Annotated in this window: 38 protein-coding genes (2 of these 38 running past the window's edge); 33 read left to right on the top strand and 5 right to left on the bottom strand. The window is 60.1% G+C overall.

What is annotated here, in order from left to right; genetic code table 11:
* Positions 1 to 6,132, bottom strand: the beginning of a protein-coding gene (locus tag QF043_RS27990) for a retention module-containing protein (RefSeq protein ID WP_307420970.1). It extends 11,115 nt beyond the left edge of the window; 6,132 of the gene's 17,247 nt are visible here — the first part of the coding sequence; its start codon is at positions 6,130 to 6,132; the stop codon falls past the left edge of the window.
* A 341-nt stretch (positions 6,133 to 6,473) separates the two neighbouring features.
* On the opposite strand from QF043_RS27990, the gene QF043_RS27985 reads away from it, so the two are divergent.
* From QF043_RS27985 to QF043_RS27940, 10 genes are all read left to right on the top strand, one after another.
* Positions 6,474 to 7,832: a TolC family outer membrane protein gene (locus tag QF043_RS27985; RefSeq protein ID WP_307420968.1), complete on the top strand. Its 1,359-nt coding sequence runs from the start codon at positions 6,474 to 6,476 to the stop codon at positions 7,830 to 7,832.
* Between the two features lie 41 nt (positions 7,833 to 7,873).
* A complete protein-coding gene (locus QF043_RS27980) occupies positions 7,874 to 10,030 on the top strand; it encodes a type I secretion system permease/ATPase (protein ID WP_056858202.1) in 2,157 nt (718 codons plus the stop codon).
* Positions 10,020 to 11,384, top strand: coding sequence for an HlyD family type I secretion periplasmic adaptor subunit (locus QF043_RS27975; RefSeq protein ID WP_056858083.1), 1,365 nt, complete (start codon positions 10,020 to 10,022; stop codon positions 11,382 to 11,384). The genes QF043_RS27980 and QF043_RS27975 overlap by 11 nt, the downstream gene beginning before the upstream one ends.
* 214 nt (positions 11,385 to 11,598) lie before the next feature.
* Positions 11,599 to 12,492 (top strand): TauD/TfdA family dioxygenase, encoded by an 894-nt coding sequence (locus QF043_RS27970; protein WP_307420966.1) that lies wholly within the window; start codon positions 11,599 to 11,601, stop codon positions 12,490 to 12,492.
* Between the two features lie 20 nt (positions 12,493 to 12,512).
* Positions 12,513 to 13,364, top strand: a complete 852-nt coding sequence (locus tag QF043_RS27965; protein WP_017136617.1) for an ABC transporter ATP-binding protein — start codon at positions 12,513 to 12,515, stop codon at positions 13,362 to 13,364.
* An 11-nt stretch (positions 13,365 to 13,375) separates the two neighbouring features.
* Entirely contained in the window at positions 13,376 to 14,224 is an 849-nt protein-coding gene (locus tag QF043_RS27960; RefSeq protein ID WP_307420964.1) for an ABC transporter permease, read from the top strand.
* A gap of 60 nt (positions 14,225 to 14,284) precedes the next feature.
* Positions 14,285 to 15,208: a LysR family transcriptional regulator gene (locus QF043_RS27955; RefSeq protein WP_307420963.1), complete on the top strand. Its 924-nt coding sequence runs from the start codon at positions 14,285 to 14,287 to the stop codon at positions 15,206 to 15,208.
* Between the two features lie 388 nt (positions 15,209 to 15,596).
* A complete protein-coding gene (locus QF043_RS27950; RefSeq protein ID WP_307420962.1) occupies positions 15,597 to 17,132 on the top strand; it encodes an MFS transporter in 1,536 nt (511 codons plus the stop codon).
* A 15-nt stretch (positions 17,133 to 17,147) separates the two neighbouring features.
* Entirely contained in the window at positions 17,148 to 18,206 is a 1,059-nt protein-coding gene (locus tag QF043_RS27945) for an HlyD family secretion protein (RefSeq protein WP_307420961.1), read from the top strand.
* The gene (locus tag QF043_RS27940) at positions 18,203 to 19,654 is read left to right on the top strand and encodes an efflux transporter outer membrane subunit (RefSeq protein ID WP_307420960.1); all 1,452 of its coding nucleotides are present in this window, start codon (positions 18,203 to 18,205) and stop codon (positions 19,652 to 19,654) included. Before QF043_RS27945 ends, QF043_RS27940 begins: the two co-directional genes overlap by 4 nt.
* A gap of 186 nt (positions 19,655 to 19,840) precedes the next feature.
* Here QF043_RS27940 and QF043_RS27935 read toward each other — a convergent pair whose 3' ends face one another.
* Positions 19,841 to 20,545: a DUF3142 domain-containing protein gene (locus QF043_RS27935; protein WP_307420959.1), complete on the bottom strand. Its 705-nt coding sequence runs from the start codon at positions 20,543 to 20,545 to the stop codon at positions 19,841 to 19,843.
* Positions 20,542 to 22,698 carry an outer membrane assembly lipoprotein YfiO gene (locus QF043_RS27930; protein WP_307420958.1) on the bottom strand — a complete coding sequence of 719 codons (2,157 nt, stop codon included), beginning with the start codon at positions 22,696 to 22,698 and terminating at the stop codon, positions 20,542 to 20,544. Before QF043_RS27930 ends, QF043_RS27935 begins: the two co-directional genes overlap by 4 nt.
* A gap of 195 nt (positions 22,699 to 22,893) precedes the next feature.
* Here QF043_RS27930 and QF043_RS27925 point away from each other — a divergent pair, with 195 nt between their 5' ends.
* The 14 genes from QF043_RS27925 (at position 22,894) to pgaD (ending at position 39,889) form a co-directional block, all read left to right on the top strand.
* Positions 22,894 to 24,504, top strand: a complete 1,611-nt coding sequence (locus QF043_RS27925) for a glycosyltransferase family 39 protein (protein ID WP_307420957.1) — start codon at positions 22,894 to 22,896, stop codon at positions 24,502 to 24,504.
* A gap of 33 nt (positions 24,505 to 24,537) precedes the next feature.
* Positions 24,538 to 24,783, top strand: a complete 246-nt coding sequence (locus QF043_RS27920) for a DUF2789 domain-containing protein (RefSeq protein WP_307420955.1) — start codon at positions 24,538 to 24,540, stop codon at positions 24,781 to 24,783.
* A 324-nt stretch (positions 24,784 to 25,107) separates the two neighbouring features.
* Entirely contained in the window at positions 25,108 to 25,521 is a 414-nt protein-coding gene (locus QF043_RS27915) for a hypothetical protein (RefSeq protein ID WP_307420954.1), read from the top strand.
* A 292-nt stretch (positions 25,522 to 25,813) separates the two neighbouring features.
* Positions 25,814 to 26,230, top strand: coding sequence for a MarR family winged helix-turn-helix transcriptional regulator (locus tag QF043_RS27910; protein ID WP_056858097.1), 417 nt, complete (start codon positions 25,814 to 25,816; stop codon positions 26,228 to 26,230).
* Entirely contained in the window at positions 26,227 to 28,305 is a 2,079-nt protein-coding gene (locus tag QF043_RS27905; RefSeq protein ID WP_307420953.1) for an FUSC family protein, read from the top strand. Before QF043_RS27910 ends, QF043_RS27905 begins: the two co-directional genes overlap by 4 nt.
* On the top strand, positions 28,302 to 28,511 hold the full coding sequence (locus QF043_RS27900) for a DUF1656 domain-containing protein (RefSeq protein ID WP_016969155.1): 210 nt from the start codon (positions 28,302 to 28,304) through the stop codon (positions 28,509 to 28,511). Before QF043_RS27905 ends, QF043_RS27900 begins: the two co-directional genes overlap by 4 nt.
* Entirely contained in the window at positions 28,508 to 29,398 is an 891-nt protein-coding gene (locus QF043_RS27895) for an efflux RND transporter periplasmic adaptor subunit (RefSeq protein ID WP_056858099.1), read from the top strand. The genes QF043_RS27900 and QF043_RS27895 overlap by 4 nt, the downstream gene beginning before the upstream one ends.
* Positions 29,395 to 30,837 carry an efflux transporter outer membrane subunit gene (locus QF043_RS27890; protein WP_056858100.1) on the top strand — a complete coding sequence of 481 codons (1,443 nt, stop codon included), beginning with the start codon at positions 29,395 to 29,397 and terminating at the stop codon, positions 30,835 to 30,837. The genes QF043_RS27895 and QF043_RS27890 overlap by 4 nt, the downstream gene beginning before the upstream one ends.
* A gap of 80 nt (positions 30,838 to 30,917) precedes the next feature.
* Positions 30,918 to 31,550, top strand: coding sequence for a hypothetical protein (locus tag QF043_RS27885; RefSeq protein ID WP_058422549.1), 633 nt, complete (start codon positions 30,918 to 30,920; stop codon positions 31,548 to 31,550).
* Between the two features lie 148 nt (positions 31,551 to 31,698).
* Positions 31,699 to 33,195 carry a YdgA family protein gene (locus QF043_RS27880; RefSeq protein WP_307420950.1) on the top strand — a complete coding sequence of 499 codons (1,497 nt, stop codon included), beginning with the start codon at positions 31,699 to 31,701 and terminating at the stop codon, positions 33,193 to 33,195.
* A 375-nt stretch (positions 33,196 to 33,570) separates the two neighbouring features.
* On the top strand, positions 33,571 to 36,051 hold the full coding sequence (pgaA, locus tag QF043_RS27875; RefSeq protein WP_307420949.1) for a poly-beta-1,6 N-acetyl-D-glucosamine export porin PgaA: 2,481 nt from the start codon (positions 33,571 to 33,573) through the stop codon (positions 36,049 to 36,051).
* Positions 36,052 to 36,063: 12 nt separating this feature from the next.
* The gene (gene pgaB, locus QF043_RS27870; protein WP_307420948.1) at positions 36,064 to 38,061 is read left to right on the top strand and encodes a poly-beta-1,6-N-acetyl-D-glucosamine N-deacetylase PgaB; all 1,998 of its coding nucleotides are present in this window, start codon (positions 36,064 to 36,066) and stop codon (positions 38,059 to 38,061) included.
* Positions 38,062 to 38,063: 2 nt separating this feature from the next.
* A complete protein-coding gene (pgaC, locus tag QF043_RS27865) occupies positions 38,064 to 39,404 on the top strand; it encodes a poly-beta-1,6-N-acetyl-D-glucosamine synthase (RefSeq protein ID WP_305456944.1) in 1,341 nt (446 codons plus the stop codon).
* Positions 39,405 to 39,406: 2 nt separating this feature from the next.
* Positions 39,407 to 39,889, top strand: coding sequence for a poly-beta-1,6-N-acetyl-D-glucosamine biosynthesis protein PgaD (gene pgaD / locus QF043_RS27860; RefSeq protein ID WP_058422552.1), 483 nt, complete (start codon positions 39,407 to 39,409; stop codon positions 39,887 to 39,889).
* Between the two features lie 334 nt (positions 39,890 to 40,223).
* Here pgaD and QF043_RS27855 read toward each other — a convergent pair whose 3' ends face one another.
* Positions 40,224 to 40,385 carry a hypothetical protein gene (locus QF043_RS27855; RefSeq protein ID WP_307421575.1) on the bottom strand — a complete coding sequence of 54 codons (162 nt, stop codon included), beginning with the start codon at positions 40,383 to 40,385 and terminating at the stop codon, positions 40,224 to 40,226.
* Between QF043_RS27855 and QF043_RS27850 the strand changes: the two genes are divergently transcribed.
* The 8 genes from QF043_RS27850 (at position 40,339) to QF043_RS27815 (ending at position 56,371) form a co-directional block, all read left to right on the top strand.
* Positions 40,339 to 42,063: a ShlB/FhaC/HecB family hemolysin secretion/activation protein gene (locus tag QF043_RS27850; protein ID WP_307420946.1), complete on the top strand. Its 1,725-nt coding sequence runs from the start codon at positions 40,339 to 40,341 to the stop codon at positions 42,061 to 42,063. The two genes, QF043_RS27855 and QF043_RS27850, sit on opposite strands and share 47 nt — an antisense overlap.
* A 31-nt stretch (positions 42,064 to 42,094) precedes the next feature.
* On the top strand, positions 42,095 to 52,501 hold the full coding sequence (locus tag QF043_RS27845) for a hemagglutinin repeat-containing protein (RefSeq protein ID WP_307420944.1): 10,407 nt from the start codon (positions 42,095 to 42,097) through the stop codon (positions 52,499 to 52,501).
* Positions 52,501 to 53,052 carry a hypothetical protein gene (locus tag QF043_RS27840; RefSeq protein ID WP_307420943.1) on the top strand — a complete coding sequence of 184 codons (552 nt, stop codon included), beginning with the start codon at positions 52,501 to 52,503 and terminating at the stop codon, positions 53,050 to 53,052. Before QF043_RS27845 ends, QF043_RS27840 begins: the two co-directional genes overlap by 1 nt.
* Positions 53,045 to 53,359, top strand: a complete 315-nt coding sequence (locus QF043_RS27835) for a DNA/RNA non-specific endonuclease (protein ID WP_307421538.1) — start codon at positions 53,045 to 53,047, stop codon at positions 53,357 to 53,359. The genes QF043_RS27840 and QF043_RS27835 overlap by 8 nt, the downstream gene beginning before the upstream one ends.
* Positions 53,359 to 53,688, top strand: a complete 330-nt coding sequence (locus QF043_RS27830) for a hypothetical protein (RefSeq protein ID WP_307420941.1) — start codon at positions 53,359 to 53,361, stop codon at positions 53,686 to 53,688. Before QF043_RS27835 ends, QF043_RS27830 begins: the two co-directional genes overlap by 1 nt.
* Before the next feature lie 169 nt (positions 53,689 to 53,857).
* On the top strand, positions 53,858 to 54,556 hold the full coding sequence (locus QF043_RS27825; RefSeq protein ID WP_307420940.1) for a transposase: 699 nt from the start codon (positions 53,858 to 53,860) through the stop codon (positions 54,554 to 54,556).
* A gap of 73 nt (positions 54,557 to 54,629) precedes the next feature.
* The gene (locus QF043_RS27820) at positions 54,630 to 55,226 is read left to right on the top strand and encodes an imm11 family protein (RefSeq protein ID WP_307420939.1); all 597 of its coding nucleotides are present in this window, start codon (positions 54,630 to 54,632) and stop codon (positions 55,224 to 55,226) included.
* Positions 55,227 to 55,834: 608 nt separating this feature from the next.
* Positions 55,835 to 56,371 carry a hypothetical protein gene (locus tag QF043_RS27815; protein ID WP_236375512.1) on the top strand — a complete coding sequence of 179 codons (537 nt, stop codon included), beginning with the start codon at positions 55,835 to 55,837 and terminating at the stop codon, positions 56,369 to 56,371.
* 153 nt (positions 56,372 to 56,524) lie between these two features.
* Here the strand turns inward: QF043_RS27815 and QF043_RS27810 are convergent, their stop codons facing one another.
* Positions 56,525 to 56,779 (bottom strand): hypothetical protein, encoded by a 255-nt coding sequence (locus QF043_RS27810; RefSeq protein WP_307420937.1) that lies wholly within the window; start codon positions 56,777 to 56,779, stop codon positions 56,525 to 56,527.
* Between the two features lie 674 nt (positions 56,780 to 57,453).
* Here QF043_RS27810 and QF043_RS27805 point away from each other — a divergent pair.
* A protein-coding gene (locus tag QF043_RS27805; protein ID WP_307420936.1) for an autotransporter outer membrane beta-barrel domain-containing protein crosses the window boundary here: on the top strand, positions 57,454 to 57,671 show its beginning. The gene runs 2,353 nt beyond the window's last position; 218 of the gene's 2,571 nt are visible here — the first part of the coding sequence; its start codon is at positions 57,454 to 57,456; its stop codon lies off the right edge, out of view.

The following is a 57,671-nucleotide window of genomic DNA, read 5'->3' as shown; positions in this document are numbered from 1 at the left end:
AGTGTTGAACACAGTCGAGCCTGTGGTTTCACCGGCTTTGATAGTGATCGTCTGGCCATTCGAAAGCGTAACGGTAACGTCGGTTTGCGCTTTGTTGGTTAAGGTCGCGGTGTAAGTGATGTCGCCGCCTTCAACCACCGAGGCTTTATCAGCACTCAGAGAAACTGTGGTGTTGTCGATCGAATCGGTAATAGAAGTAACGGCTGCCTTCGGATCAGTGACCAGGTTCTCGAAGTTACCGCCTTCGGTCTTCGCGATGGTGGTGCTGACAGTCGAACCGTTGTTGTAGACGTCGTTGGCTGGGGTGTTGAACACAGTCGAACCTGTGGTCTCACCGGCTTTGATGGTAATGGTCTGGCCGTTGCTCAGCGTGACGGTAACGTCGGTTTGCGCTTTGTTAGTCAAGGTTGCGGTGTAGGTGATGTCGCCGCCTTCAACTACCGATGCTTTATCAGCAGTCAGCGAAACCGTGGTGTTGTCGATCGAGTCAGTGATGGCTGTTTCAGCTGCCTTCGGATCGGTGACCAGGTTCTCGAAGTTGCCGCCTTCGGTTTTAGCGATGGTGGTGCTGACGGTGGAACCGTTGTTGTAGACGTCGTTGGCTGGAGTGTTGAACACAGTCGAGCCTGTGGTTTCACCGGCTTTGATAGTGATCGTCTGGCCATTCGAAAGCGTAACGGTAACGTCGGTTTGCGCTTTGTTGGTTAAGGTCGCGGTGTAAGTGATGTCGCCGCCTTCAACCACCGAGGCTTTATCAGCACTCAGAGAAACTGTGGTGTTGTCGATCGAATCGGTAATAGAAGTAACGGCTGCCTTCGGATCAGTGACCAGGTTCTCGAAGTTACCGCCTTCGGTCTTCGCGATGGTGGTGCTGACAGTCGAACCGTTGTTGTAGACGTCGTTGGCTGGGGTGTTGAACACAGTCGAGCCTGTGGTCTCACCGGCTTTGATGGTAATGGTCTGGCCGTTGCTCAGCGTGACGGTAACGTCGGTTTGCGCTTTGTTAGTCAAGGTTGCGGTGTAGGTGATGTCGCCGCCTTCAACTACCGATGCTTTATCAGCAGTCAGCGAAACCGTGGTGTTGTCGATCGAGTCAGTGATGGCTGTTTCAGCTGCCTTCGGATCGGTGACCAGGTTCTCGAAGTTGCCGCCTTCGGTTTTAGCGATGGTGGTGCTGACGGTGGAACCGTTGTTGTAGACGTCGTTGGCTGGAGTGTTGAACACAGTCGAGCCTGTGGTTTCACCGGCTTTGATAGTGATCGTCTGGCCATTCGAAAGCGTAACGGTAACGTCGGTTTGCGCTTTGTTGGTTAAGGTCGCGGTGTAAGTGATGTCGCCGCCTTCAACCACCGAGGCTTTATCAGCACTCAGAGAAACTGTGGTGTTGTCGATCGAATCGGTAATAGAAGTAACGGCTGCCTTCGGATCAGTGACCAGGTTCTCGAAGTTACCGCCTTCGGTCTTCGCGATGGTGGTGCTGACAGTCGAACCGTTGTTGTAGACGTCGTTGGCTGGGGTGTTGAACACAGTCGAGCCTGTGGTCTCACCGGCTTTGATGGTAATGGTCTGGCCGTTGCTCAGCGTGACGGTAACGTCGGTTTGCGCTTTGTTAGTCAAGGTTGCGGTGTAGGTGATGTCGCCGCCTTCAACTACCGATGCTTTATCAGCAGTCAGCGAAACCGTGGTGTTGTCGATCGAGTCAGTGATGGCTGTTTCAGCTGCCTTCGGATCGGTGACCAGGTTCTCGAAGTTGCCGCCTTCGGTTTTAGCGATCGTAGTGCTGACGGTTGAGCCGTTGTTATAGACGTCATTGGCTGGGGTGTTGAACACAGTCGAGCCTGTGGTCTCACCGGCTTTGATGGTAATGGTCTGGCCGTTGCTCAGCGTAACGGTAACGTCGGTTTGCGCTTTGTTGGTCAAGGTCGCGGTGTAGGTGATGTCACCGCCCTCAACCACGGAGGCTTTATCAGCACTCAGCGAAACCGTGGTGTTGTCGATCGAGTCAGTGATGGCTGTTTCAGCTGCCTTCGGATCAGTGACCAGGTTCTCGAAGTTGCCGCCTGAGGTTTTAGCGATGGTGGTGCTGACGGTGGAACCGTTGTTGTAGACGTCGTTAGCCGGGGTATGGAAAACCGTCGAGCCTGCGAAGTCGCCGGCCTTGATGGTGATGGTCTGGCCGTTGCTCAGCGTCACGGTAACGTCGGTTTGCGCCTTGTTAGTCAAGGTCGCGGTGTAAGTGATGTCGCCGCCTTCAACTACAGAGGCTTTATCCGCAGTCAGCGAAACCGTGGTGTTGTCGATCGAATCGGTAATCGAAGTGACGGCCGCTTTTGGATCAGTGACCAAATTCTCGAAGTTACCGCCTTCGGTCTTCGCGATGGTGGTGCTGACAGTCGAACCGTTGTTATAGACGTCGTTGGTTGGAGTCTGGAAAACCGTCGAGCCTGCGAAGTCGCCGGCCTTGATGGTGATGGTCTGGCCGTTGCTCAACGTTACGGTGACATCGGTTTGCGCTTTGTTAGTCAAGGTCGCGGTGTAGGTGATGTCGCCGCCTTCAACCACCGACGCTTTATCAGCACTCAGGGAAACCGTGGTGTTGTCGATCGAGTCGGTGATGGCTGTTTCAGCTGCCTTCGGATCGGTAACCAGGTTCTCAAAGTTACCGCCTTCGGTTTTGGCGATCGTAGTGCTGACGGTTGAGCCGTTGTTATAGACGTCATTGGCTGGGGTGTTGAACACAGTCGAGCCTGTGGTCTCACCGGCTTTGATGGTAATGGTCTGGCCGTTGCTCAGCGTAACGGTAACGTCGGTTTGCGCTTTGTTGGTCAAGGTCGCGGTGTAGGTAATGTCGCCGCCTTCAACTACCGAGGCTTTATCAGCAGTCAGAGAAACCGTGGTGTTGTCGATCGAGTCGGTGATGGCTGTTTCAGCTGCCTTCGGATCGGTAACCAGATTCTCAAAGTTGCCGCCTTCGGTTTTGGCGATCGTAGTGCTGACGGTCGAACCGTTGTTATAGACGTCGTTGGCTGGGGTGTTGAACACAGTCGAGCCTGTGGTCTCACCGGCTTTGATGGTAATGGTCTGGCCGTTGCTCAGCGTGACGGTAACGTCGGTTTGCGCTTTGTTAGTCAAGGTTGCGGTGTAGGTAATGTCGCCGCCTTCAACCACCGAGGCTTTATCAGCAGTCAGAGAAACCGTGGTGTTGTCGATCGAGTCGGTAATCGAAGTGACGGCTGCCTTCGGATCGGTGACCAGGTTCTCGAAGTTGCCGCCTTCGGTTTTAGCGATGGTGGTGCTGACGGTGGAACCGTTGTTGTAGACGTCGTTGGCTGGAGTGTTGAACACAGTCGAGCCTGTGGTTTCACCGGCTTTGATAGTGATCGTCTGGCCGTTGCTCAGCGTGACGGTAACGTCGGTTTGCGCTTTGTTGGTTAAGGTCGCGGTGTAAGTGATGTCACCGCCTTCAACTACCGAGGCTTTATCTGCAGTCAGGGAAACCGTGGTGTTGTCGATCGAGTCAGTGATGGCTGTTTCAGCTGCCTTCGGATCGGTGACCAGGTTCTCGAAATTACCGCCTTCGGTTTTGGCGATCGTAGTGCTGACGGTTGAGCCGTTGTTATAGACGTCATTGGCTGGGGTGTTGAACACAGTCGAGCCTGTGGTCTCACCGGCTTTGATGGTAATGGTCTGGCCGTTGCTCAGCGTAACGGTAACGTCGGTTTGCGCTTTGTTGGTCAAGGTCGCGGTGTAGGTGATGTCACCGCCCTCAACCACGGAGGCTTTATCAGCACTCAGCGAAACCGTGGTGTTGTCGATCGAGTCGGTAATCGAAGTGACGGCCGCTTTTGGATCGGTGACCAAGTTCTCGAAATTACCGCCTTCGGTTTTGGCGATCGTAGTGCTGACGGTCGAACCGTTGTTGTAGACGTCGTTGGCTGGGGTGTTGAACACAGTCGAGCCTGTGGTCTCACCGGCTTTAATAGTGATCGTCTGGCCATTCGAAAGCGTAACGGTAACGTCGGTTTGCGCTTTGTTGGTTAAGGTCGCGGTGTAAGTGATGTCGCCGCCCTCAACCACGGAGGCTTTATCAGCACTCAGAGAAATCGTGGTGTTGTCGATCGAATCGGTAATCGTAGTAACCGCAGGCGTCGTGCTCGGTACCAGATTCTCAAAATTGCCACCGGTCGCACCGGTAATAGTGGTGCTTACAGTCGAACCATTGTTGTAAACGTCGTTAGCCGGTGTATCGACAACAACAGTGCCAACCGACTCCCCAGCCTTGATGGTAATCACCGAGCCATTGCTCAAGGTGACAGTCACCGGGGTTTGCGCCGGGTTGGTCAGGGTAGCGGTGTAGGTAATCTGACCGCCTTCGGTCACGGTGTTACCCGCCGTCAACGTGACGGTGGTGGTGTCGATCGAATCAGCGATCGTAGTAGCCGCAGGCGTAGTGCTCGGTACCAGGTTTTCAAAGTTGCCACCGGTCGCACCGGTAATAGTAGTGCTGACAGTCGAACCGTTGTTGTAGACGTCATTAGCCGGTGTATCGACCACAACAGTACCCGTCGACTCCCCAGCCTTGATGGTAATCACCGAGCCATTGCTCAAGGTGACAGTCACCGGGGTTTGCGCCGGGTTGGTCAGGGTAGCGGTGTAGGTAATCTGACCGCCTTCGGTCACTGTGTTGCCCGCCGTCAGCGTGACGGTGGTGGTGTCGATCGAATCGGTGATCGTGGTAACCGCAGGCGTCGTGCTTGGTACCAGATTCTCAAAATTGCCACCGGTCGCACCGGTAATAGTGGTGCTTACAGTCGAACCATTGTTGTAAACGTCGTTAGCCGGTGTATCGACCACAACAGTGCCAACCGACTCCCCGGCCTTGATGGTAATCACCGAGCCGTTGCTCAAGGTGACAGCCACCGGCGTCTGCGCCGGATTGGTCAAGGTAGCGGTATAGGTAATCTGACCGCCTTCGGTCACGGTGTTACCCGCCGTCAGCGTGACGGTGGTGGTGTCGATCGAATCAGTGATCGTAGTAACCGCAGGCGTAGTGCTCGGTACCAGGTTTTCAAAGTTGCCACCGGTCGCACCGGTAATAGTAGTGCTGACAGTCGAACCGTTGTTGTAGACGTCATTAGCCGGTGTATCGACCACAACAGTACCCGTCGACTCCCCAGCCTTGATGGTAATCACCGAGCCATTGCTCAAGGTGACAGTCACCGGCGTCTGCGCCGGGTTGGTCAAGGTGGCGGTATAGGTAATCTGACCGCCTTCGGTCACGGTATTACCCGCCGTCAACGTGACGGTGGTGGTGTCGATGGTGTCGGTAATCTGCGTAACAGCCGGGTTCGGGTCAATCGTCAGCACCAGGTTGTTGCCGCCGGTGGTGCCGGTGACGTTCACGTTGATCTGGCTTGGGTCGATGTACGGGCTGTCATTCGGTGCCAGCGGCACGTTGACGGTGCCGGTCAGTTGGCCGGCGGTGATGGTGATCACTGCGCCGTTGGACAGGGTGATGCTCAAGTCATTGACCGGCGGCTGCGTGACGGTGGCGGTGTAGGTCAGCACACCACCGGCTTCGGTGACGGTCGGCGTTGCGCTCAGCGTCAGGGTCGACGTCTGCAAGACCAGGTTGCCATTGCCGCCGGCGTTTTGGGCGCCCGTGAGTTGGGTTGTTGTCGCGGCGCCCTGGCCCAGTGGGCCGGTCGGGAAGCCGATCGTCGGGTCGACACGGCCCGCAGTCGCGTCCAGTACAACAAAGCTGTGGCCCCCGCCGGCAGCACCATTACCGGCAGCCGTCGCGCCGGCGGCGGTAGCATCCAGGTCGGTGGTCGGGTCGGCGCCCGCGACGATGGCTTGCTGCAGTTCGGCAACCGACGGCGCGGCGTTCTCGGCGGCAGCGGCCAGGTCAAGGCTGGAGTCCGGCAGGTCGGCGCTCCACTGGGTTTCACGGCCCAGGTCCAGGGTGCGACCGTCGGCCAGCTCAAGGCTTACGGCGCCGGACATGCCGGTGTCGACCTGGTCACCTGCGAACAGGCGATCACCTTCTACAAGGACACGGCGCGTCCCTTCCGGAGAAATAACGAAAACTTGACCAACAATGCTTTTGACGATGGCAACAACACTGCTCATTAAAGATTTCTCCGGCGATCCGTTTCTGATGAATTCCATGTGGCCGCTCGCGGGGGTGAGGGCCAGACAGGAGGGGGCGTAGTCTAAGTAGTTACTGACGTCAAATTATTGGCTAGATTTATTCGCTATCTAGTTTATGCCAAACTATTGACCTTCTGGTCGCCATCCTAAACAATTGGCCCCGTAATGTCACATTGATATTTATGCGGCGAACCGTCCTACATGTGTGAAGCAGTTCCGCTTTTTGAACTTTCCGACGTACGGTCATTACGGTAGCCATTATCCGACGCAGCGAGGCCAATCGCTGTGATTTGAGACAAGAAGTCCTGGGGAATTTTTTAATGCGTCTGCACCTGTTCAAGGCAATACCGTTCGTACTCGCCGCCGGTTTCGTACAAGCCCAAACATTGCCCCAGGCCATGCAGCAGGCGCTGGATGTGCACCCGGAAATCCAAGCCGGTGTGAACAGCCGAATTGCCGCCGATTACCAACTGCGCGCCGCTCAAGGTGGTTACTTGCCACGCGTTGACCTGAACGCCGGTTACGGTCGTGAAGGCACCGACAACTCCACCACCCGCGCCGCCAGCGGCCCGAACGGCAACCAGTGGGACACCCACAACCGCGGCGAAGCGAGCCTGCGTCTGCAACAGATGATCTTTGACGGTTTCGCCACCTCCAGCGAAGTCGGGCGCCAACAAGCCAACGTCAACTCCCGTGCTTATTCCTTGCTCGGCACCTCCGAGCGCACCGGTTTGACCGTCGCCCAGGTCTACCTGGACGTGTTGACCCGCCGCGAATTCGTGCGCCTGGCCGAAGAGAACCTGCGCAACCACGAACGCATCTACGACCAGATCAAATTGCGCACCCAGCGCGGTGTCGGCAACGGTGCCGACCAGGACCAGGCCGAAGCGCGTTTGGCCCAGGCCCGCAACAACCTGATCACCGAGCAGACCAACCTGGCCGACTCCCAGGTCAACTACCTCAGCGCCGTCGGCCAGATGCCCGATCAGCTTGAGCGCCCAGCGCCCTTTATGGCCATGCTGCCGGCGGACCTGAATGAAGCCCGGCGCCAGATGCTCGATAACAGCCCGATCCTGCGTTCGGCCGAGTCGGATATCTCCGCCGCCGAGAGCCAGTACGAAGCTGCCAAGTCGCCCTTCTACCCGCGCTTTGATGCCGAGCTTGGTACCAATGCCGACAACAACGTCGGCGGCGATGCCGGCCACAGCAATGGCTGGGAAGCCATGGTGCGCATGCGCTTCAACCTGTTTGCCGGTGGCAGCAACAAGGCCGACCTGCAGTCCAAGTCGTACCAGTCCAGCCAAGCCCTGGATATCCGCAACAACGCCTTGCGCCAACTCAATGAAGAACTGGGCCTGGCCTGGAACGCCTTGAACAACGCCAATGCGCAGTTGCCGGTTGCCCAGCAATACGTCGACCACAGCACCCGCGTGCGCACGTCTTACCAGCAGCAGTTCAGCCTGGGCCAACGAACCCTGCTCGACTTGCTCGACAGTGAGAACGAGTTGTTCACCGCTTCCCGTCGTCTGGAAGAGATCAAGAACATTCAGTTATTTACTCAGTATCGAATCAAGGCGACCATGGGCGAATTGCTCAAAAGCCAGGGCGTAGTCGCACCGATGGCGTCCGTCGTACAGAACGACGTGAAACCTAAAGTCCAACTGCCTGGGATGAATTGAGTCACCCCAATAGCCCCATCTGTTAGTCGAGAGTGCACCGCGTGGAATCCGAAGTCAGTCGAGTTCATCTCAGTCATGATCCACGCACGCTGCACGACGACCCGTTACTGGACGGGTTGTTGGCACTCTGTGCCCTGCATCAAAAGCCCGCCAGCGCGGCCATGCTCACCACCGGTTTGCCGCTGCCGTCGCAGCGCCTGAGTGCCGAGTTGCTGCCGCGTGCAGCCGCGCGTGCCGGGCTGCAAGGCCGGGTGTTGCAGCGCAAGCTGGAGCAGATCCCGACGATTGCACTGCCGGCGCTGCTGCTGCTCAAGGACGGCCGCAGTACCGTGCTGGTGGGTTGGCAAGGCGAAGACGAAGCACGCATCCTGCTCAGCGAAAGCGACGGCGGTGAAGTGCTGATCAAACGTGAGCTGCTGGCCGACGACTACATCGGCAAGGTCTTCTTCGCCCAGCCGCAGCACAAATTCGACGTCAACCACGGCACCCTGATTCCTCGGGCGCGCTCGTGGTTTCGCGACACGCTCAAACGTTCGCGCTGGCTCTACACCGACGCCATCGCCGCGAGCTTTTTGATCAACATCATCGCCATGGCCGCGCCGCTGTTTGTGATGAACGTGTACGACCGTGTCGTGCCAAACCAGGCCACCGCCACCCTCTGGGTGCTGGCCGTGGGTATCTGCGGCGCCTACCTGTTCGACCTGGTGCTCAAAAGCCTGCGCAGTTTGTGCCTGGACCTGGCCGGCAAGAAAACCGACCTGATCATCTCGGCCACGCTGTTCGAGCGCATTGTCGGCATGTCCATGAAGTACCGCCCGGCACGGGTTGGCAGCTTCGCGCAGAACATCCATGAGTTTCAGAGCCTGCGTGATTTCCTCGCATCCTTGACCCTCACCAGTCTGATCGACCTGCCGTTCACGCTGCTGATTTTCCTGGTGATCGCCATCCTGGGCGGGCACCTGGTGTGGATCCCGGTACTGGCGTTCCCGCTGGCATTGGGCATCGGCTACGCCCTGCAGAAACCGCTGGTGGCGACCATGGAACGGACCATGGCCCTGGCCGCCGAGCGTCAGTCCAGCCTGATCGAAACCCTCGCCGGGCTCGACGCGGTCAAGGTCAACAACGCCGAGAGCGAGCGCCAGTACGGCTGGGAGCAGACCATCGGCACCCTCAGCCGCCTTGAGCTGCGCGTGAAGTTGCTGTCGGGCCTGTCGATGAACATGACCTTGCTCATCCAGCAACTGGCCGGCGTGATCATGATCGTCTTCGGCGTGTACCAGATTATCGACGGCAACCTCAGCATGGGCGGCCTGATTGCCTGCTACATGCTCAGTGGCCGCGCTTTGAGCCCGCTGGCCTCGCTGTCGGGCCTGCTGACCCGTTACCAGCAAGCCAAGGTCACCATGACCTCGGTGGACCAGATGATGGAGCTGCCCCAGGAGCGCAATTTCGAAGAGCGCCCCATGAGCCGCCGCACCCTGCAAGGCGCCATCGAGTGCCGTGGCCTGAACTTTACGTACCCGAACCAGCAGAACGCCGCGCTGAAAAATATCAACCTGGTGATCAAGCCGGGCGAGAAAATCGGCATCATCGGCCGCAGTGGCTCGGGCAAAAGCTCCCTGGCCAAGCTGATTGTCGGCCTGTACCAGCCCGACTCAGGCGCCTTGCTGGTGGACGGTGTGGACGTGCGCCAGATCGACGTGAGCGAGCTGCGCCACAACATCGGCTACGTCGCTCAGGACATTCAATTGCTGGCCGGCACCCTGCGCGACAATCTGGTGTCCGGTGCGCGCTATGTAGAAGACGAAATGGTCCTGCAAGCCGCGGAATTGGCCGGCGTGCACGAATTCGCGCGCCTGCACCCACAAGGTTATGAACTGCAAGTGGGCGAGCGCGGGCAGAACCTGTCCGGCGGCCAGCGCCAGAACGTCGCCCTGGCCCGTGCGCTGCTGCTCAACCCGCCCATCCTGCTGCTGGACGAACCCACCAGTGCCATGGACAACACCGGTGAAGAACGCTTGAAACAACGCCTGCAAGCCGTGGTGCAAAACAAGACCGTGGTGCTGGTGACGCACCGTGCCTCACTGCTCTCGCTGGTGGACCGCCTGTTGGTGGTCGACCGTGGGCAGATCCTCGCAGACGGCCCGAAAGCCGTGGTTATGGAAGCGTTGAAAAAGGGGCAGATCAGTGTTGCTTAACTCCATCAAAAGCGCGGTTGGCCGTTACTTCAAAGGCACCGACTCGCTGCAGGGCCAGCCCCTGCCTGAAGTCAACAAAGCGCTGATCGAAGATGCGCCGCGGGTAATCCGCCTGACCATCTGGGCCATCATTGCGTTCTTCGTCTTCCTGGTGACCTGGGCCGGTTTTTCCAGCATCGACGAAGTTACCCGAGGCGACGGCAAGGCGATTCCGTCGTCCAAGCTGCAAAAAATCCAGAACCTGGAAGGCGGCATTGTCTCCGAGCTGTATGTGAAGGAAGGCCAGATCGTCGAAGCCGGTGCGCCGTTGATTCGCCTCGACGACACTCGGTTTGTCTCCAATGCCGGCGAAACCGAAGCGTTGCGCCTGGCCATGCAACTGCGCGTTGAGCGCCTGAGTGCGCAGGTGGATGACCGCCCGCTCAACATCCCCGACGACGTGCTCAAGGCCGCGCCCAGCCAGGCCGCCAACGAGCGCTCGCTGTATGAAAGCCGCCGTCAGCAATTAAAAGACGAAGTCGGTGGTTTGCAGGAGCAACTGGTGCAGCGCCAGCAGGAACTGCGCGAATTTACCTCCAAGCAAGGCCAGTACCGCAGCCAGTTGTCCCTGCAACGCCAGGAAATCAACATGTCCGAGCCGTTGGTGGCCCAGGGCGCGGTATCGCCGGTGGAAGTGCTGCGCCTCAAGCGCGCCGAGATGGAAACCCGTGGTCAGCTGGACGCCACTACCCTGGCGATCCCGCGCGCCGAGTCGGCGATCAAGGAAGTGCAGCGCAAAATCGACGAAACCCGTGGCAAATTCCGCAGCGAAGCCCTGACCCAACTCAACGAAGCCCGCACCGAGCTGAACAAGGCCGAGTCCACCGGCCGTGCCCTGGAAGATCGGGTCAGCCGTACCCTGGTCACCTCGCCGGTGCGCGGCATCGTCAAGCAGCTGTTGGTCAACACCGTCGGTGGCGTGATTCAGCCGGGCAGCGACATGGTCGAAATCGTGCCCCTCAATGACACCCTGCTGGTGGAAGCCAAGATCCGCCCGCAAGACATCGCCTTCCTGCATCCTGGGCAAGAGGCGATCGTCAAGTTCACCGCCTATGACTACACCATCTATGGCGGCCTGAAGGCCAAGCTTGAGCGCATCGGTGCCGACACCATCACCGATGAAGACAAGAAAACCACTTACTACATGATCACCCTGCGCACCGACCGCAGCCACTTGGGCACTGATGAGAAGCCGTTGTTGATCATCCCCGGCATGGTGGCCTCGGTGGACATCATCACCGGCAAGAAAAGCATCCTCAGCTACCTGCTCAAGCCGATCATCAAGGCGCGGGCCGAGGCGTTGCACGAGCGTTGATCTTCAGCGTCTGTCAGGGCCTCATCGCAGGCAAGCCAGCTCCCACATTTTGATTTGTGAACACATCCGAATGTGGGAGCTGGCTTGCCTGCGATAGCGTCGTCAGCCCCACCGCAGATCCCAACCCTAAAGCATATCGATATTCGCTAACGGTATTTAAGCTTCCATTCTTATACCTATAAATTCACTCCCCTGTCCGACCGGGAGTGCCCTCATGTCCGCCACCTCTACTGTTCCAACAGCGACCCCAGCCACCCAATCTTTCGAGATTCGCCCACTGCCCGGCAGCGTCGGCGCCGAGGTCATCGGCCTGGACTTGTCCCGCCCGGTCAACGACACGGACTTCGCCCGCATTCACCGCGCGCACCTGAACCACCATGTCGTAGTGTTCCGCGACCAACGCATTACCCCCGAACAACAGATCGCCTTCAGCCGCCGCTTCGGCGTGCTGCAGATCCACGTGCTCAAACAGTTCCTGCTGGCCAACCACCCGGAAATCCTGATCGTCTCCAACATCATCGAGAACGGCCAATCCATCGGCCTGGGCGATGCGGGTAAATTCTGGCATTCGGACCTCTCCTATAAAGAGCTGCCCAGCCTCGGCTCGATGCTGCATGCCCAGGAACTGCCATCCGAAGGCGGCGACACCCTGTTCGCCGACATGCACAAAGCCTGGGATCAACTGCCCGAGCACCTGCGCAAAGCCGTGGAAGGCCGCAGCGCCGCGCACTCCTACACCGCGCGTTACAGCGAAACCAAATTCGAAGGCAACTGGCGCCCAACCCTCACGCCCGAACAGTTGGCTCAGGTGGCGGAGGTAGTCCACCCGATTGTGCGCACCCATCCGGAAAACGGCCGCAAAGCCCTGTTCGTCAGCGAAGGTTTCACCACCCGTATCGTCGGCCTGCCGGAAGACGAAAGCCGCGACCTTCTGGCCCAGCTCTACGCCCACAGCGTGCTGCCGCAGAACATCTACCGCCACCAGTGGCAGCCCCACGACATGGTGTTCTGGGACAACCGCTCGCTGATCCACCTGGCCGCCGGTTGCCCGAGCCACCTGCGCCGCAAACTGTTTCGCACCACCATCCAGGGCGATGCGCCTTTCTGATTCCCGGCAAGAGAGTTGACATGAACGCGCCCCTGCAAGGCCACGCGGCCAGCACCCTGAGTACCGCCAAACCGCTATTGGCGGTGGACAACGTCAGCCTCGAATACCGCACGCCCGAGCGCGTGGTGCGGGCCACGCACCAGGTCAGTTTCGAAATCGACCCGGCCGACCGTTACGTGCTGCTCGGCCCTTCGGGGTGCGGCAAATCCACCTTGCTCAAGTCCATCGCCGGGTTTATCAAACCTTGCGAAGGCGAGATTCGTCTGTTGGGGCAAAAGGTCGACGAACCCGGGCCGGATCGCATTGTGGTGTTCCAGGAATTCGACCAGCTGCCACCGTGGAAAACCGTCAAACAGAACGTGATGTTCCCGCTGTTGGCCTCCAAGACCCTCAAACGCCGCGAAGCTGAAGAACGCGCGCTGCACTACCTGGAAAAAGTCGGCCTCAGTGCCTTTGCCGACGCCTACCCGCACACCCTGTCCGGCGGCATGAAAGCCCGTGTGGCCATCGCCCGCGCCTTGGCCATGCAACCGAAAATCCTGCTGATGGACGAACCCTTCGCCGCCCTCGATGCCCTGACCCGGCGCAAGATGCAGGAGGAATTACTGCTGCTGTGGGAAGAGGTGCGCTTCACCCTGTTGTTCGTCACCCATTCCATCGAAGAGGCGCTGGTGGTGGGCAACCGCATCCTGTTGTTGTCGCCGCACCCCGGGCGCGTGCGGGCAGAAATCCACAGCCATCAATACGACCTGCACAGCCTCGGCGGTGTGGAATTCCAGGCGTCGGCGCGGCGTATTCATCGCCTGCTGTTCGATGAAGCGCCCGAAGCCGAACGTGAGTTGGGTTTCGCCGATATCCGCATTGCTTACTAAGGGGCCGCACCATGCGCCAGGAATTTGAAATCACCCTCGAACCACTGCTCAGCGTCCCCGTCGAGCGCGAACTGCCGCTGCGCCAACGCCTGTGGCAACAAGGCTGGCTGCGCAAGGGCTTGATCCTGATCGTGCTCGCGATTCTCTGGGAGGCGGTCGCCCGCTACCAGAACAACGACCTGCTACTGCCGAGCTTTTTGCAGACCTCCCAGGCGTTGTTCGACGGCTTGCTCAGCGGCGAACTGTTGAGCAAGGTCTGGATCTCGCTGGCGGTGCTGATCAAGGGCTACCTGATCGGCATCGTGTTGGCGTTTGCCCTCACCACCTTGGCCGTGTCCACGCAATTGGGCCGCGACCTGCTCAGTACCCTGACGTCGATGTTCAACCCGCTGCCGGCGATTGCCCTGCTGCCGCTGGCGCTGTTGTGGTTTGGCCTGGGGCAGAACAGCCTGATCTTTGTGCTGGTGCATTCGGTGCTGTGGGCGTTGGCGCTGAACACCTATTCGGGGTTTCTCGGCGTGTCCGACACCCTGCGCATGGCCGGTCGCAACTATGGCCTCAAGGGCATGCGTTTTGTGTTGTTCATCCTGATTCCGGCGGCGCTGCCGTCGATCCTGGCCGGCCTGAAAATCGGCTGGGCCTTTGCCTGGCGCACATTGATCGCCGCTGAACTGGTGTTCGGCGCCACCAGCGGTAAAGGCGGGCTGGGGTGGTACATCTTCCAGAACCGCAACGAGCTGTATACCGATAAAGTGTTCGCCGGTTTGGCTGTGGTGATCCTCATCGGTTTGCTGGTGGAAAACCTGGTGTTTGATACCTTCGAGCGTCTCACCGTAAAGCGTTGGGGCATGCAGCGCTGAGCCACTGATCCCTGCTAGGATTGCGTGCAATTCACTCCCCACTGATCACGAGTGCTTGGCATGCAACTACCGGACATGAACCTGTTGGTCGCCCTCGACGCCTTGCTCGACGAGGGCAGTGTGGTCGGCGCCGCGCGGCGAATGAACCTCAGCCCGGCGGCCATGAGCCGTACCCTTACGCGGATTCGCGAGGCGGTGGGCGACCCGATCCTGGTGCGTGCCGGTCGCGGCCTGGTGCCGACGCCCAAGGCCTTGCAGTTGCAAGGCCAGGTGCGCAACGTGGTGGAACAGGCGGCGTTGCTGTTTCGTTCGGCGGACGAGGTGGACCTCAGCACCTTGCGCCGCCGCTTCAGCGTGAGGGCCAACGACTTTTTTGTCGGCGTGTATGGTGGCCGGTTGTTTGACACCATGGAGCGCATGGCGCCGCTGTGCGAGCTGTGCTTTGTGCCAGAAGGCGATACCGACGACGACGCGCTGCGCGAAGGGCGCCTGGACCTGCGCGTGAGCAATACATTGCCGGCCAGCCCCGAGGTGAAGGTACAGAATTTGTTTTCCACCACCTTCGTCGGTTTGGCGCGGCAAGATCACCCGCTGTTCGACGAAGAAATCACCGCCGCACGGTTTGCCAGTTATTCCCATATCAGCATTTCGCGACGCGGCATCGCCCGTGGCCCGATTGACACTGCGCTGAATGCCCAAGGCCTGGAGCGCCGCGTGGCCATGATCGCCCCAGGCTTTCACGGCGCGATGTTCATGCTGCCCGACTCCGATCTACTGCTGCCCGTGCCAAAGGAAGCGTTGCTGAGCGCCAACCGCCTGAGGCTGCCGTTGCGCGCCTTTCCGTTGCCTATCTCTTTGCCGACCTTGGTATTGGCCCAATCCTGGCACCCACGCTTCGACAAAGACCCGGCCCATAAATGGCTACGCGAGACCATGCGCGAGAGCTGCCATGCCACCTGGCTCGAAGCCCAGCCCAGCAGCTGAGATGCACTTGATTCATGTGGGAGCTGGCTTGCCTGCGATGGCGGTCTGACTGTGTAGGGATTCATTGCCTGACCCACGGCTTACACAACTTTTAAAGGCAGCCAATTACCCTTGTGGCGAGCAGGCTTGCCCTGCGTTGGGCTGCGAAGCAGCCCCAGTAAAGGCACTGCAGTTTTTCCTGAAAGTACTCAGCGTCTGGGTTTGGGGCCGCTTCGCAGCCCAACGCAGGGCAAGCCTGCTCGCCACAACAGCTCACTTGCCACAGACTTCGTGTTTACCCTCTTAGGATTGCGTCTGGCGCACTTATAAGCTTCCAACAAGTAACTTTTTTGTCATGTATGCACCGCATTAAACTGCTCGGGTATTTCTAATTCCGAGTTGCGCGTTCATGACATCCCTCGCGGCCCCCGCTCTCCAGGCTGCAGCCAAACCCACTGCCCTGAGCCCACCTGTGTTCGGCCCGCGCATCATCATCGGCTTGGTCGGTGTGTTGTTGGCGGTGCTGGTCTCGGGTCTCAATGAGATGGTCACCAAGGTAGCCCTCGCGGATATTCGCGGTGCGCTGTTCATCGGCTTTGACGAAGGCACCTGGCTGGTTGCGGCCTACACGGCCACCTCCGTGGCGGCCATGGCCTTTGCGCCGTGGTGTTCGGTGACCTTTTCCCTGCGACGCTTCACCCTGTGCGCCATCGGCCTGTTTACCTTGCTGGGCATCCTGTGCCCGTTTGCGCCGAACTACGAAAGCCTGTTGATACTGCGAACCATGCAAGGCCTGGCCGGCGGCGCATTGCCGCCGATGTTGATGACCGTGGCGCTGCGTTTCCTGCCGGCCCACGTCAAGCTCTACGGCCTGGCCGGTTACGCACTCACCGCCACGTTCGGCCCGAGCCTGGGCACGCCGCTGGCGGCGTTGTGGACCGAATACGTCGGCTGGCAATGGGCGTTCTGGCAGATCGTCGGGCCGTGCCTGCTGGCGATGGTCGCGGTGGCTTACGGCTTGCCGCAAGACCCGCTGCGTCTGGAGCGCTTCAAGCAGTTCAACTGGCGCGGCCTGCTGCTGGGTTTTCCGGCGATCTGCATGCTGGTCATCGGCCTGTTGCAGGGCAATCGCCTGGACTGGTTCGAATCCGGCCTGATCACCTTTCTGCTGATCGGCGGCGGCGTGTTGCTGGTGCTGTTCATGCTCAATGAATGGTCGCACCCCGTGCCGTTTTTCAAGTTGCAGATGCTCGGCCTGCGCAACCTGGCGTTCGCCCTGATCGTGCTGGCGGGCGTGCTGATGGTGCTGACCTCGGTGATCATCATCCCGTCGAGTTTTCTCGCTCAGGTGCAGGGTTACCGGCCACTGCAAACCGCGCCGGTGATGCTGCTGATGGCGTTGCCGCAGTTGATTGCGCTGCCGCTGGTGGCGGCGCTGTGCAACCTGCGTTGGGTCGATTGCCGCTGGGTGCTGGGCCTTGGTTTGAGCATGCTGGTGCTGTGCTGCATCGGCAGTTCACACCTCACCTCGGCGTGGATACGTGACGATTTTTACGGCTGGTACCTGCTGCAGATTTTCGGCCAGCCCATGGCCGTATTGCCGTTGCTGATGCTCTCTACCGGCAGCATCCAGCCGATGGACGGGCCGTTCGCCTCGGCCTGGTTCAACACCGTCAAAGGCCTCGCTGCGGTCATCGCCACGGCCGTGCTCGACACCCTGACCACCCTGCGTGAGCACTTCCATTCGACCCTGCTCGTGGACCACCTGGGCAACTCGCCCCTGGCCGACAGCGACGCGCCTGGCCTTGCCCAGCGCCTGCACCAGCAGGCGGTGGTGCTGACTTCTTCGGACCTCTATTACGTCATGGCCGGTGTCGCGGTGGCGTTGATCCTGCTGATTTTCTGGATGCCCACGCGGATCTTTCCGCCTCGCGCACCGACCTAGCCTCAAGGACTTCTCATGAAACGCAAAGACAAAATTGCCGTCTCCGTTATTGCTGTGTTTGCCGTCGGCGTACTGGTTTATCTGGTCGCGCCGGGCGTGCTGGGCAGCAAGCGCCAGACCACCAACGACGCCTTCGTCGCCGCCGACTTCACGCTGGTGGCGCCGCGCGTGGCGGGTTTTATCAAAGAAGTGCTGGTGGAAGACAACCAACAGGTCAAGGCCGGCCAACTGCTGGCGTTGATCGACGACCGCGATTTTCGCGCTGCCGCCCAGGCCGCTGACGCCGACACCCTGGTCGCCCAGGCCCAGCTGAAGAACGCCACGGCCACCCTGGAGCGCCAAAGCTCGGTGATCGCCCAGGCTCAGGCCACCGTCGCGGCCGACCGTGCCGAAGTGGCGTTCGCCGAGCACGAACTTAACCGCTACAACCACCTCGCTGGCGTGGGCGCAGGCACCGTGCAGAACGCCCAGCAAGCCAAGACGCGCATCGACCAGGCCACCGCAAACCTGGCCAAAGCCACGGCGGTGCTGGCGGCTGAGCGCAAGCAAGTGGAAATCCTCACCGCCCAGCGTGACGCTGCCGAAGGTGGGCTCAAACGCGCCCAGGCGGCGTTGGAAATGGCCAGCTACCAGTTGTCCTACACACGCATTGTCGCGCCGGTGGATGGCATGGTCGGCGAGCGTGCCGTGCGGGTCGGCGCCTATGTGACGCCGGGCAGCAAGATCCTCGCGGTCGTGCCGTTGGCCGAGGCCTATGTGGTGGCCAATTTCCAGGAGACGCAACTGTCGCATATGCATGCCGGCCAAGCGGTGCAACTCAGCGTCGACAGCCTCGACGGCGAATGGCTCAAGGGCCATCTGGAGAGCCTGGCGCCTGCCACCGGCGTGACCTTTGCCTCGGTCAGGCCAGACAACGCCACCGGCAACTTCACCAAGGTGGTACAGCGTATTCCGGTGAAGATCATCCTGGAGCCGAACCAGCCCCATATTGAACGCCTGCGCGTGGGCATGTCGGTGCAAGCCACAGTCGACACCCGGCCTGTCGCGCAGCCGCGTGAGGTGGCCCAGCAATGAAACCATTTGCCTGGCTCACCTTGAGCCTGATCAGCCTGAGTGCCTGCACGGTCGGCCCGGATTTCCAGCGGCCCCAGGGTCCGCAAGTCACCCAGTGGAGCGAGCCCCAGGGTCGCCAGGCGGCGAGCCACGCGGTGACCGACCCTTTGCAGGAGCGCTGGTGGGACGTGTTCCACGATGCAGAACTCTCGGCCCTCACACGTCGTGCGCTCACCGATAACCTCGACCTGAAACTGGCCAGCAGCCGCTTGCAACAAAGCCGTGCCGTGCGTCAGGTGACCACTGCCGAGCGTTACCCCAACGTCAACGCCACCGGGGATTACCTGCGCCAGCGCAACAGCGGCAAAGGCCTGAGCGACCCGTCCAAAAACAACGGGCAATCTGCTTATAACCAATGGGACATGGGCTTCTCGGCCGCCTGGGAGCTGGACTTCTGGGGCCGCGTCAAACGCGAAACCGAAGCCGCCGACGCCACCCTGCAAGTCGCCGAAGATGACCGCCGCGCCGTATTGCTGTCGGTACTCGCCGAAACCGCCCAGGACTACATCCAACTGCGCGGCGTGCAGAACACGCGTGCTGTCACCGAGCAAAACCTCGACGTCGCCCGCCACAGCCTCAAGCTCTCGCAACTGCGCCTGGCCGACGGCGTGGCCACTGACCTGGATGTGGCCGAAGCTGCCGCCCAGGTCGCCGCCATCGAAGCGCGTTTGCCGGACTTGCAGCAGCGTCAGGACCAACTGATCAACGCCCTGAGCCTGCTGATGGGCGAGCCGCCGCAAGCGCTGCATGCGCAACTGTCCAAGGACGCCGCCGTGCCGCAAACCCCGCGCCAGGTCGCCATCGGCTTGCCCTCGGAACTGGCCGAACGCCGGCCCGATATTCGCCAGGCCGAAGCGCGCCTGCATGCGGCCACCGCCAGTATCGGCGTGGCAAAAGGTGATTTTTACCCGCGTATCACCTTGTCCGGCAGCCTGGGTTCCCAAGCCCTGCAGCTCTCGGATTTCGGCTCCTGGGGCTCGCGCGCGTTTGCCTTCGGCCCGCAATTTAGCCTGCCGTTGTTCAATGGCGGGCGCCTGCAAGGCATGTTGAATTTGCGTGAAGCCCAGCAACAGGAAGCGGCGCTGGCGTACCAGCAAACCGTACTGCGTGCCTGGCATGAGATCGATGACCAACTGACCCGCTACAACGCCAGCCAGCTGCGCCGCGACAGCCTCGCCGAAGCGGTGCGCCAGAACCAGATCGCGTTGAGCACCGCACAACAGCAGTACGTCGAAGGCGTGGTGGACTTCGTCAACGTACTCACCGTGCAAAGCGCGCTGCTGGCCACGCAGGAGCAGTGGGTAGAAAGCTCCACCGGCGTGTCGCTGGCGATGGTGGGGCTGTATAAGGCGTTGGGCGGTGGCTGGGAGTCGGTCTACCCCGCTACAGCCTCCATTCCGGCAGGCTGAACATAACCCACTGTGGGAGCGGGCTTGCCCTAATGCCAGTCAGTTAAGCGAACGAAATGCTCAAAGCAGCGAAGATCAAATGTGGGAGCGGGCTTGCCCGCGAAGACGTCGGCCCAGCAAACATTGATGTTGACTGACCCACCGCTTTCGCGAGCAAGCCCGCTCCCACATGGAATATTGCGTGATTTAAGGGTTCTGCAAAAACACCACATACCCCCTGAACCATTCACTCCCTTTCAAATACCCCGGCTCTTCCCATACGCCACCCTGAATCAGCCCCACCTTGAACGGCAGCCCCAGCCGGTTCATGCGTGGCAAATACGCTGCGTAATCCGGGATGCTGTGGCGCCCTTGGTAGGTCTGTATCACCACTTCATCCACCACGCCTTTGAGCTGGGCGATGGCTTGCGGGTCGGCGTTGCTGCTCCAGTCCATCAAGCCGGTAATGCTCAGGCGCAGGTCGGCAGGCAGGCGTTGGCGCAGGTCGCGCAGGAAGCTTGTGTATTCGTGCAGGTATTGGGTGCGGGCGTCGAAATCGATCTGGATGCCGACCACCGGGTTGCCCGCATCGCGCCAGCGTTGCACCTGGCCGAGCAGTTGGGTGTAGACGCGCGCGGGCCAGTGCAGGGTGTGGGCGCGGTACACCACCCAGACCTGGCCTTGGGTGATGCGCGGTACGCTGATACCTTGGGCGATAAACTGCACACCCCGTTGCGGCGCGCGGCGGGTGGAGTTGATCTGGCCCTGGAGGATGTACAGGGTGTTCGCCTGTTTGAGCACCGGCTGCGGCGTGACCCCGCTCCACAGCCAGAAGGCGTCGTAGTCGCGAGCGTCAACGCCGGCAAAGGCCGGGCTTGCGAGGAGCAGCAAGCCTAGCCACAGGTGTTTCACCAGTAGTACTTCAGCGACTGCGCCCACTCGGTGTCGGCAAACCCGGTTTTGAGCTGGCGGAACCAGCCTTTGCGCACGGATTTATCCACGTCTACACCGCCGCAGCCGTTATAGCCGGCCCGCGCATAGCAGTTGATCGCACGGAACAGCGCGTAGGCCTTGTCGTTGTGCGGCGCCTTGGGGTTGGCGATGACCTGGCGGTAACCGTCGAGCCGCGAGAAGGTCTCGCCCTTGAACAACGAGGCGGTGCTGCCCAGGCTGCCGGCGGCGCGCACTTGGTCCAGCGGCATGCCATCGAGGTTGTTGCGCAGGATGAACTCACCCAGGCAGTTCAGGCCCTTGGGGTTTTTCGCATCGGCCTGCAGGGTGCTGGCGATTTGCGCAATGCTCGGGCAGGTGTAGCCGGACTCCGCCTTATCACCGTTCCACTGGAACAACTGCAACGAACGGCCATCGCCATACACATAACCCAGGCTGGTGCCGAGTTTGTCGGCGGGCGCCGATGCCGGCAGTTGCTTGAGGTCGTCGGCGAAGGTGGCGTACTGGCTGCGCATCAGGTCTTTGTACAGCAGCACAAACTGGGCGGTGGCACGCTCGACCGGGTCACTGGCCTGGGTGATCTGTTGGCGCAACAGGTCCTGGCCTGCGATGTTACGCAGCAAGATGTAGCGCACCTGCTTGGCGCTGATCGGCGAATCGCTGGCGAACACGCTGGCCAGTTGGCCGTTGCGCTCGTAGTTCATCGCCAGCGCCAGTTCCAGCTGGTCGCGCTGCAAGGGTTGCTTGGCCAGGGGCAGCAGCTGCAGCCACAGCGCTTGCGCACCTTGCCAATCCTTCTTGGCTTCCAGGGCAAGGCCGCGCAGGGTTTGCTGGCTGAAAGCGAAGTAGTCGAGGCTGGCGGGCACGTCCTGGGGCAGCAGTTTCAAGGCGGTGTCGGGCTGATGTTCGACGTACAGCGCAAACGCCGCTTGCACGTAGTCGTACAGCGCTGGCTCCTGGGCAAACACCGGCTTTTGCGCGTCCAGGGCCGCGCGGCTCAGCAGCGGCGGGTTGCCGGCGCGCATCCACATCAAGTCGTTGACCGCCAGCATCAGTGGGTTGGCCGAAGGTTTTTGGGTGGCACTGAGCAGCTTGTTGTCGGCTTCCTGCACCAACTCGTCCAGCGACACATTGCGCTGTTTGGCGCTCAACTGCGCGGCCAGGTCGTTGGCCAGCTTGTCGGTATCGCCCGCCAGCCAATGCACCCGGCGCAGCAGGCCCTGGGCAGAGACAGCGTAGTCGCCCTGTGGATAGGTTTTCAGGTACAGGTTGAAGCTGGTGTCTGCATCGGCCAGCACCGACTTATCCACATGCTCCAGTTGCGGCATGCCGTATTCGTCGAAGGCGTTTTCCTGGGCCTGATTCAGCTCGGTGCGGGCGATCATGTAGAACGCGGCTTCCTTGACCCACGGCAAGCTGCCGGCGGCGGCGGCGACAAAACCGCGCTGCGCATCGCCAAACCGGCCACTGTAGAAGTCGCCGGCGGCTTGCAGGTAAGTGCGCAGCTCGCGGCCTGCGGTGGACTGGATCTGCTCCGGGTCACCCAGGCTGGCGCCGTCCCAGGTACAGGCGCCGAGCATCTCTACACGTCCCTTGGCCAGCAGGTGGCGCTCCGCTTCAGGCACGTCGGCTTTAACCACTTGGCTGATAAACGCCGTGGCACTGCTTTCATCATTGCTGCGGCAGCGGCTGCCTTCGCCGGTCAGAAAGGCGTCACCCGCCGCCTTGTCGCCTTCACGCTGAATGCCCAGTGGCGCGAGCAATTCGTCGAGTTTGCCGGGTGTGGGTGCCACGTCGGTTTTCTCATCGGCGGCGTCGGCTACCGGGGTCAGGCGGTACACCGGGAACGGCACCGGGCCGAAGCCTTCTTCCAGGTCGGTCTCGCCCAGTGCATTGGGCGTCAGCGGGGCCACTTGTTTATCCGCCAGCAACAGGCGCAGGTTGACCCGGCTGTCATTGCCCGGGCTCAGGAAGGGCAGGTTGCTGCAGCCTTCAAGGCTGTCGCGTGAGACCCGCCAGTCGGGGTAGCACGAGTCATCGCCGCTGGCCTGGGCCTGGAAGGAAAGGCCGGCGAGCAATGCCAGGGCCAGTGGTGACAGAAAACCGATGCGCATGGGCGTGTCCTTGATCCAGAGTCCTTGGAAGGACGCCATAATAGCGTGATCTTACAAATGCTTCGGTGAAGGCCTACACAAATCGCCGATTTGTCCGATTCCAGCAGCGAATAAGGGGTTTTTGTCCTAGAGTGGCGATCATTCACGCGCAGGGCTTTTTGGCCGGCCGGAAAAGGCAAGGGTAGGGGAATCGAGGTGCGACGGTCTGTGGTAGAGCAAGATGAAAAGGTGGCGGCATTGCCCGCATTTGATCGCGTCGCGAGTAGCTGGGACGTTGCCGGCTGGATGAGCCGGCTGTGGTGGGTACCGATCCTGGTACTGGCCGTCGCCCTGCGTTTTTACAACCTGACGTCCGCCGCAATCTGGGGTGACGAAGGCTCCAGCCTGCTGCTCAGCGAATACGCTGCCGATGACCTGTGGTTTCACGCCGCCCACGATGTGCACCCACCGCTGTACTTTTTCATGCTGCGCGGCTGGATCGAACTGTTCGGTGACAGTATCTGGTCGATTCGCAGTATGAGTGCGATCCCCGGTGCGATCGCCGTGGGCCTGGGCATCTGGTTGACGCGGCAACTGTCTACCCGACGTGCCGCCGTGCTTGCCGGGATCCTGCTGGCGCTGCTGCCCACGGCGGTGCGCTACAGCCAGGAAGTGCGCATGTATTCGCTGCTGGGCGTGTGGCTGTTGGGTGCCACGCTGGCGCTGGTGTACTGGGTGCGCCAACCAGAGCGCACGCGCTATCTGGTGGGGTATATCGTGCTGATGAGCGCCGGTTTCTACACCCATTATTTCACTGCCCTGTGTGTGCTGGTGCATTGGGCGTATCTGGCCTTGTTGAGCTCAACCCAGGCGCCCGGCCAGCGTCTGCTCAAACGCCCTGCGTGGTGGGTGGCCAACGCGGCGATCGTCGTGGCTTACCTGCCGTGGTTACCCAATGTATTGGGCCTGGTGCAACACATTGAACAACTGAAGGTGGGCGGGGACATCGGCTGGGAAGACCCGGTCAATCTGTTTTCACTGCCGTCGATGATCTGGCAATTCATTGTCCAGGACGAGGGCATCGGCTTTTGGGCGCCGTTGTTCTGGTTCATCCCGTTGCTGCTGATCGCAGTGGTGGGCATCACCGCCTGGCAGGATCGCGAACGCTATCGCCCGGCCAGCCTGCTGGCGCTGTTTGTGCTGCTGCCGCTGCTGCTGGTGTATGCGGTTTCGTTCGTTTCGCCGGTGTTTATCGAGCGTTACCTGACGGTATACGCCTTGGGTTTGCCCATCTTGGTGGCGCTGGCCATTGATCGCCTGCCGGCACGCTGGTCATGGCTGGGTGTAGCGTTGTTCGTGCTATTTGTCGGCATGGAGCTGATGGGGCTCAAAAACAACTTCACCGTCGATGAGCACGACCAGTTCAACGTGCCCGTGGAGTTCGTCAATCGTAATTACCAGGAAGACGACCGCATCGTTCTCAGCGACATGTTGTGGTACCTCAGCTACGTGTATTACGACCAGACCGACGCCCAATTGCAGCTCTACACACCGCCCAAACCCGACGGCACGCCGACCCGCCCGAACGCCTACGGTTTCGGCACATTGGTCGATCAGGACGGCGGGCGCATTTACCTCGACCGCCTGTCGGCATTGCCTGCCGATACCCGTCGCGTCTGGCTGATCAGCAGCAACGAAGCGCCGGATGAATTCGCGCCCTTACCTGAAGGCTGGCGTGAACTGAGCCGTCAGGATGGCGGTGGTGCGAGGGCGCGACTGTTCGTGCTGTGCAACGGGGCCCATCCGCAACCTGAAGGTTGCCGCTAGACTCAGTCAAGTCTTCTTTACCTGGAGCCCGCCATGGAATCGCCTGTGCACAGCTTGCCATCACTGTTCAAACAGCTCGGGCTGCCGGAAGACCCGGTCAGTATTGAGAAGTTTGTGGCAGTGCATTCGCCGCTTAAACCGGATCTGAAATTGGCAGATGCCTTTTTCTGGACTGTCAGCCAGAGAGCGTTTTTGCGTGAAGAAATTTTGGAGGATGCGGATTGGGCTGAGGTGGTGGATGAGCTGAATCTGTTGTTGCGAGGAGGGCGCCTGGCGTAAAAAATTGCCTTTTGACGCCCACGGATGCATAGCAGACCTCAGGTGAACGCTGAACTGAATGTGGGAGCTGGCTTGCCTGCGATGGCGCCGAGTCAGTCGACAACCACCTTGACTGATCCACCGCTATCGCAGGCAAGCCAGCTCCCACAGGTGTTTTATTTGATCGTTTCCAGCAGTCGGCGGTAGTCCATAAGCCAGTTGCACAGCCTTAACCATCCCCCCTATAGTTCGCCCCGTCGCCGCACATCGGCGATCGGATTTGGCGATCCGCATTCTATGACGCGTTACAGCGCTCTAACTCCGTGTTCTCCGCTTGGCGGATACATGAGTTCTATGGCGGCTGTGCGCGGGAGATCTTCGGATCTGCCGGGTTTCATAGATAACCGGTTCGCCAACCTGCGTACAGCTGCCACCCATACTCGTTTGGCGACGGGGACAGGTGGTCAAAATCTTATCTATGAGGCTTTATCGATGGACCAATACAGACCGCTTCAAACCAATCCCACCAGCGTTCCCGTTCTGGCTTTCAACACGTTTGCGCCCTCACACCTGCTCCATGAAACAGCCCGCAGCCGCGTGCGTATCGGCACCGAGCTGTTGGAAACGCTCAGCGCCAAAACGGACAGCAAGAACCTTCATCACCTCGTCACCGCAGCACTGGTTTCGTTGCGCGATGGCTTGGACATGATGGGCGAAATCCAGCGCCGCCTGGACGCTCAGGCCGAACAGCCAGCCTGAGGCAAATGCTGAACTAAATGTGGGAGCTGGCTTACCTGCGATGGCGGTGGTTCAGTCAACATCGACCTCGACTGATCCACCGCTATCGCAGGCAAGCCAGCTCCCACAGGTGTTGTGTTCTGCCGCAAATCTAACGTTCGCGCTCAAACCCGCTTTACTTACCCACAGCCCCCACCACCCATCACAAAAGTGTTTCAAAACTTGACGGCTTTGGATCCATCTATCATATTGATAGTTAGCAAACTAACTGTATGCGAACAATCCAGTGTCCCAAACCCTCGAACAACTCCATATGAACCTCAGCAGCAGCATGGTGGTGGGCGCCCGTAACTGGCGCAAAATCTGCCAGACCACGCTGGTGAGCTATGGCATTTCCGAAGCCTGCGCCGTGCCGTTGCTGATGATCGGCCGCTTGGGCGACGGTGTGCACCAAGTGAAAGTAGCCCAGGCATCCGGCATGGAAAGCCCGTCGTTGGTGCGCCTGCTGGATCGTCTGTGCCATGACGGTTACGTGTGCCGCACCGAAGACGTCCATGACCGTCGCGCCAAGGCCTTGAGCCTCACCGAGCGCGGCCGTGAGCTGGTGCAGGCGGTGGAAGTGCAACTGGTGCGCCTGCGCCAGGAAGTGTTGGCCGACATCGCCCACGGTGACCTTGAAGCGGCGTTGCGCGTACTGCGGGCCTTCGAGGCGGCTGAGGCGACCTCTTGAACGGATTTTTTACCGGCATGCCGCCGGCCCGCGACTGGTTCTACGGCGTGCGCACCTTTGCGGCGTCGATGATCGCCCTGTACATCGCCATGCTCATGCAAATGCCGCGTCCGTACTGGGCGATGGCCACGGTGTATATCGTCTCCAGCCCGTTTGTCGGCCCTACCAGCTCCAAAGCGTTGTACCGCGCCATCGGCACCTTCATGGGCGCGGCGGCGGCGGTGTTTTTTGTGCCGATGTTTATTCAGACGCCGTACCTGCTGGTGGTGATCATTGCGCTGTGGACCGGCACCTTGTTGTTTTTGTCTTTGCACCTGCGTACCGCCAACAGCTACGCGCTGATGCTCGCCGGCTACACCTTGCCGCTGATCGCCTTGCCGGTGGTGGATAACCCGCTGGCGGTGTGGGATGTGGCCGAGGCGCGTACCGAAGAAATCTTCCTCGGCATTGCCGTTGCGGCCGTTGTGGGCGCGATGTTCTGGCCGCGGCGCCTGATGCCGGTGTTCGACGGCTCGGTGGCCAAGTGGTTTGCCGATGCCCAGGTCTACAGCCGGCGCTTTCTGACCCGTAACGTTACGCCCGAACAAATCAGCACCTTGCGCGGCGGCATGGTCGCGACCTTCAACACCCTGGAATTGATGATCGGCCAGTTGCCCCACGAAGGCGCACGGCCGCAGACGGTGCGCAACACCAAGGAACTGCGCGGGCGCATGATTCACCTGCTGCCGGTGATCGACGCGCTGGACGACGCGATCTACGCTATCGAACACCGCGCCCCGGAGTTTCTCGACCGGCTCACGCCGTTGCTGCAAGACGCCGACGCCTGGCTGGAGAGCACCACTGAAGAGGCGCCGCTGGAACGCTGGCGCGTGTTGCGCGACAAGATCGACGCCGCGCAACCCCAGGGCGAAGCGCTGGACGACCGCCACACGCTGCTGTTCTCCAATGCCTTGTATCGCCTCGGCGAGTGGGTGGACCTGTGGCAAGACTGTCGCAGCCTGCAAGCCGCCATCCAGTGCGAAAGCCAGGACACCTGGCGCGCCGTGTACCGCCACTGGCGCCTGGGCCGGCTCACGCCGTTCCTCGACCGTGGCCTGATGTTCTACTCGGCGTTTTCCACCGTTACCGCGATCATTGTCGCCTCGGTGTTGTGGATATTGCTGGGCTGGACCGACGGTGGCAGCGCGGTGATCCTGGCCGCCGTGGCGTGCAGCTTTTTTGCCTCGATGGACGACCCCGCGCCGCAGATTTATCGGTTCTTTTTCTGGACCGCGATGTCGGTGCTGTTCGCCAGCCTGTACCTGTTTCTGGTGCTGCCCAACCTGCACGACTTCCCGATGCTGGTGTTGGCGTTTGCGGTGCCGTTTATCTGCATCGGCACCCTCACGGTGCAGCCGCGTTTCTACCTCGGCATGCTGCTGACGCTGGTCAACACTTCGTCGTTTATCAGCATCCAGGGCGCCTACGACGCGGACTTCCTCAACTTCGCCAACGTCAACCTGGCCGGGCCGGTGGGCTTGCTGTTCGCCTTTGTGTGGACGCTGATCGCACGGCCTTTCGGCGCCGAGTTGGCGGCCAAACGCCTGACCCGCTTCAGCTGGCGCGACATCGTCACGCTCACCGAGCCTGCGACCCTGGCCGAACACCGGCACATGGCCGTGCAAATGCTCGACCGCCTGATGCAGCACTTGCCGCGCCTGGCCCTGATCGGCCAGGACACCGGCAGCGCCCTGCGCGACTTGCGTGTAGCGCTGAACCTGCTCGACCTGCTGGCCTACTCGCCACGCATCTACGGCGTGCCACGGGTGCTGCTTAACCAGGTGGTCGAAGGCGTGGGCGGTTACTTCAAAGCCTGCCTCAAGGCGGGTGAACGCTTGCCCGCGCCCAGTGGTCTGCTGATGACCCTCGACCGCACCCGCCGCGCCCTCAACGGCCAGGTCCGGCAAGACGAAGAAGACACCCGCCTGCATCTGCTGCATGCACTGGCCGGCCTGCGCCTGTCGTTGCTGCCGGGCGTGGAATTTATCGACGGCACCGAGCGGGAAGCGCCGTTACCTGATGGAGCGCCTTTATGATCGGTGATCTGGATATCAGCGGGGTGTTCCTGCCCACGCTGCTGGTGCTGATGGGCATTACGTACGTGTTGTTTCTGGTGGTGCACGGGCTGTTGACGCGCATTCACTTCTATCGCCTGGTCTGGCACCGGGCATTGTTCAATGTGGGGCTCTACGCGCTGTTACTGGGCGCCGTGGACTCACTCAGTCGATACCTCATGACATGAAAAAACCTTTTTTGACCATCGGCCGTGTCGTCCTGACGTTATTGATAGTGACCTTCGCTGTCGTCGTTGTGTGGCGCATGGTCATGTATTACATGTTTGCGCCCTGGACCCGTGACGGGCATATCCGTGCCGACATCGTGCAGATCGCCCCGGACGTGTCCGGGCTGATTCAGCAAGTCGACGTGCGCGACAACCAGTTGGTGACCAAAGGCCAGGTGCTGTTCGCCGTCGACCAGGACCGCTTCAAGCTGGCCCTGCGCCAAGCCCAGGCTGCCGTGGCCGACCGCCAGGAAACCCTGGCCCAGGCCAACCGCGAGTACAAGCGTAACCGTGGCCTGGGCAACCTGGTGCCGAGCGAACAACTGGAAGAAAGCCAGTCGCGGGTAGCCCGTGCCCAATCGGCCCTGGCCGAAGCCCAAGTGACCGTGGACGCCGCCCAGCTCAACCTCGACCGCTCGGTGATCCGCAGCCCCGTGGACGGTTACGTCAACGACCGTGCACCGCGCAATCAGGAGTTCGTCACCGCCGGGCGCCCGGTGCTGTCGGTGGTGGACAGCAATTCCTTTCACATCGACGGTTACTTTGAAGAGACCAAGCTCGACGGCATCCATGTCGGCATGGCTGTGGACATTCGCGTGATCGGCGACAACGCCCGTCTGCGCGGGCATGTGCAGAGCATCGTCGCCGGTATCGAAGACCGCGACCGCACCAGCGGCTCCAACCTGCTGCCCAACGTCAACCCGGCGTTCAGCTGGGTGCGCCTGGCCCAGCGGATTCCGGTGCGCATTGCCTTTGACGACGTGCCGGCGGATTTCCGCATGATCGCCGGGCGTACGGCTACGGTGTCGATCATCGGCGATAAGGTCAAAGACGGAGAGCAACCATGAAGCAGCTGCTGGCAACCGCTGCGCTGGGTTTGCTGCTGTCGGCCTGCCAGGCGGTAGGCCCGGATTACACGCTGCCGGAAACGTCCGCCATCAACCGTGGCGACCTGCAAGGGCAGCTTGCGGGCGAGGGCAACAACGTGGTGTCGGCGCCGGTGCCGGCCGATTGGTGGAAGCTGTACAACGACCCGCGCCTGGATGAGCTGGTGCGCCAGGCCATGGCCTCCAACACCGATTTGCGCGTGGCCGCCGCCAACCTGCAACGCGCGCGGTTCCAGACCCAGGAAGCCGAATCCGCGGGCGGTTGGAGTGCCGGCGCCAAGGCTGAAGCCCAGCGCCTGCAGGAGTCGGGCGAAGCGTTTTTGCTGACGGAAAAAGTCCCGGTGGCCAACATCGGCAGCGCCAGCATCAGCACGTCCTACCAGTTTGACCTGTTCGGCACCTTGCAGCGCGGCATCGAAAGCGCCCACGCCAGCGCCGACGCGGCCCAGGCCGCCGCCGATATTGCGCGCATTACGCTGGTGGCGGATGTGGTGCGCTCCTACACTCAGGTCTGTGCGGCCAATGAAGAGCTGGCGATTGCCAACGAGTCCCTCGACCTGCAAGGCCAGAGCACCAAGCTCACCCAGCGCCTGCGCGACGCCGGGCGCGGTGACGAAACCCAGGTGACCCGCTCGCAGACCCAATACAAATCCTTGCGTGCCGAGATCCCGCGCTATCAAGCGTCGCGTCAGGCAGGCTTGTTCCGTTTGTCGATGCTGCTGGCCAAACCGGTAGACCAGTTGCCCGCGGGCACCGGCACCTGCGCCGAGCTGCCGCACATCGCCCAATTGCTGCCCGTGGGCGACGGCGCTGCGCTGCTCAAGCGCCGCCCCGACGTGCGCCAGGCCGAACGCCAACTGGCGGCGGCCACCGCACGTATCGGCGTGGCCACCGGCGCGTTGTACCCAGACATCAGCATCGGCGCCACGGTGGGCACGGTCGGCATTCTTGACGACCTCGGCACCCCTGCCACCAATCGCTGGGGCTTTGGCCCGCTGATCAGCTGGACGGTGCCGACCAACGGCGCGCGTGCCCGCATCCACGAAGCCGAAGCCGCGACCCAGGGCGCCCTGGCGCATTTTGACGGCGTGGTGCTCAATGCCATCCGCGAGACCCAGACCGGCCTTGCGCAGTACACCGCACAACTGCAACGCCGGGACGCCCTGGCCGAGGCCGGTGCGTCCGCCAAGGAAGCTTCGGAGCAGACGCACCGCTTCTTCCAGGCCGGCCGCGCCTCGTTCCTGGCCGACCTGCAAGCCACGCGCACCTACACCGATGTGCGCGCACAGCTGGCGGCGGCCAACACGCAAGTTGCCATGAGCCAGATCGATCTGTTCCTGGCCTTGGGCGGCGGTTGGGAAAGCGGACGAACGCAGGCGTCACAACCCGGCAAACCCTGAGCGAATAGCTATGCTTTGACAGGCGGGCCACCGTGAGGCTCGCCTGACAAAGTTCGCGTTTGCTCATGGGGATTCCAATAATGAAAAACCCTTATGCTCCCGCATTCTGGTGCGTGCTCTTCGCACTGGTGTTGTTATCGGCTGCCTATTTCTACGGCGTCATGCTTGCCCACCAACTCGACAAGGCCATGGTGTTTCTCGACAGCGCCTGCCTGGTGATCGGCACCTTGTCCATCGGCGTGGTGGCCTGGGCGTCCTATCAAAATCAACGGGTGAAGAAAAAGCTGCTTCAACAAGGCAAGACCCGCGTGGCGATCTGGGACACCAAGGTCGCGCTGCGTCGCGTCGAAACCGTGTTCGACCGCTATTTCTGGGGCAGCTACTGGCAGCCCGGGCGCACCTTCCAGGAAGTCATGGGCGAGCTCACCGGCACGCCACTGGAAAAAAGCCTCGAAGCCCTGAAAAAACAATGTGTGCTGCTCGACCAGCAGGTCGCCGACGGTAGGCATTGGCTGAATAACGCACGGGAATTGTCCGATGTGGCCACACAAATGGCACGAGAACGCTACCAGCTCGACTTCTGCGACCCCAAGGCCGACACCCCCAGCAACGCCGTGATACACCGCGAGTTTGAGGTGTTGGTGTACACCTGGACCGCACGCTTGAAGAGTTTCGATCACCAACTCGATGAGGTTGAATTGGAATACTCGTGAACCAACCGCTGACCTGACCCCTCTGAAAAGTTGGGCCGTTTTCGGCCTCCAGTGCTAATCTTCCCCCGTTTTCGGCGGGTTTGAGCCAACCCCTCCTGGGGTTCAAGGAAGACAGCCCACTTCTCACAGGATTTGATCAGGTCACTTCATGAATAAGCCAGCAGTTGTTTTCTTGGGTTTCGTTGTCGCCGTCGGCGCCATCAGTGCAGGCGGCGCCTGGTACACCGGTAAGCAACTGGAGCCGGTGTTGCAAACCGCGATCCAGAACGCCAACAAAGAACTGCAGACCTCCATGGCCGGCGTCGATGGCACGGTGAACCTGGAGCTGGTGTCCCTGGACCGTGGCCTGTTCAGCAGCACCGCGCACTACCGCCTCAAAGGCCAAGGCAGTGTGTTCGGTGAAGAAAACCCGAACCCTGAGCTGTTGTTCGTCGACCATATCGAACACGGCCCGCTGCCGTTCTCGCGCCTGGTGACGCTCAAATGGCTGCCGGTCATGGCCACCAGTCACTATGAACTGGAAAAGAACGCCACCACTGAAAAATGGTTTGCCGCCAGCAAGGACGTGTCGCCGCTCAAAGGCGTGGCCAATATCGGCTACAACCGCTCGGTCGACGGCAACGTCGAACTGCTGCCGCTGGATATCAAAGACGACAAGTCTTCGGTGAGCTTCTCCGGCGCCAACCTCGACTTCGACAGCAGCGCCGAAGGCAAGAAGGTCAAGGCCAGCGGCTACATGAACAGCCTCAAGGTGGCGGTGATCGACGCCAATGGCCAGCCGCTTGACGCTGAACTGTCCGGCCTGACCGTGGCCAGCAACCTGGAAAAATCCACCTTCGGTTTCTACACCGGGCAAAACACCGTTGAGCTGACCGACACCAAAGTCACCTTCGGCCCGCAGAAAGCCGTGCTGACCCTCAAGGGCTTCGAGCAGAAAGACACCAGCGAAACCAAGGACAACAACCTGGCGGGTCGCGTCGACTACAAGATCGACGAGATCGGCTACCAGGGTAAACCTGTAGGTTCGGCCGCCATGGCCCTGAGCATGAAGAACATCGACATCCCGGCGATGCTGGTGCTGACCAAGCTCTACCAGGACAAGATGCAGCCGGTGCAAGCCGCCGCTGCTGCCGGCCAGCCAGTGCCTGAGCTGCAACTGACCGAAGCCGAGCAGACCCTGGCCGAGGCCAACGTCAACCAGGTGCTGGCTGCCAAGCCGCAAGTGGCGGTGGAAAACCTGTCGCTGAAAACCACTCACGGTGAAAGCAAATTCAACCTGGTGGTGGACCTGACCAAACCCGCTTCGATGGAGCTGCCGCCGGTTGAGCTGGGCAAGCAGGTTATCGCGCTGCTGGATGCCAACCTGACCCTGTCCAAGCCGATGATCGGCGACGTCGCTGCCCTGCAAGCTGAAGTAGGCGGTGTGACCGACCATAAAGCCATCGAGCAGCAATCGCAGATGGCGGCCGAAATGGTCAGCGGCATGGCCGTTGGTACTCAGTTGGCGACCCTGGTGGGCACCGACGTGGTCTCCAAACTGCACTATGCCAACAATGAAGTGACCTTCAACGGCCAGAAGATGACCGTGGAGCAATTCATTGGCTTCGTGATGGCCAAAGCGGGTGCGGTCAGCGGCGCGCACTAAGTCCGTTAGATCTAATTGAAGTAATCAAAGTGTGAAGCGTACTTTTTGTGGCGAGGGAGCTTGCTCCCGCTGGGCTGCGTAGCAGCCCTGAAACCTCACGCGGCGACCGCCTTGAAAAAGCGCTCGTTTGAATAGGGGCTGCCCTGCAGCCCAGCGCGAGCATGCTCGCTTTCCACAACGACGCTGCTTGCAGACTCACCTTTATGACCGCTCCTGCAATTCTGAACAATTGTTCTGATTTGGGCATTTCCCTACGTCCTTAAGGGATAGTTCCTACAGGAAAGCTAGGCCGGGTCACGAGACGCCGGCACCCTGACGCGTAGCGCTCAGGACTACCTATCGTTACAGCTTTCCGTGTGTAAGGAAGCTCACGATATGCTGCGAACACTACCCATCAGTGCTTCAGGCCGGTTGCGTCTGCTCATTGGGGCCGCCTTATGCAGCCAACTGCTGACGCCCAGCCTTGCCTTCGCCGACCCAGCCTATGACGCGCTGATTATCCAGGCGCGCAAGGGCAACTTCACCCCCGCGCTGACCCAGTTGCGCCAACTGTCGCCTGAACGCCAGACACCCGGCCAGATCAGCGATCACCTGGTGATTGCCGGTTGGGCAGGGCAAGACGCCGAAGTGCTGAAGGTCTACGAGGCCCAGGGCAAAAACCGCAACCTCACCACCCAGGCGCTGGCCACGGTGGCGCGCACCTATCGCAACCAAAAGCAGTGGCCACAGGCCCTGGCGGTTTATCAGCAAGCGCTGGTGCGTGAGCCGGGCAATGTCGACCTGCAACTGGGCCAGGCCCTGACCCAGGCCGACGGTGGCCAGGCCGCGGCAGCCGTGCAGCGCCTGCGCGCACTGGTGGCGGCGCAACCCAATGACCCCAACCGCCGCATGGCCCTGGGTTATGCGCTGACCCGCGCAGGCTTGAACTACGACGCCTTGTTTGAGTTCGACCAAGCCTTTACTCGCGCCGGTGACAAACCTGAAGTGGTCCGCGAATACATCGTCGCCCTGCAAAAGGCCCGCCTGCCGGAGCCGGCGCTGCGCCTGTCGGCCAAACATCCGGGGCTGCTCGACGCGGTGACCCAGCGCCGCCTCGAAGGTGACCTCGCCGCCGAGCGCGTGCGCATGGCCGAGTTCGCCACTCGCAGCGAAAAAGAACGCTACGTGGTTGCCGACCGAGCCCTCAATGACTACGACAAACTGCTCGCCCGCTGGACCCCGGACGCCAGCGCCCACGACGACGTGGTGCGCTGGCGCATCGACCGCCTGGGCGCCCTCAAGGCGCGGGCACGCACCGCCGATGTGATCCGCGACTACGAAACCCTCAAGGGCGAAGGCGTGCAATTGCCCACTTATGCCCTGCGCTGGGTCGCCGCGTCTTACCTCGACCAGCGCCTGCCGGAAAAAGCCGAGCCGTTGTACCGCCAGGTGATCAGCGCGGCCGATGCCGAGCCCGATGACCGGGTCGAAGACACCACGGCCTTGTTCTACGCCTTGCAGGAAAGCGACAAAGGCGCCGATGCGCGCGAAGTTGCCAACAGCCTCGCCACTAGCCAGAAACCTCGGGTCGAGCTCAAGGGTTTGCCCATCGGTAACCCCAACGACGCCTGGATGGACGCGCAACAGCTGTCGGCCCAGGCCGGCGTCTACGGCGGTGACCTGCCGGGCAGCGAAGCCGGTCTGGACGCGTTGGTGGCCAAAGCCCCCGGCAATGTCGGCCTGCGCCTGGCCCAGGCCGACATGTACCGCGCCCGCGACCTGCCGCGCCGCGCCGAGGGCATCCTCAAGGAAACCGAAGCCCAGACCCCACGGGATATCGGCCTGGAAGTCAGCCAGGCCTACACCGCCATGGACCTGCAGGAATGGCGGCAAATGGACGTGCTCACCGATGACGTGCTGGCCCGCAACCCCGACAGCCGCCAAGTGCAGCGCCTGAGCCGCCTGCGGGATGTACACGACATGGCCGAGCTGCGGGTGGAGGCCTACACCGGTAAAAGCTACGGCGGCGGCAATAACAACGACACCGGCGCGGTGGCCGGCAGCCGTGACTGGGGCATCGAAAGCGTGCTTTACACGCCGCCTATCGATGAAGACTGGCGCCTGTTCGCCGGTGCCGGCTACGCCACCGCCGATTTCAGCGAAGGCACCGGCCAACACCGTTGGCAGCGCGTCGGTGTGGAGCGCCGCACCCGCGACATGACCCTGGAAGCCGAAGTCTCCAACCATTCCTATGGCCATGGCTCCAAGCAGGGTGCGGCCGTGTCGATTGCCCGCGACATCAACGACAACTGGCAGTACGGCGGCAGCCTCGGCTACCTGCTCACCACCACGCCGCTGCGGGCGTTGAATGCCGATGTCACCGCCAACGGCGGCAGTGGCTTTATCCGCTGGCGCGTAAATGAAAGCCGCGAGTGGAAACTGGCCCTGAGCCCGTCGCATTTCAGCGATGGCAACAACCGCTTCGAAGCCGTGCTGACCGGCCGCGAGGGCATCTACAGCGCGCCCGGCGTGCAGGTCGACCTGGGCCTGGAAGTCGGCACCAGCCATAACAGCAAAGAAGACACGGTGTACTTCAACCCCAAGTCCGACTTCACCGTGTTGCCCACGGTCACGGTCAATCATGTGCTTTATCACCGCTACGAGACTCAGTGGAGTCAGCAGTTCCAGCTCGGTGCAGGTACGTACAGCCAACGGGATTACTCCACCGGTGGCGTCGGTTTGATCGGCTATGGCCAACGTTTTCGCTGGAACGATGTACTCGACGTGGGCGCCAACCTGAGCCTGATCAGCCGACCTTATGACGGTGATCGCGAACGCGATCTGCGCTTGCTCGTCGACCTCACTTACCGTTTCTAAAAGAGCCTGACCATGACCGTCCTTTGCCGTTGCCTGTTGGTCCTGGGTGTAATGCTGGCCAGCGCCTGCGCCCAGCAACCTGCGCCTTTCACTCCACCCGCCGAGCGGCCGATAGCGGCCAATGAAGCGCCGTGGCCGAAAAACCATTTCCTGGGCATTGCCTACCACGATGTCGAGGATCGCGACCCCGACCAGGCGGTGGTGGCGGTGCGCACCGAGCGCTTGATCGAACAGCTGGCGTGGTTGCGCGAGAATGGCTACCAGGCGGTCAGCGTCGACCAGATCCTGGCGGCACGCAACGGCGGCCCCGAGCTGCCGCCCAAGGCCATCATGCTCAGCTTCGATGACGGCTATTCGAGCTTCTATACCCGCGTGATGCCGATTCTGCGCGCCTATCACTGGCCGGCGTTGCTGGCGCCAGTGGGGTATTGGATCGATACGCCGCTCAACCAACCGGTGGACTTCGCCGGCTCGCCGCGCCCACGTAGGGAATTCCTCACCTGGCAACAGATTCGTGAAGTGTCGCAGTCGGGCCTGGTGGAAATCGCCGCGCACACCGACAACAACCACAAAGGGATTTTGGCCAACCCCCAGGGCAACCTCGAGCCGGCGGCGACCAGCCTGCGCTTTGACCCGGCCACCGGGCGCTATGAAGACTCAGCCAAATTCGATGCGCGCATGCGGGCTGATGTTGCGGCGATCACCAACAAGATCCGCAGCGTGACCGGCAAGGCGCCGCGGGTGTGGGTGTGGCCTTACGGCGCCGCCAAAGGCACCGCGCTGGCGATTGTCGGCGAGCAGGGCTACAAGATGGCGCTGACCCTGGAAGACGGCCTCGACAGCCTCGGCAACCTGATGAACAGCCCGCGCTTTCTGGTGGCCTCGGACCCGGACGGCGAGCATTTCGCCAATAGCATGGTGGCCGTGCAAACCCAGGCACCGCTGCGCGTGCTGCACGTGGACCTCGACAACGTTTACGACCCCGACCCGGCCCAACAGGCGCGCAACCTCGACCAGCTTGTACAGCGGGTGGTCGACATGGGCGCGGGCACCGTATTCCTGCAAGCCTTCGCCGACCCCAAAGGCGACGGCCTGGTGCACTCGCTGTACTTCCCCAACCGCCACTTGCCGGTGCGCGCCGACCTGTTCAACCGCGTCGCCTGGCAGCTGCGCACCCGTGCCCATGCCAGTGTGTATGCGTGGATGCCGGTACTGAGTTTCGCCCTCGACTCCAAGCTGCCGCGCGTGACCCGCTGGGACCCGCAAACCGGCCAGGTCGGCACCGACCCGAACCAATACAAGCGCTTGTCGCCGTTCGACCCGCAGGTGCGCAAGATCATCGGCGAGATCTATGAAGACCTGGCCCGCAACAATGCCATCGACGGTGTGCTGTACCACGACGACGCCGTGCTGTCCGACTTCGAAGACGCCAGCCCCGCGGCGCTCAAGGCTTATGCCGCCAACGGCCTGCCGGGCAGCATTGCGGCGCTGCGTGCAGACCCTGCCGTGATGCAACGCTGGACGCGCTTCAAGAGCCGCTACCTGATCGACTTCACCAACGAGCTGACCGCCAAGGTCCGCGCCATCGGTGGCCCGCAGGTGCAGACCGCACGCAATATCTTTGCCGAGCCGATGCTCAACCCGGCCAGCGAAGCCTGGTTTGCGCAGAACCTCGATGACTTCCTCCAGGCCTACGACTGGACCGCGCCCATGGCCATGCCGTTGATGGAGGGCCAAGCGCTGAACACCTCCAACGCCTGGCTGGAAAAACTCGTCGCCACGGTCAAGGCGCGCCCCGGCGCGCTGGATAAAACCGTGTTCGAACTGCAAGCCAAAGATTGGCGCACCCAAGCAGCGCCGGATATCAACGGCGCGCAAATGGCCGAGTGGATGGGCGTGCTCAAACGCCAGGGGGTCAAGAGCTTCGGCTACTACCCGGATAACTTCCTGGAAAACTCGCCGGACCTGAACACCGTCCGTCCGGCCCTTTCCAACCAGTGGAACCCTTGATCATGTTTGACAGAATCCTGGCTCTCTTCGTGTTGGCGCTGGTACTGGGCGTGCCCTTGGGCCTGATCTTCCTGGTCACCGGGCAGTTCCTGATGGACTTCGTGTTTTTCTACCCGCTGTTCATGTCGGCGCTGTGGATCGCCGGCGGGCTGTACTTCTGGCTGCACTGGGAGCGCCATTGGCCGTGGAAGGAAGACACGCCGGCGCCGACCCTGGCCGGCAACCCGCTGATCTCGATCATCATCCCTTGCTACAACGAGGGTGATAACGCCGCCGACACTATTCACGCCGCACTCGGCCAGCTGTACCCGAACGTTGAAGTCATCGCGGTCAACGACGGTTCCAGCGACAACACCGCCGCTGTGCTTGATGCCCTGGCCTTGGAAAACCCGCGCCTGCGCGTGTTGCACCTGGCGCAAAACCAGGGCAAGGCCGTGGCCTTGCGCATGGGTGCCGTGGCGGCGCGCAGTGAGTACCTGGTGTGCATCGACGGTGATGCCTTGCTCGACAAAAACGCAGCGGCCTACATGGTCGCGCCGATGCTCGACAACCCGCGCCTGGGCGCCGTGACCGGCAACCCGCGTATCCGCACGCGTTCGACCTTGATCGGCCGTGTGCAGGTGGGCGAGTTCTCCTCGATCATCGGCTTGATCAAGCGCACCCAGCGTGTGTTTGGGCGGATCTTCACGGTGTCGGGTGTGGTGGTAGCGTTTCGCAAGAAAGCGCTGGACCGCATCGACTACTGGTCCACCGACATGATCACCGAAGACATCGACGTGAGTTGGAAGCTGCAACTGGACCACTGGGCGATCTTCTACGAGCCCCGTGCCCTGTGCTGGATCCTCATGCCCGAAACCGTTGGCGGCTTGTGGAAACAGCGCCTGCGCTGGGCCCAGGGCGGCGCCGAGGTGCTGTTCAAGAACATCCGTGGCATCTGGCAATGGCGCCATCGCTACCTGTGGCCACTGCTGTTCGAGTACTGCCTGTCCACCGGCTGGGCCTTCACCTTCCTGCTCTCGGTGATCTTCTGGGGTGTGGGCAAGTTCGTGGTACTGCCACAGGCGATTGCCGTGGATTCCCTGGTGCCACCGGCCTTCACCGGCCTGGTACTGGCGATGGTGTGCCTGCTGCAATTTGCGGTGAGCATCCTGATCGACCGGCGCTATGAAAAGGACCTGTGGAAAACCCTGTTCTGGACCGTGTGGTACCCGATGGTGTTCTGGCTGGTCAGCCTGTTCACCACCCTGGTCAGTTTTCCCAAAGTGCTGTTCAACCAGCACCAGAAACGTGCGCGGTGGGTCAGCCCGGACCGCGGTATCAAACCCAGTGAAGAGGAGGCGTGATCATGAAGCTGGTCAGAACTCGCCAAAACACCGTGATGTGGATCATCGATGTGCTGCTGACGCTGCTGGCGTGGGGCGGGCTGATCTGGCTGCTCGCGCGTGGCATTGGCGCCATGTTGGAAACCCACGGCGGCCCGCGTATCGAGGCGCCCATATTTGCGGCGCTCAACACCTTGCAGATCTACCTGTGGATCGCCGTGTTCAACGCGGTGATCCTGATCAGCTGGGCGCGCTATCAGCAACGCCGTGGGCGCAAATTCGCCCAGCGTCGCGCCGAGGCCAATGCGCTGAGCGACCAACACCTGAGTGAAAGTTTCAACTTGGGCGACGGCCACCTGGAGCAGTTTCGCAAGCCGGGTGTGTTGGTGATCCACAACGACGAAGACGGCGGTGTGGAGGATGTGAAGTCCCACGTGTCCCGCGACGTGGAGCGCCCCGGCCTGACCCTGGTGCCCGGCGCGGAAAAAGGCCAAGACGCCGGCTAGAAATTCCCAAGACACCAAAGACCCATGTGGGAGCTGGCTTGCCTGCGATAGCGGTGGGCCAACAACCCATCAATACCTGACACGCGGCCATCGCAGGCAAGCCAGCTCCCACACTCCATCTGCGTCGCCTGGAATTCCGATAAATGGGATCCCACTCACAAAACAGCCAAGAACTTTTCCTCATTCCCCTGCACTAACCTAACTCGGCAAGTAGTTGATGGCTAAATAATGGCATTTGCTCGAATGTTTGCCGAATGACTCTCAAAAGAGTTGCCGCTGGTCGGAATAAAAGTTCTAACGACCGCCGCTATCTCTATTTGATAATTCTTTGTTGTTAATAATCAATGTGTTGCGGATGTAATAAGTACGAATGTGCAACTGTCCCGGTTTCTTGGGCCAGCGCTAGTTCGATGGTAGTTTGCCGCCCCTTGATAATCGATGGATCGAACATGTCTTTTTTATCGCCACGGACTCGGTATTTGTTGTGCACTTTCATGCTCGCCTGCCTGAGCCTGAATACGGCCATCGCCGCCCCTACGCCAGGGGATCAAGACCTGATCCGCGATCGGCAGAACCGCCTGCTCGAAGAGCAAAGCCGGCGCCTGCAAGAGCTTCAGGACCTGCCCGGCAAAGAAGCCAAGCCACAGGCACCGGCTACGCCTGCCGACACCCGCTGCTTCCCGATCAAAGACATCGAACTCAAAGGCGCCGACAGCCTGCCTGCCGGCGACCGTGCGCTGCTGCTCAAACCCTATATAGGCCAATGCCTGGGCGTCTCGCAGCTCAATGAGTTGCTCAAGGTCATTACCGACTATTACATCGCCAAAGGCCGCGTCACCAGTCGCGCCTACTTGCCGCAACAAGACCTCTCCAGTGGCCATCTGCAGGTGTTGGTGGTCGAAGGCAAACTCGAAGCCGTGCGCAGCGCCGAAGGCAGCAACGTCACCGAGCGTGAACTGGCCATGGCGTTTCCCGGCAAGGTCGGTGAGGCGCTGAACCTGCGCGAAGTCGAGCAACTGGTGGACCAGCTCAACCGGTTGCCGTCCAAACAGGCGCAAATGGAACTGACCCCCGGCAAGCAAGTGGGCGGCAGCGACGTGGTGGTCAAGAACACCCCGCAAAAGCCCTGGCGCGCCAGCCTGTCGCGCAACAACGACGGGCAACGCAGCACCGGCGAGCAGCAATGGGGCGCGGGCCTGGAGTGGGACAGCCCGCTGGGCCTGGCCGATCAACTGGTGCTGCGCGGTGGCCACGATGCCATCAGCGACCACCAGAAAACCTCGAAAAACACCCTGCTCTACTACAACGTGCCGTGGGGCTGGTGGAACTTCACTTACACCTACAGCGAGAGCGATTACCGCGCCCTCGGCTATACCGACACCTTCAAATTCAAGCAGTCGGGCGACAACCAGAACCACCAGTTGCGCGCCGAACGTGTGATCCACCGCGATGACGTGAGCAAAACCTCGCTCAACGTCGGCCTGGCTCACCTGCGCACCAACAACTACATCAACGACGCCCAGCTCGAAATCAGCAGTAATCGCCTCAGCGAACTGCAATTTGGCATCAACCACGGCCGACGCATCGGCAATGCCTTCGTCAACATCGACCTCGGCGTACAGAACGGCATCGGCGCCTTTGACGCCCAGCGTGACGACCAGCACCGCGACCAGTTCGGCAACCTCACGCCCACCCCGGATTACCGTAAATACACTGCCACCGTCAGCTATTTACAGCCGTTTCGCCTGTGGGGCGAGTCGTTCAGCTTCACCAGCCTGGCCACCGGGCAACGCAGCGAAGACGTGCTGTTCTCGCCGCAGCGCATCAGCCTCGGCGGCTCGTCGTCGGTGCGCGGTTTCAAGGACCAGCAACTGTCCGGCGACAGCGGCGGTTACTGGCGCAATGAAGTGCGCTGGGCCCGCCCGGTCACCCTCGAATGGCTGCGCCCGGCCTTTGCCGAATACGGCACCAGCCTCGGTTACGACCAGGGCGTGATCCGCAACGACCGTTACAACGGCGACAACCACGGCCGCGTTTCAAGCAACTCCGTGGAACTGTTCGCCCGTGGCAAATACGTCAGCACCAGCGTGACCTTCGCCCACTCGTTAGAAAGACCTGGAGTGGTGACGGAGCGTGAAGCGCCGATCTACTTCCGCATGGATTTCTTCCTGTAATTCAACGCCCAGCTGCAACGAGAATTTGACCATGGATGTTCGCCACTTTGCCTTTCTGGCCCGCCAACCTTCTGCTGCCTTGAAGCGCCGCGACGCGTTCTTGGGCCTGCCCAAGCGCGGCCTGGTGCTGATCCTGGCCAACGCGCTGTTCTGGCAGCCGTTGCTGGCCCAGGCCGAAGGCATCGTGGTGAGCAACCCGGCTACCAGCGTCGGCCAGGCAGGCAATGGCGTGCCGGTGGTGAACATCGCCACCCCTAATGGCAGTGGCTTGTCCCACAACCAGTTCAAGGACTACAACGTCGGCCCCAACGGCGTGATCCTCAACAACGCCACCGGCGCGGTGCAGAACACCCAACTGGGCGGCTACATCGTCGGCAACCCCAACCTCAAGGGCGGCGCGGCGAGCGTCATCCTCAACGAAGTCAACGGCGGCAGCCCGAGCCAGTTGCGCGGTTACACCGAAGTGGCGGGGCAGTCGGCCAAAGTTATCGTCGCCAACCCTTACGGCATCACCTGCAGCGGTTGCGGGTTTATCAACACGCCCAACGTGACCCTGACCACCGGTAAACCGGTGCTCGACGCGAGCGGCCAGTTGCAGCGCTACCAGGTTGACGGCGGCGCCGTGACCATCGACGGCGAAGGCCTGAACGCCAGCAACGTCGACCGCTTCGAAATCATCACCCGCTCGGCCAAGATCAATGCGCAGATCAACGCCCGTGAACTGGCTGTGGTCGCCGGGCGCAACGACGTCGACGCCAAAAGCCTCAAAGCCACTGCGCGGGCCGACGATGGCAGCGCCAAACCCGAGCTGGCCATCGACTCCAGCGCCCTGGGCGGCATGTACGCCGGCGCAATCAAACTGGTGGGCACCGAAGCCGGTGTGGGTGTGAAGCTCGACGGCACGTTGGCGGCCAGTGGCGGCGACATCCAGCTCGACGCCAATGGGCACTTGAGCATGGCGCAAGCTGCCGCCAGCGGCGCGGTCAACGTCAACGCCGCAAGCCTTAACGCCAAAGGGCCGGTGTATGCCGGTACAGCCCTTAACGTGAACACCCAGGGCGACCTCACTAACCGCCAAAGCCTGGCCGCCCGTGACCGTATTGCGCTGTCCGCCGGTGGCACCTTGACCAACGGTGACATCATCGAAGCCGGGGTCAACGCCGACAACACTCGCAACGCCACGGGCGACGTGAGCCTGCGCGGCAAGGCCGTGAACAACACCGGCGCCAGTGTCATCGCCAGCCGCACGTTGAGCGTGGAGGCCCAAGCCCTGAATAACCAGGGCGGCACATTGGGTGCCAAACAGCGCACCCAAATAACCGCCGCCGCAGTCGACAACCAGAACAAAGGTCGCATCCTCAGCAATAATGGCTTGGCCATCACCGCAGATCGCCTGCAGAACACCCAAGGTGGGCTGGTTACCAGCGACGGGCCGCTGACGGCAGTGGTCGGTGAATTGCACAACCAGGGCGGTGAAGTCTCAAGCCGCGACACGGCAGCACTGACGGTCGCCACCCTCGACAACGTCGCGGGCCTGATCACTGCGGGCAAGGCCTTGAGCCTCAACGTCGGCAGCCTCAACAACCAGGGCGGCCTGGTCACCAGCCAAGGCGTCGTCAACGTGGCCGGTAATAGCCTCGACAACCGCCAGAAAGGCTTGGTCGCGGGTATCGGCGGTGTGCAGGCCAATCTCGTCAACCTCGACAACCGCAACGGCGAGCTGTCCAGCCGTTCGGGCGTGGTGGTGACGGCTACGCAACTGGATAACAGCGACGGCGGGCTGGTCGTGGCCGGTGGCGGTGCAGCCCTGAATGTCGATCAGTTGCTCAATCGCAACCAGGGCCTGATCAGCAGCGAAGGGCTGCTGAGCGTTTCGGCGCGCACCCTGGCCAACAATGCCGGTACGCTGTCCAGCGCCGGCCCGCTGACGCTCAGCGCACTCGGCGCAGTGGATAACCGAGGCGGGCGCCTGGTTACCGACGGTGGCCTGATCCTCAATGCCGCCAGCGTCGACAACAGCCAGAACGGCACCTTGAGCGCGCGCCAGGCCCTGTCCCTGGGCACCGCCGACCTGAACAACCAGCAAGGCGGCCAGATTACCAGCGCAGAGGCCCTGACCCTGGACCTCAACCGGGGCGAGTTCAACAACCAGAACGGCCTGATCAACGCGCCGCTGTTGATGCTCAACAACCTCAAGAACGTGCATAACCAGGGCGGCGAAATCTCCAGCAGCCAGGCGTTCACACTCACCGCCGACAACCTCGATAACAGCAGCGGCAAACTGCTGAGCAACGCCGCACTGACCCTGCGCATCGGCCAGGCCCTGGCCAACGTCAAAGGCATGATCGCTGCCGCCTCGGTTGACGCCCACGCCACCGACCTCGACAACAGCGGCGGCACCCTCACCAGCCGTGGCGACACGCTGCTCAACGTGGCTGGCCGCCTGACCAACCGCGACCAGGGCCTGCTCAACGCCAGCAATACGCTGACGCTCAACAGCGCCGCGCTGGACAACCAGAACGGCTCGCTGCTGGGCAGTGCGATTGCCCTGGACTTCGGCACCGCCACCGGCGACCTGAACAACGCGGGTGGCCTGATCACCACCGCCGGCAACCTCTCTATAAACCACCTGCGTGACCTCAATAACCAGGGCGGCGAACTCTCCAGCGCGCAAACCCTGAACCTCAACGGCCGTACGTTGAACAACAGCAACGGCAAGCTGATCAGCAATAACCTGCTGGTGCTCAATGCCGAAAACCTGATCAACCAGAATGGCCTGATGTCCGGCTGGCAGGGCCTCACCGTCAGCGGCGTGAACCTCGACAACCGCAACGGCGGCACCTTGTCCAGCCGATACGGCGACCTTAACGCCACGCTGACCGCCAACCTGCTCAACAGCGCGGGCGGGGCACTGGTGAGCCAGAAAGCGCTGACCGTTAATGCCGGCGAACTGGACAACAGCAACAAAGGCGTACTCTCCAGCGCGGCCGGGCAGACGCTGACCGTCGGCGGCTTGCTGAACAACGCCCAGGGCGGCGTGATCGACAGCGGCGCGGCCCTGAGCCTGACTACGCAAAACCTGGACAACAGCGCCGGCAGCATCAGTGGCGGCACCGCCACCACCCTCGACCTGCTCGCGACGCTGACCAACACCAACGGCAAACTTGCCAGCGGCGGCCCGCTGCTGATCAGCCGCGCGGCGCAGATCAACAACCAGGGCGGCCAGATTGCCAGCCAAGGCCTGATGACCCTGCTGACCGGCGGCCTGGATAACCGCAACCGTGGCACCCTGGCTGCCAACGACCGCTTGAGCCTCATTGCCAGCGGCCTGGTGCAGAACGGCAACGACGGCTTGATCTACAGCCAGAACGCCGACCTCAGCCTCACGGCCAACCGTTTGGACAATGGCAAAGGCACCGTGCAAAGCCAGGGCGGCATGACCGCCAACGTGGCCGACACGCTGGATAACCAGAGCGGCAAACTGATCGCCCAGGCCGGTGACCTCAGCGTCAACACCGCCAGCCTCGACAACCGTGGCGGCACCCTCGCCAGCCTCAAAGCCGCACTGCAAACCCAAGTGGTCGGCGTGCTGCGCAACGGTTACGACCTCAACAACAACCGCCAGGGCGGCGTGATGCAGGGGCAAAGCCTCAACCTGCAAGCCGGCAGCGTGGACAACTACGGCGGGCGCATCGCGGCGCAGGGCGGCAACGCACTGGTCACCACCGGCAACTTCGACAACCGCAACGGCGGGCTGTATGCCAAAGGCCTGATGCGCGTGGTCGGGCATGACTTCGATAACAGCGGCGACAACGACGGCCAGATCGCCGGCCAACAGATCGACCTGGACCTGAGTGGCGCACTCAACAACCGCCTGGGCATCATCGAAAGCGAAAGCAGCCTGAAGGTGCGTGCGGCCAGCCTCGATAACCAGACCGGGCGCCTGCGTGCGCTGGGCACGGCGGGCACCACCGAATTTGCCATCGGCGGCCTGTTCGACAACCGCAATGGCGTGGTGGAAACCGCCAACAACGACCTGACCCTCAACGCCGGCAGCTTTCAGAACCTGGGCGGCAACGTGCTGCACGTGGGCACCGGCAATTTCGGGATTGCCCCGGCCAACCTCAACGACGTGGGCGGCAGCCTGGTCACCCGTGGCGACCTGACCATCACTCAGGGCAACTGGACCAACAGCAGCGTGATCCAGGCCGGGCAACTCACCGTCAATGTCGACACCCTTGACCAGACCGCCACCGGCCAACTGCTCGGCGCGCGGCGTTTTGTCGGCAATGGTGCCAACTGGACCACCCACGGCCTGATCGCCAGCGACGGTGCGCTCGACCTGACCTTGAGCGGCGCCCTCAACAGTACCGGGCGCATCAGCAGCCTGGGCAACCTCAACCTCAGCGCCGCACAAGCCAGCCTGAGCGACACGGCCAGCATTGCCGGCGGTGGCGTTACTACAGCCAACATCGCCGGCACACTCAACAACCGTGGGCGCCTCACCGCCGCCACCGACCTGGTGGTCAACGCCGGCACACTCAACAACTACGCGACCCTGGGCAGCGGCCAAAGACTGGTCGCCACCACCGGTGCCTTGCTCAATGACCACGGCCTGATTTTCAGCGGCGGTGACATGAGCCTGCGTGTCGACGCGCTGACCAACAGTTACGCCGACGTCTACAGCCTGGGCAACCTCAGCGTCGACCGTGACGGCAAGGGCGGCCTGGCCAGCAGCATCCTCAACAGCTCATCCACGATTCAGAGTGACGGCAACCTCAGCTTGTCCGCCAACTCGATCAAAAACGAGCGGGCGGTACTCGACGTCAACGATGCGGGTGTCTACACCGCCTCGGCCACCGAAGGCACGTGCATCAAGTACGTTAACGCCGGTGACTGCAAAGCCGGCGGCACGCCACGTAACTACGTGTGGGAGTTGGTGACCCGCGACAAACTGGAAGTGACCGCCGCCAGTGCCGGTTCGAGCATCACCGCCGGCGGCAACATGACCCTGGCCGGCGGCGACCTGCTCAACAGCAGCAGCTCGATCGCGGCCGGCGGTAACTTCACCGCGCGCCTGAACAACCTGGTCAACACCGGCATCGAAACCGGCGAGACCGAAACCTATCGTCTGTTCACTTCCACGCGCACCAAACACCCTGGCGCCTGGTTCAGCGCCGCCGCCGCACTCACCAACAAATACTGGTACCAAAGCGCCGGCTACAACCCCAATGACCTTGGCGGCCTGGAAGCCACCGTGGCCAGCTTCGTCGGCATGATGGAGAGCGAGCGCACCCAATTCGGCAAAGTCACCAAAATCGCCAGCGATGACCAACGTTACGCCGCCGTGATTCAGGCGGGCGGCGCAGTAGACGTCAAGGCCCAAGCCGGTATCGACAACAGCGTGGTACGCCTGGGCTATAGCTACATCGGTGCGGGCGCCAAAACCACCACCGACGCCACCGGTGCCAGTGGCGCAGCCGGTTATTCCACCCGCGTCACCCTCAACCAGCAACTGCCGCCGGACCTGGCCCAACAGCAGATCAACCCGCTGAGCCTGCCCGGCTTCACCTTGCCAACCGGCCAGGGCGGTTTGTTCCGCCTCAGTGGCCAAAGCGCCAGCGCACCGGCCAGCACCGGCCCGCAAGGCTGGACCTTGGGCGGCGGCAGCGTCGACCGCACGCCGGTCACCGGCCCGGTCGTGCCCGGCAGCGGCACCTCGGCCAACGGCGTAGTGATCAACCGCGTGCAAGGCCTGCCAGACAGCCAGTTCGTCTCCAACCCACAGAAATACCTGATCGAAACCAACCCGCTGCTGACCAACCTCAGCCAGTTCTTAAGCTCCGATTACATGCTGTCCAAACTGGGCTACGACCCGGACCAGGCACAAAAGCGCCTGGGTGACGGCCTGTATGAACAGCGCCTGATCCAGCAAGCCGTGATCGCCCGTACCGGCCAGCGCTTCATCGATGGCCAGACCAGCGACACAGCAATGTTCAAGTACCTGATGGACAACGCCATCGGCACCAAACAGGCGCTAAACCTGGCCGTAGGCGTGAGCCTCACCGCCGAGCAAGTCGCGGCCCTGACCCACGACATCGTGTGGATGGAAAACGCCACCGTCACCGGCCAACAAGTGCTGGTGCCCGTGCTCTACCTGGCCCAGGCCAACAACCGCCTGGCGCCCAACGGCGCACTCATCACCGGCAGCGACCTGAACCTGGTCAGCGGCACCGACCTCAACAACGTCGGCACCCTGCGCGCCACCAACAACCTCGCCGCCAGCGCCGGGCGCAACATGGTCAACAGCGGCCTCGTGCAAGCGGGCAACCGCCTCGACCTGCTCGCCGGCAACACCCTCACCAACCGCGCCGGCGGCATCATCGCCGGGCGTGACGTCAGCGTGCGCGCAGTGAATGGCGATGTGCTCAACGAACGCACCGTCACCAGCCACCAGAGCAGCAGCGGCTACCGCACCGAGCGCACCGACTTCGTCGACAACGCCGCCCGCATCGAAGCCGCCAACACCCTCACCCTGCAAGCCGGGCGCGACGTCAACAGCACCGGCGGCGCCTTCAAAAGCGGCGCCGACCTGGGCGTTCAATCCGGGCGCGATGTGAACCTGGCCACCGCCGAACAACGCAACGCCAATGCCGTCAGCACCCTGATGCGCAGTAACTCGGCCACCCAATATGGCACCGTGATCGAAGCCGGGCGCGACTTCCAGGTGGTGGCTGCGCGGGACATCAGCGCCATCGGCAGCCAGTTGAATGCCACGCGTGATCTGGCGCTGGCGGCCAAGAGCAATGTGAACCTGGCGTCGGCGGCGAATGAACAGCATTCGGCGTTTAATTCCAAGAAGGTCACCAGTCAGGAAGACCACGTTCAGCAAGTGGGCACCTCGTTGGTGGCCGGTGAGAACCTCTCCCTGAGTGCCGGCAACGACCTGGTGGTCAGCGCCAGCCGTGCGAGTGCCGGCAAGGAAGCCTACCTGTACGCAGGCAATGACCTGGCGCTGAACGCCGCGCAAGACAGCGACTACAGCTATTACCGCAAAACCAAAACCAGCAAAGGGTTGCTGTCCAGCAGCCAGAAAACGCGCATCGACAGCAGTAACCAGATCAGCCAGCAGGGCTCTTCCATCAGCGCTGATACCGTGGTCGTGCGTGCTGGCCGTGACATCGGCACTACCGCCAGCGACGTGGTTTCCACCAACGCCACCAGCCTGGTTGCCGGGCGCAATGTGGTGATTGATGGGGCAACGGAAACCTTTGAACAAAGCCATTCGTCCTCGACCAAAAAATCGGGCTTGATGAGCAGCGGCGGCATCGGCGTGACGTTGGGTTCAAGCAGCAACCAGAACACCTTCACCAGCAGCACCGAAACCACCCGGGCCAGCAACATCGGCAGTGTGCTGGGCAGTGTGGATATTCAGGCTGGCAAAGACCTGACCATTCGCGGCTCTGACGTGGTTGCTGGTAAGGACATCAGCCTGGTTGGGCAAAATGTCAGCATCCTGGCTTCCGAGAACAACAACCGCAGCGAACAGACCTCCAAAAGTAAAACCAGTGGTTTGACCCTGGCGTTGTCCGGCACCGTGGGCAGTGCGGTGGACTCTGCTTATAAGACCGCCAAGCAAGCCAAGAACGAGGACGACGGCCGCCTCTCGGCGCTGCAGGGTGTGAAGGCGGGTTTGACTGGCGTGCAAGCGTGGCAAGCGGCGCAGCAGAATGGCGGCATGACCGGCGCTAACGCTTCGCAATTTGTGGGGATCAGCATCTCCCTGGGTTCGCAGAAATCCGATTCCAAACAGACCCAGGAGCAGACACTCAACCAGGGCAGCAGCCTGACGGCCGGCAACAACCTCACCATCGTGGCGGACGGTAACGGTACGCCTGGGGCCGCAGGTGATATCCATGTTCAAGGCAGCAAGCTTCAGGCCGGTAATGAGATGCGGCTGGCGGCGGAGCGCGATATTCGCCTGGAAGCTGCGGCGAATAACCAAAAACTTGATGGCAAAAATAGCAGCAGTGGTGGTGCGGTAGGTATCAGCCTAGGCGTGGGTTCCGAAGGCGGCGGCCTGAGCATTTTCGCCAATGCCAACAAAGGCACCGGTAACGAGAAGGGCACTGGCACCACCTGGACGGAAACAACCCTGGATGCGGGTAAACAGGTGAGTCTGATCAGCGGCCGAGACACCGCCCTGAAGGGCGCGCAGGTCAGCGCAGACAAAATTACCGCTACCGTGGGGCGCGACCTTACGCTGCAAAGTCTGCAAGACACCGATAACTACAAGTCCAAGCAGACGGATGTGAGTGGCGGCGTCAGCTTCGCCATCATCGGCACCGGTGGCAGTGCAAACCTGAGCATCAGTAAAAGCAAGATCGACTCCAAATACCAGAGTGTGCAGGAGCAAACCGGCCTGTTCGGCGGTAAGGGCGGCTACCAGATTGACGTAGGCAACCACACACAACTCGATGGCAGCGTGATCGGCAGCACCGCAACAGCGGACAAAAACCGCCTGAGCACCGGCACCCTCGGCTGGAGCGTTTTAAAGAATAAAGCCGACTACACAAGCCAGTTGCAGAGCGCCAGCGTCAGCAGTGGCGCAAGCGGAGCGAACGCCTTCATCAGCAACCTGCCCTCCGGCAGCTTGATCGCGTTCAATCATGGCGACAGTGACAGCGGCACCACCTCATCGGCCATTTCCAACGGTACCCTCGACATCCGCGACCCTGCTAAACAGCAGCAGGACGTTGCAACGCTGAGCTACGATGTTGAACACGCCAACGGCAGCATCAGCCCGATCTTTGATAAGGAAAAAGAGCAGAAGCGCCTGCGGCAGGTGCAGTTGATTGCGGATATTGGTACTCAAGCGGTTGATATTGTCCGCACGCAAGGTGACCTCAACGCCAGCAAGGCCGCTCGCGAAGAGCTGGCTAAACAAGGCATTGATAAGCCGACGGACAAACAGATCCAGGACAGCAATGCGTACAAAAAAGTCATGGCTGACTACGGCGTGGGGGGTGACTACCCGCGTGTAGCCCAGGCCGTAACGGCGGCATTGCAAGGGCTGGTTGGGGGCGATATCGGTTCAGCCATTGCGGGCGCATCAGCACCGTACCTGGCGCAAGTCATCAAGAAAACTACCGGAGATAACACGGCACTCAACACCATGGCTCACGCCGTATTGGGTGCGGTGATCGCGCAGGCCCAGGGCAACTCAGCGTTGGCGGGCGGTGCCGGGGCTGCGACGGGCGAACTGATTGCCCACCAACTCTACCCAGGCACGGCAACGGCGGATCTTACGCAGGAGCAGAGAGAGACGGTTTCAGCGTTGTCTGGTTTGGCCGCAGGGCTGGCGGGTGGGATTGCTGGTGGTGACCTGAACGGTGCGGTCACGGGGGGGCAGGCGGGGACTAATGCTGTTCAGAACAACCTGCTGTCGAACACCTACGGTGTCGATCGGTTGGATGAAAAGAGTCTGGCACTTTATGAAAAACTTAAAGCTGCCGGAATCGGAAGCATTGATGAGTTGCAGAAGCGGTTTACAGGGTGTGCTGGCAACGGTGAGTGTGAGCGCGGTATTCGCAATGAATATCGACAGCAGGAGAAACAGGCTGGCGAAACACTTGTAGAGCTCTATAAAGCTGGCAAATTGAGTCAGGAAGAATTCGGTGTCCTGGTCACGGACTATTCCATCGCCATGATGGAGGGCGTTAAGAAAGGACAACTGAGTACCGACTCTGCAGGCTATGGCGATATTTATTCCCTGTCCGGAATCGATTGGACTCCGCTGGGTATGATCAGCAATCCCTATGTGGACGCAATAAAAAACAGTGGGCAAATTGCGGAGTGGAGAAGACAGGGGTTAAGCGACGAAAAAATCAATGAGCTTGCCCTTAAGAGTGGTGTGGTCGACTCGGTTTTAGCGCCGGTGGATGTAGCTGGCGTTTTGAATCTCGTGGACAATGGCGCCTCCAAGGAAGATGTTCTACGATTTGCTGCAGCTATGGCGTTGGGTAGGCTTGCGAAAGGTAGTGAAAAAGAGGCAGGAACTCCTAAGGTTACTATTAGAGATCACTATGATCACCACCTAAATATGGTGGATGACATCAAGGATCAACTTTCATCTCAAGGCTTTAGAGTCAGTGAGAAAGAAATATCGTTTGGCAGTTCTTGTGGTACAGGTCGTTGCAGACCGGACATTGTGGCCGAAGCTCCAGATGGAACCCTTAGAATCATTGAGGTTAAGACAGGGAGTGCGGACCTAAGTATTCGTCAGTCCGAAATTTTCCCTCAAATTAAAGATGGGAGTTCGATTCCTAGGGGTAAAGTGGCTGAAAGCTTTGGCCTGAAACCGGGTGTGCCGTTAAAGGAGCAAGGGTATCCTAATGGCATTCCTATTGAAATTATGAAGTTCCCTGGTGCTAAGTAATGAAAGAAAAAGATGTGGTTTCAATCTTGAAGGAACGGGGATGGACTTGTAGCAAAGATGAAGTTGGTGATTATTTTTGCGTCACTGACGTCGGAGAGGCTCAGCTTCAGGTCATCCCATCTGTTGGTAAGCGCTCGGACCATTTCCGGGTTTCGCTTATGCCCTCCATCTCCTCAAAGGAATTCTCGGAGGCCGCTTCTTTTATAATGGGTGATGGCGGTAGTAATGCTCCGATCATAGTTAGTAATGAAGCTCCGGAAAAATTGTCTAGTTTTTCTGGCGATGATGTTATTAGGCTGTCTGAGAAGGCGTTGTCTTGGGCTCGCTCTCAGAGTATTGACGAGGGGTTGAGCGCTTATAGAGTGCTACCAACAGATGCTAAAGGTGCAATGCCAGTTCGCCATTTGGCGGCTCTAGCACTGGCTGGTGATACGGTACGTCTGGATGAATATAAACAGAGCTTTGGGAAGGGCGACAGGCTCGGATTTGTGCCTTACATTACCTCCGATATGATTGATAGAGCACTGATGATAGCTAAAAAAAATAAATAGAGGAAATAGTGGTCTGACCCTGAGGGATTCTGGGGACGAGGGTGGGCACTTGATTGCTAGCATATTCAACGGACCTGGGGAGAGATTGAACCTCCTTCCCATGAATGGAAACTTGAATAAAGGTACTTGGAAAACTATGGAGAATACATGGGCGTCCGCACTTAAGGAGGGCAAACAGGTTAGCGTGAAAATTGAGCCTGTGTATTCTGGTAAAAGTGTTCGGCCAGATAGCTTTAATGTGGAGTATTCAATAGGCGGTGCTCGTCCAAAAGAGATTTTATTTAAAAACTCACCGGGTGGAAATTGATGCGTAGTGATGATGATATCTACAATGACATTGGGAGCATTTTATTTCAGATTGCTCCCGATGGAGCATGTAAAATTATAATGCGTGCACAGCTATCCCAAGAGCTAGATAGCTGTGAGTATGAGTATGACTACATTGATAAACAAGGTAACGTTGCCTTGTTCACGGCAGGCGGGCGAGCCAATACAGATATTTTAGCTCTTTTAACAGAGCTGCGTAGTTGGTATGTTGAGAATAAACTTACAGGAGGGCTGCCAGCGTGGAGTGGCTGTGAGGTGACCTTGGATTTAGTTGAAGTTAAAATTAGTATAGACTTTGTTTATCCTTGATAATTAAACGGCAAGTTTGAAGGGGAATAGGGGTCAGACCACGGTTTTATTTTTTAGAGTTCAGCAGAGTTGCTCTTTAAAAACATGATTTATTTTTTGTAATTATTCCACTCTGTTGGCCTGTTGAAGGGCGGCTAAGCTGTAAGCTCTTATCCAGTTAGGGGTTTATATGGCTCGCCGTCCTAGGGTTTTACTGCCGGATATCCCGTTGCATATTATTCAACGGGGGAACAACCGGTCTGCGTGTTTTTATTCAGATAAAGGCTATGTTCTTTACATTGATACATTAGCCGTGCTTGCTGAGTTGTATGGCTGTAAAGTTCACGCATTGTGCCTGATGACAAACCATGTTCACTTGTTGTTGACTCCAACCTGCTGCGCGGGGGCTGGCCTACTTATGAAGGGGCTGGGGCAGCGCTACGTTCAATATGTCAATCGAACATATCAACGTACGGGCACGTTGTGGGAAGGCCGTTTCCGCTCCTGTTTGGTTCAACAAGAAAACTATGTTTTAGCTTGCTATCGATATATCGAAATGAACCTGGTCAGAGCGGGTATGGTTGCTCGTCCGGGCGACTACCGTTGGACCAGCTATAGGACAAACGCACAGGGCGAGCTATCAGGCTTTATAAGCCTGCATGCAGTTTATAGCGACTTAGGTAGCGGCGTCGCGCAACGAGCCGAAGCTTACCGGTCAACATTCCTGGGTCGGCTTTCACCTGAGTTGATAGAAAAAATTCGATCTTCTACAAACGGCACTTATGTTTTGGGCGATCAGAAGTTTGCGTCAGAGATTGCGCAGATATTAGGTAAAAGAGTTTCACTGAGTGTGTCAGGACGCCCGAAAAAGTGTGTGTTAAAAGTTTAAGAATAGTGGTCTGACCCCTATCTATTTCCTATAGTGGGTAGTGAAGTTAATAAGTGGCTGACTAGGGATTGATATGAAATATTATTTGCTGCGTCAGGATCTTTCTATTTTCGAAAAGTGGGTGCTCGGCGATGTGAGGCATGTGGATAATTGGAACTTTAGTAATCCACCCCTTAATTTCATGGAGCCTGGCAGATATACGCTCGATGTCAGGTTCGACGGCGTTGAAATTGATTATTCTCTAGCGGGCTACGCGAGTGTTCCTGTTCTGAGTGAGAGAGCTCGAAATTCACTCATAGGTTTGTCTGAAGTCGATCAACCTTATCAAAATGTGGTCTTCGAGCCCGTTGATATCGAAGGGGGACACGTTTCGCAAAATTATTTTCTAATGATCATTGAAACACAAATAGATTGTGTAGATGAAGAGTCTTCAAGGTTTACAAAGTTTTCAGTTAATGATTCTGTGCGCCCAGACATGGCAGGTCAATACCGCGCGTTTTATAATTTGGCCATAGATGAGTCAAAAGTGGGTGCTTTTCATATTTTTAGGATTAAAAAATATTTGGGTGCGATTGTAGTGAGCGAAGATGTGAAACGTCGATTTGAGGCAGCAGGAGTGGTGGGGGCGGTATTTGAGTCGGTTAATGGCGATAAGGTTACTGTTGCATAAAGAAAATCAGAAGATCAGAAAATAGGTGTCAGACAAAAGCAAAAAGAAGCCGGATTTATTTAATTTTCCGAGTCCTTTGTTAATTAAATAAATCTGTCCCCTTTTTGCTGGTCTGCCTCCTATCCTTTTGTTAACTTTAGCTCATGCCGTAGCCTGTTGGAGAGAAAACTATGACTGCCTTTATGGGAAAAAGTCACCTGTACGTAAAGATGCTATCTCTTTCTTTAGCTTATATCAGAAACATCCAGTCGCAGAGTGAGGAAATCAAAGGCAAGGACGTATCGTGTTATCTTGAAGCGGAGTTGGTACATAACCTTACGACTAGCCTGCTCAGTCCTGATTTCTCTGAACACGACATATGGTTTTTAAATCACCAAGCTAAATATTATTATGAACGTTGTGATGGTGATTTATCACCTAACTACTATGATCATCTGAAGTGTATAAAGGCTCTTTTTAAGCTTGTGCCTGATGCATTAAAGGTGGGGTTGTCGTGGCATGGGCCCTAGGCTCATCAACGCGAACTGGGGACAGGCCACCTTGGCAATGAACTTTAGATATTCAATAAATCACCCATAACCGCTTGATATGTGAGCCTGGGAGTCGTCTTGAAAATACTGTTGTTGACCCTTTTTTCAGCTCTATTGCTGAGTGGCTGCGGCTCTGCACGCTATGAGAAGCCTATCCCCTACGACCAGGCCACCACCGCACGCATCCGTCTTTTTGGGAATAACGGCTTGCCTGTCGCCATCAACCCCGGACAAGACTGCGCGTCGAGTAAAGAACCTCTTTTTGCCTACGGTTATACCGTTGCGGATAAGGTCAATTCCACCTTGGGGCAACACACCAAGCGAAGTGTCGGAATGCCCGCTTCCTGGAGGAGCGAGCACCTGAGCTATGGCGAGTCTTATGCCGAGTTTGTGATCCCTGCGGGTGTGCCGTCGGTGGTTGTGATGAAGATGGTTGCCGCTGAGGCGTCTTGTGTGCCCGATGCCCGTGTATTTGTTCCTGAGGCGGGTAAAGATTATGAGGCGTACCTACAGAGGCAAGACTGGCAGTGCGGTGGCGTGATTCGACTGCTCTCTGGTCTGGAGACGCCGGGTGCTATCGCACACGTTCCGTCGAATAGTTGCGGGAGAAAATAAAGGTAACTGGCGGGCTGGGCCGGCAGCTGTTCATGCTTTTCGTGCAGCGCCAAGGCTGCATAGGCGACAGGCCACTTTTACTGCCCAAGCGTGGCCCGCACCTATTCACTGCCTCACCATTAGCAGGGCAACTCGTCAGCCGCCCTGTCGTGGTCAGTTGACGCTGTTAAGCCTGCGAATAATGACATCCAGCAAATCACACCCATCGCGCAGCGGTATAGCCAGTAGTTGGGCGAAGTCTTGAAGCACCACAGCATCGCTGCTGAGCTGTTCGCGGAAGGCCAGGTTTTCCAACAGTTGCGTGACGGCGCGAATCCGGTACGCGGCGGCGTCGTGGAGCACGTCGAGGGGCGCGCGGGTGTCGATAAGCAGAGCGGGGATGGTGCAGTCGTGGCCCGTTAGGGGCATGTATTGGTTCATGGTGAAACCTCGGTCAGTAGAGTGAAGCTGTCACCTATCGTCGCCAAACGAATGGGTGACAGCTGTACGCAGGTTGGCGAACCGGGACCGAGTTCCGGCAGACCCGAAGGTCTCCCGCGCACAGCTGCCATAAAGCAGCGATGCGGGTACGGAAGCCCCTGCAAGCAAGCAGAAAGCTTTCGCATACGGTCAACGGATCGCCAAATCCGATCGCCCTTGTTGGGCGACGGGCCGGACTATAAGCCCCCCACCCAAACCCACGCAAGGCACCAACGCCCTGACTCTACCCCCTTTCGCCTATCCCCAACCCCACCATCCCCAACGCATTCCGCCGTCTGCTCACGGATATCAGGCAAACCCTCGGTAGTTTGGGGAAGTTTCCTACCGCAAAAGGAACCATTTCCCTCAAACCCGGGTCTTTACCCCGCCCACCCGCAACCGGTCGGGCTGCATGGACTGCAGCGTTTCAAATGACATTAAGGATTAATGTGAACCTCACCTCCCCAATCCCTTTTCTGCCACCACCTGCGGTGCGATTGCCCGCGCCTGCGGTTCAGCAGGGCGCCTTGGGGGAATGCATTCGGATCATCTGATCCTTCGCTCAGCACACCTACAGCCGCCGGGCGTATTGGCGGCTTTGACTGTAGTTCATGGAGTTTGAAATGAAGCGTAAGCCGTTCCAGAAAACCCTGCTGGCCCTGATGGTCAGCGCAGGCGCCGCGCAGGCCATTGCCGTGGAATTTGATGTGAGTACCGGCCAGAACGCGTGGTCGTACCAGAACTTCAACGAGACCGTGACGCTGGTGGGCACACGCAATATCGTCGCCACTGAGCGCAAGACCGACGGCGCCAGCGTGGCCGATACCAACATCCAGGGCGC

The organism is Pseudomonas sp. W3I7 (assembly GCF_030816095.1).
GTDB lineage: Bacteria > Pseudomonadota > Gammaproteobacteria > Pseudomonadales > Pseudomonadaceae > Aquipseudomonas > Aquipseudomonas salomonii.
The sequence above is the reverse complement of the archived record's forward strand: the minus strand, read 5'-3'. Positions and strand labels throughout refer to the sequence as shown.

Coding starts and splice junctions, on each gene's coding strand:
- QF043_RS27895 (WP_056858099.1), top strand. CDS start 28,508: ATGAAAAAACCTTTTTTGACCATCGGCCGTGTCGTCCTGACGTTATTG.
- QF043_RS27915 (WP_307420954.1), top strand. CDS start 25,108: ATGAGTTCTATGGCGGCTGTGCGCGGGAGATCTTCGGATCTGCCGGGT.
- QF043_RS27880 (WP_307420950.1), top strand. CDS start 31,699: ATGAATAAGCCAGCAGTTGTTTTCTTGGGTTTCGTTGTCGCCGTCGGC.
- QF043_RS27985 (WP_307420968.1), top strand. CDS start 6,474: ATGCGTCTGCACCTGTTCAAGGCAATACCGTTCGTACTCGCCGCCGGT.
- QF043_RS27930 (WP_307420958.1), bottom strand. CDS start 22,698: ATGCGCATCGGTTTTCTGTCACCACTGGCCCTGGCATTGCTCGCCGGC.
- pgaC (WP_305456944.1), top strand. CDS start 38,064: ATGTTTGACAGAATCCTGGCTCTCTTCGTGTTGGCGCTGGTACTGGGC.
- QF043_RS27850 (WP_307420946.1), top strand. CDS start 40,339: ATGTCTTTTTTATCGCCACGGACTCGGTATTTGTTGTGCACTTTCATG.
- QF043_RS27950 (WP_307420962.1), top strand. CDS start 15,597: ATGACATCCCTCGCGGCCCCCGCTCTCCAGGCTGCAGCCAAACCCACT.
- QF043_RS27810 (WP_307420937.1), bottom strand. CDS start 56,779: ATGCCCCTAACGGGCCACGACTGCACCATCCCCGCTCTGCTTATCGAC.
- QF043_RS27890 (WP_056858100.1), top strand. CDS start 29,395: ATGAAGCAGCTGCTGGCAACCGCTGCGCTGGGTTTGCTGCTGTCGGCC.
- QF043_RS27910 (WP_056858097.1), top strand. CDS start 25,814: ATGAACCTCAGCAGCAGCATGGTGGTGGGCGCCCGTAACTGGCGCAAA.
- pgaD (WP_058422552.1), top strand. CDS start 39,407: ATGAAGCTGGTCAGAACTCGCCAAAACACCGTGATGTGGATCATCGAT.
- QF043_RS27900 (WP_016969155.1), top strand. CDS start 28,302: ATGATCGGTGATCTGGATATCAGCGGGGTGTTCCTGCCCACGCTGCTG.
- QF043_RS27885 (WP_058422549.1), top strand. CDS start 30,918: ATGAAAAACCCTTATGCTCCCGCATTCTGGTGCGTGCTCTTCGCACTG.
- QF043_RS27855 (WP_307421575.1), bottom strand. CDS start 40,385: ATGAAAGTGCACAACAAATACCGAGTCCGTGGCGATAAAAAAGACATG.
- QF043_RS27955 (WP_307420963.1), top strand. CDS start 14,285: ATGCAACTACCGGACATGAACCTGTTGGTCGCCCTCGACGCCTTGCTC.
- QF043_RS27920 (WP_307420955.1), top strand. CDS start 24,538: ATGGAATCGCCTGTGCACAGCTTGCCATCACTGTTCAAACAGCTCGGG.
- QF043_RS27820 (WP_307420939.1), top strand. CDS start 54,630: ATGAAATATTATTTGCTGCGTCAGGATCTTTCTATTTTCGAAAAGTGG.
- pgaA (WP_307420949.1), top strand. CDS start 33,571: ATGCTGCGAACACTACCCATCAGTGCTTCAGGCCGGTTGCGTCTGCTC.
- QF043_RS27825 (WP_307420940.1), top strand. CDS start 53,858: ATGGCTCGCCGTCCTAGGGTTTTACTGCCGGATATCCCGTTGCATATT.
- QF043_RS27840 (WP_307420943.1), top strand. CDS start 52,501: ATGAAAGAAAAAGATGTGGTTTCAATCTTGAAGGAACGGGGATGGACT.
- QF043_RS27960 (WP_307420964.1), top strand. CDS start 13,376: ATGCGCCAGGAATTTGAAATCACCCTCGAACCACTGCTCAGCGTCCCC.
- QF043_RS27845 (WP_307420944.1), top strand. CDS start 42,095: ATGGATGTTCGCCACTTTGCCTTTCTGGCCCGCCAACCTTCTGCTGCC.
- QF043_RS27945 (WP_307420961.1), top strand. CDS start 17,148: ATGAAACGCAAAGACAAAATTGCCGTCTCCGTTATTGCTGTGTTTGCC.
- QF043_RS27940 (WP_307420960.1), top strand. CDS start 18,203: ATGAAACCATTTGCCTGGCTCACCTTGAGCCTGATCAGCCTGAGTGCC.
- QF043_RS27830 (WP_307420941.1), top strand. CDS start 53,359: ATGCGTAGTGATGATGATATCTACAATGACATTGGGAGCATTTTATTT.
- QF043_RS27970 (WP_307420966.1), top strand. CDS start 11,599: ATGTCCGCCACCTCTACTGTTCCAACAGCGACCCCAGCCACCCAATCT.
- pgaB (WP_307420948.1), top strand. CDS start 36,064: ATGACCGTCCTTTGCCGTTGCCTGTTGGTCCTGGGTGTAATGCTGGCC.
- QF043_RS27965 (WP_017136617.1), top strand. CDS start 12,513: ATGAACGCGCCCCTGCAAGGCCACGCGGCCAGCACCCTGAGTACCGCC.